This window comes from Burkholderia anthina, assembly GCF_902498995.1.
Taxonomy (GTDB): Bacteria; Pseudomonadota; Gammaproteobacteria; order Burkholderiales; family Burkholderiaceae; genus Burkholderia; species Burkholderia anthina.
Window position 1 is genome coordinate 1 of record NZ_CABVLY010000038.1, and the last position, 56,309, is coordinate 56,309.

49 protein-coding genes are annotated in these 56,309 nt (G+C 69.0%); 21 read left to right on the forward strand and 28 right to left on the reverse strand.

What is annotated here, in order from left to right:
- The 4 genes from efeB to BME24068_RS32135 form a co-directional block, all read left to right on the forward strand.
- On the forward strand, nucleotides 1-1,209 hold a 1,209-nt coding region (efeB, locus tag BME24068_RS32120; protein WP_174928492.1), incomplete at its 5' end, for an iron uptake transporter deferrochelatase/peroxidase subunit.
- Between the two features lie 62 nt (nucleotides 1,210-1,271).
- On the forward strand, nucleotides 1,272-2,306 hold the full coding sequence (locus BME24068_RS32125; protein WP_174928493.1) for an iron ABC transporter substrate-binding protein: 1,035 nt from the start codon (nucleotides 1,272-1,274) through the stop codon (nucleotides 2,304-2,306).
- 2 nt (nucleotides 2,307-2,308) lie between these two features.
- Nucleotides 2,309-3,907 carry an ABC transporter permease gene (locus tag BME24068_RS32130; protein WP_174928494.1) on the forward strand — a complete coding sequence of 533 codons (1,599 nt, stop codon included), beginning with the start codon at nucleotides 2,309-2,311 and terminating at the stop codon, nucleotides 3,905-3,907.
- A 31-nt stretch (nucleotides 3,908-3,938) separates the two neighbouring features.
- Nucleotides 3,939-4,988, forward strand: coding sequence for an ABC transporter ATP-binding protein (locus BME24068_RS32135; RefSeq protein WP_096504855.1), 1,050 nt, complete (start codon nucleotides 3,939-3,941; stop codon nucleotides 4,986-4,988).
- A gap of 13 nt (nucleotides 4,989-5,001) precedes the next feature.
- On the opposite strand, the gene BME24068_RS32140 is transcribed toward BME24068_RS32135, so the two are convergent.
- The 9 genes from BME24068_RS32140 to BME24068_RS32180 form a co-directional block, all read right to left on the reverse strand.
- On the reverse strand, nucleotides 5,002-5,517 hold the full coding sequence (locus tag BME24068_RS32140) for an SRPBCC family protein (RefSeq protein ID WP_174928495.1): 516 nt from the start codon (nucleotides 5,515-5,517) through the stop codon (nucleotides 5,002-5,004).
- Between the two features lie 38 nt (nucleotides 5,518-5,555).
- Nucleotides 5,556-6,188 carry a LolA family protein gene (locus BME24068_RS32145; protein WP_174928496.1) on the reverse strand — a complete coding sequence of 211 codons (633 nt, stop codon included), beginning with the start codon at nucleotides 6,186-6,188 and terminating at the stop codon, nucleotides 5,556-5,558.
- Entirely contained in the window at nucleotides 6,185-6,604 is a 420-nt protein-coding gene (locus BME24068_RS32150) for a cupredoxin domain-containing protein (RefSeq protein ID WP_174928497.1), read from the reverse strand. The genes BME24068_RS32145 and BME24068_RS32150 overlap by 4 nt, the downstream gene beginning before the upstream one ends.
- Nucleotides 6,605-6,632: 28 nt before the next feature.
- Nucleotides 6,633-7,421 (reverse strand): anti-sigma factor family protein, encoded by a 789-nt coding sequence (locus BME24068_RS32155; protein WP_096504863.1) that lies wholly within the window; start codon nucleotides 7,419-7,421, stop codon nucleotides 6,633-6,635.
- Nucleotides 7,421-7,936 carry a sigma-70 family RNA polymerase sigma factor gene (locus tag BME24068_RS32160; protein WP_096504865.1) on the reverse strand — a complete coding sequence of 172 codons (516 nt, stop codon included), beginning with the start codon at nucleotides 7,934-7,936 and terminating at the stop codon, nucleotides 7,421-7,423. Before BME24068_RS32160 ends, BME24068_RS32155 begins: the two co-directional genes overlap by 1 nt.
- A gap of 43 nt (nucleotides 7,937-7,979) precedes the next feature.
- Nucleotides 7,980-8,339, reverse strand: a complete 360-nt coding sequence (locus tag BME24068_RS32165) for a COG4315 family predicted lipoprotein (RefSeq protein WP_096504867.1) — start codon at nucleotides 8,337-8,339, stop codon at nucleotides 7,980-7,982.
- Nucleotides 8,340-8,635: 296 nt separating this feature from the next.
- The gene (locus tag BME24068_RS32170; RefSeq protein ID WP_174928498.1) at nucleotides 8,636-10,234 is read right to left on the reverse strand and encodes a beta strand repeat-containing protein; all 1,599 of its coding nucleotides are present in this window, start codon (nucleotides 10,232-10,234) and stop codon (nucleotides 8,636-8,638) included.
- A gap of 450 nt (nucleotides 10,235-10,684) precedes the next feature.
- Complete coding sequence (locus BME24068_RS32175) at nucleotides 10,685-11,929, reverse strand: NAD(P)/FAD-dependent oxidoreductase (RefSeq protein WP_174928499.1); 1,245 nt, start codon at nucleotides 11,927-11,929, stop codon at nucleotides 10,685-10,687.
- A 67-nt stretch (nucleotides 11,930-11,996) separates the two neighbouring features.
- Nucleotides 11,997-12,776, reverse strand: coding sequence for an ABC transporter substrate-binding protein (locus tag BME24068_RS32180; RefSeq protein ID WP_174928500.1), 780 nt, complete (start codon nucleotides 12,774-12,776; stop codon nucleotides 11,997-11,999).
- A gap of 340 nt (nucleotides 12,777-13,116) precedes the next feature.
- Here BME24068_RS32180 and BME24068_RS32185 point away from each other — a divergent pair, with 340 nt between their 5' ends.
- From BME24068_RS32185 to BME24068_RS32205, 5 genes are all read left to right on the forward strand, one after another.
- Nucleotides 13,117-14,091, forward strand: coding sequence for an ornithine cyclodeaminase family protein (locus BME24068_RS32185; protein WP_174928501.1), 975 nt, complete (start codon nucleotides 13,117-13,119; stop codon nucleotides 14,089-14,091).
- A complete protein-coding gene (locus BME24068_RS32190) occupies nucleotides 14,088-14,882 on the forward strand; it encodes a helix-turn-helix transcriptional regulator (RefSeq protein ID WP_174928502.1) in 795 nt (264 codons plus the stop codon). The genes BME24068_RS32185 and BME24068_RS32190 overlap by 4 nt, the downstream gene beginning before the upstream one ends.
- Before the next feature lie 148 nt (nucleotides 14,883-15,030).
- Nucleotides 15,031-15,762 carry a DsbA family oxidoreductase gene (locus BME24068_RS32195; RefSeq protein WP_174928503.1) on the forward strand — a complete coding sequence of 244 codons (732 nt, stop codon included), beginning with the start codon at nucleotides 15,031-15,033 and terminating at the stop codon, nucleotides 15,760-15,762.
- A 148-nt stretch (nucleotides 15,763-15,910) separates the two neighbouring features.
- Complete coding sequence (locus BME24068_RS32200; RefSeq protein ID WP_174928504.1) at nucleotides 15,911-17,350, forward strand: DHA2 family efflux MFS transporter permease subunit; 1,440 nt, start codon at nucleotides 15,911-15,913, stop codon at nucleotides 17,348-17,350.
- A 273-nt stretch (nucleotides 17,351-17,623) separates the two neighbouring features.
- Complete coding sequence (locus BME24068_RS32205; protein WP_096505111.1) at nucleotides 17,624-18,412, forward strand: sulfite exporter TauE/SafE family protein; 789 nt, start codon at nucleotides 17,624-17,626, stop codon at nucleotides 18,410-18,412.
- Between the two features lie 196 nt (nucleotides 18,413-18,608).
- On the opposite strand, the gene BME24068_RS32210 is transcribed toward BME24068_RS32205, so the two are convergent.
- The 3 genes from BME24068_RS32210 to BME24068_RS32220 all read right to left on the reverse strand — a co-directional run bounded on the left by BME24068_RS32210 (nucleotide 18,609) and on the right by BME24068_RS32220 (nucleotide 23,649).
- Nucleotides 18,609-20,444, reverse strand: a complete 1,836-nt coding sequence (locus BME24068_RS32210) for a S10 family peptidase (RefSeq protein WP_174928505.1) — start codon at nucleotides 20,442-20,444, stop codon at nucleotides 18,609-18,611.
- A gap of 610 nt (nucleotides 20,445-21,054) precedes the next feature.
- Nucleotides 21,055-23,145 (reverse strand): D-(-)-3-hydroxybutyrate oligomer hydrolase, encoded by a 2,091-nt coding sequence (locus BME24068_RS32215; protein WP_174928506.1) that lies wholly within the window; start codon nucleotides 23,143-23,145, stop codon nucleotides 21,055-21,057.
- Between the two features lie 138 nt (nucleotides 23,146-23,283).
- A complete protein-coding gene (locus BME24068_RS32220; protein WP_096504887.1) occupies nucleotides 23,284-23,649 on the reverse strand; it encodes a BON domain-containing protein in 366 nt (121 codons plus the stop codon).
- A gap of 439 nt (nucleotides 23,650-24,088) precedes the next feature.
- Between BME24068_RS32220 and BME24068_RS32225 the strand changes: the two genes are divergently transcribed.
- The 3 genes from BME24068_RS32225 to BME24068_RS32235 all read left to right on the forward strand — a co-directional run bounded on the left by BME24068_RS32225 (nucleotide 24,089) and on the right by BME24068_RS32235 (nucleotide 27,266).
- On the forward strand, nucleotides 24,089-25,516 hold the full coding sequence (locus BME24068_RS32225; protein ID WP_096504889.1) for a TAXI family TRAP transporter solute-binding subunit: 1,428 nt from the start codon (nucleotides 24,089-24,091) through the stop codon (nucleotides 25,514-25,516).
- 95 nt (nucleotides 25,517-25,611) lie between these two features.
- Nucleotides 25,612-26,250: a 2-hydroxychromene-2-carboxylate isomerase gene (locus BME24068_RS32230; protein WP_096504891.1), complete on the forward strand. Its 639-nt coding sequence runs from the start codon at nucleotides 25,612-25,614 to the stop codon at nucleotides 26,248-26,250.
- A 68-nt stretch (nucleotides 26,251-26,318) separates the two neighbouring features.
- The gene (locus BME24068_RS32235; protein WP_096504893.1) at nucleotides 26,319-27,266 is read left to right on the forward strand and encodes a LysR family transcriptional regulator; all 948 of its coding nucleotides are present in this window, start codon (nucleotides 26,319-26,321) and stop codon (nucleotides 27,264-27,266) included.
- A gap of 45 nt (nucleotides 27,267-27,311) precedes the next feature.
- Here BME24068_RS32235 and BME24068_RS32240 read toward each other — a convergent pair whose 3' ends face one another.
- The 4 genes from BME24068_RS32240 to xdhA all read right to left on the reverse strand — a co-directional run bounded on the left by BME24068_RS32240 (nucleotide 27,312) and on the right by xdhA (nucleotide 32,511).
- Complete coding sequence (locus BME24068_RS32240) at nucleotides 27,312-27,713, reverse strand: polyketide cyclase (protein ID WP_174928507.1); 402 nt, start codon at nucleotides 27,711-27,713, stop codon at nucleotides 27,312-27,314.
- Between the two features lie 88 nt (nucleotides 27,714-27,801).
- Nucleotides 27,802-28,464 (reverse strand): xanthine dehydrogenase accessory protein XdhC, encoded by a 663-nt coding sequence (gene xdhC / locus BME24068_RS32245; RefSeq protein ID WP_174928508.1) that lies wholly within the window; start codon nucleotides 28,462-28,464, stop codon nucleotides 27,802-27,804.
- A 105-nt stretch (nucleotides 28,465-28,569) separates the two neighbouring features.
- Nucleotides 28,570-30,933: a xanthine dehydrogenase molybdopterin binding subunit gene (gene xdhB, locus BME24068_RS32250; RefSeq protein ID WP_174928509.1), complete on the reverse strand. Its 2,364-nt coding sequence runs from the start codon at nucleotides 30,931-30,933 to the stop codon at nucleotides 28,570-28,572.
- Nucleotides 30,934-30,951: 18 nt separating this feature from the next.
- On the reverse strand, nucleotides 30,952-32,511 hold the full coding sequence (gene xdhA / locus BME24068_RS32255; protein ID WP_096504901.1) for a xanthine dehydrogenase small subunit: 1,560 nt from the start codon (nucleotides 32,509-32,511) through the stop codon (nucleotides 30,952-30,954).
- A gap of 349 nt (nucleotides 32,512-32,860) precedes the next feature.
- On the opposite strand from xdhA, the gene BME24068_RS32260 reads away from it, so the two are divergent.
- Nucleotides 32,861-34,075: an MFS transporter gene (locus BME24068_RS32260; protein ID WP_096504903.1), complete on the forward strand. Its 1,215-nt coding sequence runs from the start codon at nucleotides 32,861-32,863 to the stop codon at nucleotides 34,073-34,075.
- Nucleotides 34,076-34,102: 27 nt separating this feature from the next.
- Here BME24068_RS32260 and BME24068_RS32265 read toward each other — a convergent pair whose 3' ends face one another.
- The 3 genes from BME24068_RS32265 to BME24068_RS32275 form a co-directional block, all read right to left on the reverse strand.
- A complete protein-coding gene (locus tag BME24068_RS32265) occupies nucleotides 34,103-34,696 on the reverse strand; it encodes an RES family NAD+ phosphorylase (protein WP_096504905.1) in 594 nt (197 codons plus the stop codon).
- A 9-nt stretch (nucleotides 34,697-34,705) separates the two neighbouring features.
- Nucleotides 34,706-35,371, reverse strand: a complete 666-nt coding sequence (locus tag BME24068_RS32270; protein ID WP_174928510.1) for a hypothetical protein — start codon at nucleotides 35,369-35,371, stop codon at nucleotides 34,706-34,708.
- Nucleotides 35,372-35,491: 120 nt separating this feature from the next.
- Nucleotides 35,492-36,382: a DMT family transporter gene (locus BME24068_RS32275; RefSeq protein WP_096504909.1), complete on the reverse strand. Its 891-nt coding sequence runs from the start codon at nucleotides 36,380-36,382 to the stop codon at nucleotides 35,492-35,494.
- Between the two features lie 133 nt (nucleotides 36,383-36,515).
- Between BME24068_RS32275 and BME24068_RS32280 the strand changes: the two genes are divergently transcribed.
- Entirely contained in the window at nucleotides 36,516-37,451 is a 936-nt protein-coding gene (locus BME24068_RS32280) for a helix-turn-helix domain-containing protein (RefSeq protein WP_096504911.1), read from the forward strand.
- A 70-nt stretch (nucleotides 37,452-37,521) separates the two neighbouring features.
- On the opposite strand, the gene BME24068_RS32285 is transcribed toward BME24068_RS32280, so the two are convergent.
- A complete protein-coding gene (locus BME24068_RS32285; protein ID WP_096505113.1) occupies nucleotides 37,522-38,733 on the reverse strand; it encodes a pyridoxal-phosphate-dependent aminotransferase family protein in 1,212 nt (403 codons plus the stop codon).
- Between the two features lie 751 nt (nucleotides 38,734-39,484).
- Between BME24068_RS32285 and BME24068_RS32290 the strand changes: the two genes are divergently transcribed.
- From BME24068_RS32290 to BME24068_RS32310, 5 genes are all read left to right on the forward strand, one after another.
- On the forward strand, nucleotides 39,485-40,468 hold the full coding sequence (locus tag BME24068_RS32290) for a LysR family transcriptional regulator (protein WP_174928511.1): 984 nt from the start codon (nucleotides 39,485-39,487) through the stop codon (nucleotides 40,466-40,468).
- 30 nt (nucleotides 40,469-40,498) lie between these two features.
- Nucleotides 40,499-41,497 (forward strand): 2-hydroxyacid dehydrogenase, encoded by a 999-nt coding sequence (locus BME24068_RS32295; RefSeq protein WP_096504915.1) that lies wholly within the window; start codon nucleotides 40,499-40,501, stop codon nucleotides 41,495-41,497.
- A 118-nt stretch (nucleotides 41,498-41,615) separates the two neighbouring features.
- Nucleotides 41,616-42,401: a 5,6-dimethylbenzimidazole synthase gene (gene bluB, locus BME24068_RS32300; protein ID WP_174928512.1), complete on the forward strand. Its 786-nt coding sequence runs from the start codon at nucleotides 41,616-41,618 to the stop codon at nucleotides 42,399-42,401.
- A 269-nt stretch (nucleotides 42,402-42,670) separates the two neighbouring features.
- Nucleotides 42,671-43,840 carry an MFS transporter gene (locus BME24068_RS32305; RefSeq protein ID WP_096504919.1) on the forward strand — a complete coding sequence of 390 codons (1,170 nt, stop codon included), beginning with the start codon at nucleotides 42,671-42,673 and terminating at the stop codon, nucleotides 43,838-43,840.
- Between the two features lie 108 nt (nucleotides 43,841-43,948).
- Entirely contained in the window at nucleotides 43,949-45,109 is a 1,161-nt protein-coding gene (locus BME24068_RS32310) for an MFS transporter (RefSeq protein ID WP_174928513.1), read from the forward strand.
- A gap of 135 nt (nucleotides 45,110-45,244) precedes the next feature.
- Here BME24068_RS32310 and fahA read toward each other — a convergent pair whose 3' ends face one another.
- Genes fahA through BME24068_RS32335 form a run of 5 tightly spaced genes read right to left on the reverse strand, consistent with a single transcriptional unit; the run spans nucleotide 45,245 to nucleotide 51,202 of the window.
- Nucleotides 45,245-46,549, reverse strand: coding sequence for a fumarylacetoacetase (fahA, locus tag BME24068_RS32315; RefSeq protein WP_174928514.1), 1,305 nt, complete (start codon nucleotides 46,547-46,549; stop codon nucleotides 45,245-45,247).
- Nucleotides 46,546-47,880: a homogentisate 1,2-dioxygenase gene (hmgA, locus tag BME24068_RS32320; protein ID WP_174928515.1), complete on the reverse strand. Its 1,335-nt coding sequence runs from the start codon at nucleotides 47,878-47,880 to the stop codon at nucleotides 46,546-46,548. Before hmgA ends, fahA begins: the two co-directional genes overlap by 4 nt.
- Before the next feature lie 15 nt (nucleotides 47,881-47,895).
- Entirely contained in the window at nucleotides 47,896-49,257 is a 1,362-nt protein-coding gene (locus BME24068_RS32325; protein WP_096504927.1) for an MFS transporter, read from the reverse strand.
- Nucleotides 49,254-49,484 carry a DUF2783 domain-containing protein gene (locus BME24068_RS32330; protein ID WP_096504929.1) on the reverse strand — a complete coding sequence of 77 codons (231 nt, stop codon included), beginning with the start codon at nucleotides 49,482-49,484 and terminating at the stop codon, nucleotides 49,254-49,256. Before BME24068_RS32330 ends, BME24068_RS32325 begins: the two co-directional genes overlap by 4 nt.
- A 41-nt stretch (nucleotides 49,485-49,525) precedes the next feature.
- Entirely contained in the window at nucleotides 49,526-51,202 is a 1,677-nt protein-coding gene (locus BME24068_RS32335) for an FAD-dependent oxidoreductase (RefSeq protein WP_174928516.1), read from the reverse strand.
- 375 nt (nucleotides 51,203-51,577) lie between these two features.
- Here BME24068_RS32335 and BME24068_RS32340 point away from each other — a divergent pair, with 375 nt between their 5' ends.
- On the forward strand, nucleotides 51,578-52,381 hold the full coding sequence (locus BME24068_RS32340) for an EAL domain-containing protein (protein WP_096504933.1): 804 nt from the start codon (nucleotides 51,578-51,580) through the stop codon (nucleotides 52,379-52,381).
- Between the two features lie 204 nt (nucleotides 52,382-52,585).
- On the opposite strand, the gene BME24068_RS32345 is transcribed toward BME24068_RS32340, so the two are convergent.
- Together BME24068_RS32345 and BME24068_RS32350 are read right to left on the reverse strand one after the other, a co-directional pair.
- A complete protein-coding gene (locus tag BME24068_RS32345) occupies nucleotides 52,586-52,996 on the reverse strand; it encodes a GFA family protein (RefSeq protein WP_096504935.1) in 411 nt (136 codons plus the stop codon).
- A gap of 110 nt (nucleotides 52,997-53,106) precedes the next feature.
- On the reverse strand, nucleotides 53,107-53,898 hold the full coding sequence (locus BME24068_RS32350; RefSeq protein ID WP_096504937.1) for an IclR family transcriptional regulator: 792 nt from the start codon (nucleotides 53,896-53,898) through the stop codon (nucleotides 53,107-53,109).
- 270 nt (nucleotides 53,899-54,168) lie between these two features.
- Between BME24068_RS32350 and BME24068_RS32355 the strand changes: the two genes are divergently transcribed.
- Nucleotides 54,169-55,356, forward strand: a complete 1,188-nt coding sequence (locus BME24068_RS32355) for an acyl-CoA dehydrogenase (protein WP_096504939.1) — start codon at nucleotides 54,169-54,171, stop codon at nucleotides 55,354-55,356.
- A gap of 150 nt (nucleotides 55,357-55,506) precedes the next feature.
- Here the strand turns inward: BME24068_RS32355 and BME24068_RS32360 are convergent, their stop codons facing one another.
- On the reverse strand, nucleotides 55,507-56,145 hold the full coding sequence (locus BME24068_RS32360) for a peroxiredoxin (RefSeq protein ID WP_096504941.1): 639 nt from the start codon (nucleotides 56,143-56,145) through the stop codon (nucleotides 55,507-55,509).
- Nucleotides 56,146-56,309: the final 164 nt, after the last annotated feature.

Here is a 56,309-nt window from a genome sequence, read left to right on the forward strand (position 1 = left end):
GGCGCGATGCAGCCCGCGCGCGCGGCCGAGGCGGCCGCGCCGTCCCCGCACGCGCACGACGACGACATCGAACCGTTCTATGGCAAGCACCAGAGCGGCATCGCGACGCCGCAGCAGCGCAATGCGTATTTCGCGGCGCTCGACCTCGCGACGACCCGGCGCGCGGACGTGATCGCGCTGCTGAAGACGTGGACCGACGCGGCCGCGCGCCTCGCGCGTGGCGAAACCGCGCAGCCGCTGCCGGCGAACGGCGCGGACGAGGCGGCGCCGGCCGATTCGGGCGACGCGCTCGGCATCGGCCCGTCGCGGCTGACCATCACGTTCGGCTTCGGGCCCGGCATGTTCACGCTCGCGGGCAAGGACCGCTACGGGCTCGAGAAGCAGCGCCCCGCCGCGCTGGTCGATCTGCCGCGCTTCAACGGCGACCAGCTGATCCCGGAGAAGACCGGCGGCGACCTGTTCATCCAGGCGTGCGCGAACGACGCGCAGGTCGCGTTCCACGCGGTGCGTCAGCTCGTGCGGCTCGGCGGCAAGACCGTGCAGATGCGCTGGGGCCAGGCCGGCTTCACGTCCGGCAAGCCGGGCGAGACGCCGCGCAACCTGATGGGCTTCAAGGACGGCACGATGAATCCGTCGAGCAAGGATCAGGGCTCGATGGACAAATTCGTGTGGGCCGGCGCCGAAGGCCCGGCATGGATGAACGGCGGCACCTACACGGTCGTGCGCCGCATCCGCATCACGCTCGAGCACTGGGACAACACCGAGCTCGGCTTTCAGGAGCAGGTGTTCGGCCGCAAAAAGTACAGCGGCGCGCCGCTCGGCGGCAAGGAAGAGTTCGAAGCGCTCGATCTCGACGCGGTCGACAAGGACGGCAACTCGGTCATCCCGGACAACGCGCACGCGCGTCTCGCATCGCCCCAACTGAACAACGGCGCGCAGATCCTGCGCCGCGCGTATTCGTACAACGACAGCACGAACTTCTACATCGAGCGCTGGCCGCCGTGGCGTCAGCAGACCGAGTACGACGCGGGGCTGATGTTCGTCGCGCACCAGCGCGACCCGCGCCACGGCTTCATTCCGATCAACGAGAAGCTCGCGAAGATGGACATCATGAACCAGTTCACCACGCACGTCGGCAGCGCGATCTTCGCGTGCCCGCCGGGCGCGCAACCGGGTTCCTACATCGGCGCCGCACTGTTCGAAGCCTGACGGCGCGACGACGTACGACGCATTTCCTGCCGGCCCGTCCGGATGCAACCTACGACCACGACATGAATACTTCACCCGTTAACCGCCCGCTGCGGCACCTGATCTCCGCGGCCGCCGCCGCGCTCATGCTGACCGGCGCGCTGCATGCCATGCCCGCGCACGCGGCCACGCTCACGCTGTACAACGCGCAGCACGAGCAGGTCGTCAACCAGCTCGTCAAGGACTTCGAAGCAGAGAGCGGCATCGCCGTGAAGGTGCGCTCGGGCGAAGGCCCGGCGCTCGCCGCGCAACTCGTCGCGGAAGGCGACCGCACGCCGGCCGACGTGTACTTCACCGAGAACTCGCCGGAACTCGTGCTGCTCGATCACAAGGGCCTGCTCGCGAAGACCGACGGCGCCGCGCTGCAGGCGGTGCCCGCGCGCTTCAACCCGGCCGACGGCAACTGGGTCGGCGTGCTCGCGCGCGAGAACGTGCTCGTCTACAACACCGCGAAGATCCAGCCGCAGCAACTGCCCGCATCGCTGCTCGACCTCGCGAAACCCGAATGGAAGGGCAAGGTCGGCATCGCGCCGAGCGACGCCGACTTCCTGCCGGTCGTGAGCGCCGTGCTCGCGCTGCACGGCGAGGCCGCGACGCTGCAATGGCTGAAGGGCCTGAAGACCAACGCGCAGATCTTCGACGACGACGAAGGCGTGACGGCGGCCGTCAACCGCGGCGGCGTCCTGACCGGCGTGATCAACAACTACTACTGGGCACGTCTGCACGCGGAGCTCGGCGACAAATCGACGAAGAGCGCGATCCATCACTTCGCCAACGGCGACGTCGGTGCGGCCGTCAACGTGTCGGGCGCCGCGGTGCTGAAGGCATCGAAGCACCAGGCGGACGCGCAGAAGTTCGTCGCGTATCTGGTGAGCGCGCGCGCACAGAAACTGATGGCCGACGGTCATATCAGCTTCGAGTATCCGCTGCGGCCCGGCGTCGCGCCCGATCCGATCCTGAAGCCGTTCAATGACCTGCACCCGCCGGCGCTGACGTTCGATCAGCTCGGCGACGACAGCCAGGCCGGCAAGCTGCTGCGCCAGGCGGGTCTCCTCTGATCATGAGCGACGCCGTGTCCGGCACGGCCCGCACGACACCCGACGGCGAGCGCAGCGCGACGCGGCGGCGCCCGTCGCGTGCGCTCGTCGCGGCCGCCGCGTGCGGGCCGCTCGCGATCCTGCTGCCGCTCGGCTTCACGCTGTACCGCGCGGCAACCTTCGGCTTCGACGATGCGATCGAGCTGCTGTGGCGGCCGCTCGTCGGCGAACTGCTCGTCAACACGCTGTCGATCACGCTGGCCGCGACGCTCGCGTGCGCGCTGCTCGGCACGGCGCTCGCGTGGTTCATCGAGCGCACCGACCTGCCCGCTCGGCCGCTGTGGGCCGCGCTCGCCGCCGCGCCGCTCGCGGTGCCGCCGTTCATCACCAGCTACGCGTGGGTGTCGCTGAGCCTCGACCTGCAGGATTTCACCGGCGCGCTGCTCGTGCTGACGTCCGCGTACTTTCCGCTCGTCTACCTGCCGGTGGCGGCCGCGTTGCGCGAGCTCGATCCCGCGCTCGAGGAAAGCGCGCGCACGCTCGGCTGCTCGCCGTGGCATACCTTCTTTCGCGTCGTGCTGCCGCAACTGCGCCCCGCGCTGTGCGGCGGCATGCTGCTCGTCGCGCTCGGCGTGCTGTCCGAGTTCGGCGCGTTCCAGCTGCTGCGCTTTCGGACCTTCACGACCGAGATCTACGCGGAATACCGCACCGCGTTCGACGGCGGCGGCGCATCGCTGCTCGGCTGCGTGCTGATCGCGCTGTGCCTGCTGTGCCTGGCCGTCGAGGCGCGCGCGCGCGGCCAGGCACGCTACGGCCATACGCACCGCTCCGCACGCCGCGTCGCGATGCGCTATCCGCTCGGCAGGCTGCGCGGCCCCGTCGCCGCGGTGTTCGCCGCCGTTGCGCTCGCCACGCTCGGCGTGCCGCTCGCGATGATCGGCTACTGGCTCACGCAACAGGGAGCGGCGGCCGTCACGCCGGCCGACGTGTCGCCCGAACTGCTGTGGCAGACCACGCTCGCCTCGGCCGGCTACGGTCTCACGGCCGCGGCCGTGACGACGCTGCTCGCGCTGCCGCTCGCGTTCCTGCTGGTGCGCCACCCGGGCCGCGTCGCGACGCTGCTCGAACGCACGGCGATGACCGTGCAGGGCGTGCCGGGCATCGTCGTCGCGCTCGCGATCGTGTCGATCACCGTGCGGCTGCTGCAACCGCTGTACCAGAGCGTGCCGGCGCTCGTCGCCGCCTACGCGATCCTGTTCCTGCCGCTCGCGATCGTGAGCGTGCGCGCGGCGCTGTCGCACGTACAGGTGCGGCTCGAGGAAACCGCGCGCGCGCTCGGTCTCGGCTGGCGCGCGACGCTCACGCGCGTGGTGTTGCCGCTCGCGGCGCCGGGCCTCGGCGCCGCCGCGACGATGGTATTCATCTCGGTCGTGACGGAGCTGAACGCGACGCTGCTGCTGTCGCCGATCGGCACGCGCACGCTCGCGACGCAGGTGTGGAGCGATACGGCGACCCTCGCGTTCGCGGCCGCGGCGCCGTATGCGGCGCTTCTGGTCGCGCTGTCGCTGGGCGCGTCGGGCCTGCTGTTCCTGCTGCTCGGCCGCGCGTCGGTGCGCCACTGAGCGCACCGCCCTCTTTCCCCCGGAACCGCTCATGAGCGAATTACGCATCCACGGCCTGTCCAAATCGTTCGGATCGCATACCGTCCTGCACGATATCGACCTCACGGTACGGCGCGGCTCGCGGCTCGCGCTGCTCGGCCCGTCCGGCAGCGGCAAGACGACGCTGCTGCGTGTGCTGTGCGGCTTCGAGCACGCCGAGCGCGGCACCGTCGAGATCGACGGCCGGCGCGTGGCCGCGCCCGACCTCCATCTGCCGCCCGAGCAGCGCCGGATCGGCTACGTGCCGCAGGAAGGCGCGCTGTTTCCGCATCTGTCGGTGGCCGACAACATCGCGTTCGGGCTGCCGCGCGCGGCACGCCGACGTCATCATCGCGTCGACGAACTGCTCGAGATGGTCGGGCTGCCCGCATCGTATGCGAGCCGCATGCCGCAACAACTGTCCGGCGGACAGCAGCAGCGCGTCGCGCTGGCGCGCGCACTCGCGCCCGAACCGTCGCTCGTGATCCTCGACGAGCCGTTCTCCGCACTCGATACGTCGCTGCGGCACGAAACGCGCAGCGCGGTCGCCGATGCCCTCGCCGCGGCAGGCGCGACGTCGGTGCTCGTCACGCACGATCAGCCCGAAGCCATGACGCTCGGCGATGAAGTCGCGGTGATGTGGCAGGGCCGGCTCGTGCAGACCGCCGCGCCGCAGACGCTGTACCGGCAGCCCGTCACGCGCGACATCGCGTCGTTCGTCGGGCAGGCCGTGCTGCTCGCGGGCCGCGTGCGCGACGGGCGCATCGTCTGCGTGCTCGGCGAGCTGCCGCTCGTCGCGCCGCTGCCCGACGGGCCGGCCGACGCGATGCTGCGTCCGGAACAGATCGGCATCGTGCCCGCCGCACAGGCCGGCACCGCGGGCAGTCATGCCGCGCGGGTGGAAGCCACGCAGTTCGCCGGGCAGGACGCCGACGTGCTCGTGCGGCTCGATGCCGATGCCGACACGCTTGTACGTGCGCGCGTGCCGGGACATCGGTGTCCGGCCGTCGGCGCGCGCGTCGCGCTCGTCGTCGACGGCGCGGTGATGGCGTACGCGCGCTGACCGGCGCGCCGGCTCACACGTCGGCGCAGTCCGCGCCCGCGGCCGGCCGGAAGGTGCGGCCGGCCGTTTCGACTTCGGCGCCGAGCCGGCGCGCGAGGCCTTTCGCGCCTTCGCGCATCACGACGTCGTGATTCCATCTGAACAGCGGGCGCGCAACCGGCTCCAGCCAGTTCATCCAGCGCTCGCGGGTGCGAATGTGCCAGTCGTAGCGCACGACGGTGCGCGTGCCGTCGGCGACGAACGACCAGCATCCGTCGCCTTCGATCGCGCCGCTCGCGCGGCCTTCGAGCACGTGAGGCGGCTCGATGCGCCGCACGCGCATGTCGAAGGTCAGCCGGTACGGCAGCGCGCCCTTCCACGTATAGCGCTGCAGCGCGCCGACGCCGCGGGCGTCGCCACGCTCGATCTCGACGGTCCGCACGGCGCTCTTCCACCAGTCGGGCCAGCGGTCGACCTGGTAGATCGCCTCCCAGACGACCGCGAGCGGCGCATCCACGCGCCACGTCGTCGAAAACCGGTATTCCGCCATGCCGCCTCCGGCGTGTCGTGCGCGTGCATGAAGCGCGATCAGGGCGCGAAAAAGCGTGCGGGAAACGCGACGTCGATCTCGACGTCGTCGAGCGTCACGGTTTCGAGCGGCTCGCCGTCGCCATCCGCGAAACTGACGACCTTCAACGGGAAGCCGTCCTCGATGTCGAGCCACAGCTCGTAGCGATGCACGCCGTGGATCGCATGCGCGGGCGCGCCCGTCACCGATACGCGCAGCGCGGTGCGGCCGCCGACGGTTTCCTCGCCCGCGGTCACCGTCGCCCCGCCCTGCTGCAGCGCATGGACGTTGCGCAGCAGCGCGCCGACGTCCGAGTGGTCGACACGGTGGCCGCTGCGATCGCGCACGAGCGGATTGGACGGCGACAGCGTCAGCGCAGGCAGTGCGTGTTCGCCGAACGGACGCAGCCGGACCTTGCCTTCGCCGGGATCGTAGGCGAGCACCGCGCCGTGATGCGGCGACACGAAATCCATCCGGACGAAGCCGGGTTTCAGGTAGGCGTAGTGAATCTCGGTGCGCTCGCCGCTTCTCCCCGACGCGCGAATCGTCGCGCGGTACGACTGGACGTGGTCGAAATGCGCCTGCGCGACGGTCACGGGATCGGCTGTCATGCTCGCTCCTATCAGGCTCGCGGCCAGCAATGCGGCGATCATGGCGCCGCCTCGACGTCGAGCACGCCTTCCATCCCGCGCTCGCGATGGCTGCGCAAGAACAGCAGCCGATGCGTGCAATAGTAGGCGAAACGACCGGGCGTCGTCGGCGTGAAGCGGAAGGTGCGCGGCGTCGTGGCCAGTTCGGTGTGCATCGCGATGCCGGCCTGCGGCGCATCGATTTCGAAACTGTGCGGCACGAGACCCGGTTCGGCCGATACGGTCAGTTCGACCGGCACGTGCGCGCGGACGATCACGTGGTTCGGACGAAAGAAATAGCTGCCGCCGACGATGCTCACCCGCTGCACGCCATCGGCGTCGACCGGCACGTGAACCGGAGCATCGCCGTCCGCCCGCGCGAGCCCCACGCCTGCCGCGAGTACCGCCACAGCCAACGTCATCGCCGTCTTCGCGTTCATGCCTTGCTCCCTGCCGGTGCCGCGCGCGTCATCCCTTCCATGCATCCGTCGGCCCGCCGAGCGCGCCGCACGCGTCGATCGCGAGCGCGCGCAGCCGCCGTTCGTCGCCTCGGCCGGACAGCGCATAACCCATGCCGCGATCCGACCAGAAATACGTGTAGCGGCCATCCGCCGACATCGCCTGCGGCGCGAGCCGCCGCGCATCGTAAGCCGTCATGTACAACGTCACGCGCGCGCCGTCCGCACGCTGATACATCAGTTGCGCGGCCGGCCCCGCGTCGCCCGGCAGCAGTCGGCCGCCCAGCAGCGCATAGCCGTATTCGTCAAGCGACGGCGCACGCACGGTCCGGCCGAGACGCGCGGACAGCCATCCGCCCAGACGCGCCGGATCGCGGGCGTCGATTTCGACCGGATGGTCGCGATCGACCGCATATACGGCATAGGCGGCATCCGCGCGCGCGGCAAACGCCGGCTGGACGCCGAACGCCGTCCAGCCCGCATGCAGCGCAATGCCGATCACCAGCCCGGCCGCCAGCCCCGCGAATGCATACGCGACCCCGCGCCGGCGCGACGCGCGCCGCTGCACGAACAGCGCCGGCGCGGCGGCCGGCAACGGAAACAGCGCGTGCAACGCATCGCGCTGCGCGCCGTAATGCGCGAATCGGCCGGCTTCGCGCGGATCGGCCTGCAGCCGCTCGAGCACCTCGCGGCGCGCCGCCCCGGACAGCTCGCCGTCGAGCAGCGCGGACAGCAGCTGGGCCGAGGCATCGGCGCCGTCGTCCCGGTCGTTCGAAGGTCTGCGCGGATCGTCGTCCATCATGTCTTCCCGATCACCCTGAGTGCAGCCGCGCGGTGCGCGGGCTGCTCGCCGGACAGTAGCGCACGCATCTGTTCGCGCGCCCGCGACAGCCGCGACATCACCGTCCCCACCGGCACGCCCAGCACCTGTGCTGCGTCGCGGTAGCTCAATTCCTCGAGCGCGACCAGCAGCAGCACCTCGCGCTGCTCGACCGGCAGCCGGTACAACGCGCGCTGCACGTCGCGCAACATCAGGCCGCCGACCTCGTCATCGGGTGCAGCCATCGTCTGCCAGGGCGCGGTCGCATCGTCGACCGCGAACTCGCGCCGCGCGCGCAACTGGTCGATGAAGCGGTGGCGCAGCAGCGTCAGCAGCCACGCGCGCAGGTTGCCGCCATCGCGCGGCGGCCGGTTCAGCGCGCGCTCGAGCGTGTCCTGCACGAGATCGTCCGCCCAGGCCCGGTCGCCCGTCAACGCGCGCGCATACCGCGTGAGATGCGGCAGCCATACCAGCAGATCCGATTCGTAGCTCATCCGGATGCCTCGCGCGTCGCCGCGCCGTCACTCCGTCGGTCGCTCAGGGACGCGCGACGTGCCACATCCCGCCGACCCCGTCGCCGCCCGCGTCGCCGGCCTTGCGGTCCATCTTCCAGCGATACAGCGGGCGGCCGTGATATGCCCATTGCTTCTTGCCGTCGCCGCGCACCACGAGGCTCAGTGCGCCCGACGCCTTGTCGTAGCCGTCGGCGAGCACCGGCGGCCAGTTGACCGCGCACGCGCCGGTGCACGTGCTCTTGCCCGGCGCGTCGTGATCGAACACGTACAGCGTCATGTGATCTTCGTCGATCAGTTTCCCGTCGACGGTCTGCGGCGGCTCCGCGGCGGCGGGCCGCGCGATCGCGGCAGTCAGCGCGACGGCGAACAGCATCGTCTTCATTCCCGTTCTCCCTGGCATGGCATGACGGCACGGCGCCGACGCACGGGACGGTCGACTTCGTCATGACCATTATCCCGCCGCTCGATCGCGCCGCGACTCGGTATGTAAACGGACGGGCCCGGCCGGTTATTCCATACCGCCCCGCAATGTGGCTGGCGGCAAGCACGCACCGGCCATTCATCCGACGAACGCATTCGGGGATCCAACGAAAACGCGGCATGACATTGCTGTCATGCCGCGTTGCGCGACCCGGTTCGCGCGGCTGACGATGCGTCGCCGCCGCGCGTTCGCGCCGGTTACTTCGGCAGTGCGCCTGTCACCGACTGAAGCAGCGTCGACACCGGTGCGAGCGGGTTGTTCGCCGAACCGCCGCCCGGGTGCGACGCGCCCGACAGGCCCGGCACGGAACCGAGCGCCGTGCCCAGCGTGGTGCCGACCGCGTTGACGACCGCCGTCGTCGCATTGGTGCCCGTCGACAGCAGCGAGCCGGCCGCCTGCCCGAGCGCCGCCGGGCCGTTCGCGAGCGCCCCCGTCACCGAGCCGAGCGCACCGGTCAGCGCGCCTGCCGCGTTGCCGCCGCCGGCGCCCGACAGCGTACCGACGACCTGGTTCACGACGCCTTGCACCGGCGCGAGCGCGTTCGAGCCGCCGAGATTGCCAAGATTGCCGAGCGCGCCCGTCACCGAGTTGACCGCGTTGCTCAGCGCGCCCGCGGGGTTGCTGCCGCCGAGCGTGCCGACGACCTGGTTCACGACGCCCTGCACCGGCGCGAGCGGATTCGAGCCGCCGAGGTTGCCGAGCGCGCCCCGCACCGAGCCGAGCGCACCGGTGAGCGCGCCTGCCGCGTTGCCGCTCGTCGGCAGCGCGTTCTGCAGGCCGCCGACGAGGTTCGTGATCGGCGTGATCGGGCTGCCGCTGCCGGCGCCGGCACCGGACAGCGTGCCGACGACCTGATTCACGACACCCTGTACCGGCGCGAGCGGGTCCGACCCGCCGAGGTTGCCGAGCGTGCCGGTCAGCGAGTTCACCGCGCCCGTTATCGCGCCTGCCGGGTTATCGCTGCCCAGCGTGCCGGCGAGTTGCGTGACGGCGCCTTGCACCGGCGCGAGCGGATTCGATGTGCCGCCGGCGTTGCCGGGCGTCCCCGCGATCGTATTGACCGCGTTGCCCAGCGTGCCGGCCGGGTTGCCGCTGCCCGGCGTGCCCGTGACCTGGTCGACGACGCTCTGGAGCGGCGCGATCGGGGTCGCGCTGCCGGCGGCGCCCAACGCGCCGGTGACGGTGCCCAGGACACCGGTCAGTGCATTTGCCGGATTGCTGCCGACGAGGTTGCCCAATGCGCCGGTCAGCGCGCGTGCCGGGTTGCCGCCGCCGAGCGGGCCCGTTACCTGATTCACCGCACCGTGAAGCGGCGCCAGCGGGTTCGTCGCGCCGCCGGCGTTACCCAGCGCGCCCGTTGCCGTGCCGAGTGCGTTGCTCAACGCGCCCGCCCCCGTATTCAGCGCGCCGCCCAACGCACCAGCCGGGTTGTTGCCGCCGAGCGCACCGGTCACCTGACTCGCAACGCCCTGCACCGGCGCGAGCGGCGTCGCCGTGCCGCCACTGCCGCCAAGCGCGCCCGTCAGCCCGCTCACCGCACCCGACAGCGCCTGGCCGGGATTGCCGAGCGATGTCTGAACCGAACCCGATGCGCCCGTCACCACGGCAACCGAACCGAGCGGCGACGTGGCCGTCGCGACCAGCCCGACGGATACGTTGTTGGCCGGCGGATTGACGATCGCTTGCGGAATCGGCAGCGCACCGAGCGACTCGGCCATGGCCGCCCCCGAAGCGAGCCCGCCGAACGCCGTCGCGACCGACAACGCCATCCCCGTCAATTTGAGTTTTTGCCGCATCGCTACCCCGTCTCGGTTGGCACTCCGTTAATCCAGCATGGGGACCGATTGCACGAAGCGTGCCACCGCGACGAAGCGGATTCATTCGTTGGCTCATTGCAAGCCAATGACGGGTTTTTCAGGAATTTCCGGGCAAACGGGCGCGCCGGATCGCCTTGACCGTCCGACGAAGAAGGCGTGCGGAACGCCGATGTAACGTAACGCTTGCGAGGCTGCGGTAACGTGTTCCGGTACATGCCGGATTGCCCGGGCGGACTTCCCGCTCTGCTTTTCGTCGCAATGGTGACTACATTGACGAATCGCGATTTCTGGATTTTTCTATTTCGCGATTTCTTTCCGCCCGATTACGCGGATCGTTTGCACTCGCGCGTCAATCCAGTCGACCATCGCTCCGGCCGGCTCGACGAACAACCGTGGAGCCGCACGCGCGGCCGCCACGGTCTGGCGCGCTCAGCCGAAGCGCGCGGGGCGATACGGATGCGGATCGATGTAGGTCGGCGCGCCCGTCATCATTTCCGCGAGGAGCCGCCCGGTCGCGGGGCCGAGCGTGAGCCCGTGGTGGCAATGGCCGAACGCGAACCACAGATGACGATGGCGCGGCGCAGGCCCGATCACCGGCCGCATGTCGGGTGTACACGGCCGCATCCCGAGCCACGGCGCCGGGTCGAGACGCTCGCCGATGCCGAACGCGTCGCGCGCGAGCGGCTCCGCGCGCGCAAGCTGCACGCCGGTCGGCGGCGCGCCGCGCAGCGCGATCTCGACGCCGGTCGTGAGCCGCAGGCGGCCGCCTTCCATCGGCGCGACGACGAAACCTTCCTCGGTATCGCACACCGGCACGTTCAGCGGCGTGCGCGTCGGCCGGTAGTGCATGTGATAGCCGCGCTTCGCGCGCAGCGGAATCCGGTAGCCGAGCGGCGCGAACACGTGATCGGACCACGGCCCGAGCGCCACCACGACCGACTTCGCCGACACCGGACCGTGCCCGGTATCGACCTGCCAGCCGTCGCGCACCTGCGCCAGCGTCGTCGCGTCGCCGGACACGAACGTGCCGCCGTCGCGCTCGAACAGCCGCGCGTAGGCCTTCGTCAGCCCGCCCGGGCTCGACACGGTCTTCGGATCCTGCCAGTGGAAGGCGCCGCAGAAGGCATCGCCGATGCCGGGTTCGCGATCGTGCAGCGCACGCGCATCGAGCACACTCATGCGCAACCCGTGCGCGTCGGCCACGCGCTGCTGCGCGCGCGTTTCCGCGTCGAACAGCGCGGGCGAACGGAATGCCTCGATCCACCCGCCGTCGTGCACGAGCGGCTGCGCGTCGGTGCGCGCGAGCAACGCGTCGTGCTCGACGACGCTCGCCGCCACCAGCGGCAGCATGTCGCGCGCGGCGGCCGCGAGCCGTTGCGGCGACGATTCGCGCCAGAAGCGCGCGAGCCAGCCCGCATACGCGGGCAATGCTTTGTAGTCCCAATAGAGATCGACCGAGCGGTTGCGCGCGTAGCGCAGCAGCGTGCCGAGCCGGCGCGGGAACGCGTACGGCACGACCGACGAGCGCTCGATCAGCCCGGCATTGCCGTGGCTCGTTTCCTCGCCGGGCGCGCGCCGGTCGACGAGCGCGACGCGCAGCCCGCGATCCTGCAGATGCAGCGCCGACGACACGCCGACGATGCCGGCCCCCAGAACGATGACGTCGAAATCCATGCTTTTCCGTACTGCGTCGAGATTCGGTGCGACGCGCACCGGCCCCGCGGCCGGCGCGCGGGGAAGCTTACTTCGCGATGATGTCGCGCTTGAAGTACTTCTGCGACAGCGCGCCGAGCGTGCCGTCCTGCTTCAGCGCATCGAGCGCGCCGACGATCTTCGCCTGCAGCGCCTTGTCGCCCTTGCGCATCCCGAAGCCGGTGCCTTCGCCGAGCGTCGCGGGATCCTTCAGCGGATCGCCGACGATCTGGTAATCGCGCCCGGCCGGCTTGTCGAGGAAACCGTCCTGCGCGGTCTGCGCTTCCTGCACGGCCGCGTCGAGACGGCCGGCTGCGAGATCCGCGTAGATCTGGTCCTGATCCTGATACGACACGACGGCGACGCCCGCGTTGGCCCAGTGCGCCTTCAGGAAATCCTCCTGCGACGACCCCTGCAGCACGCCGACGTGCTTGCCGCGCAGGCTCGCCGCATCCGGCCGCAGCGGCGAGCCGCGCCGCGCGACCATCACGATCGGCACCACGTAGATCGCCGGCGTGAAGTCGATGCTCTGCTTGCGCTTCGCGGTGATGTTCATCGCCGAATTGATCGCGTCGAACTTGCGCGCCTGCAACGCCGGAATCAGCCCGTCGAACGCGTTCTCGACCCACACGCACTTCATGTTCAGCTTCGCGCACACCGCGTTGCCGATGTCGACGTCGAAACCCTGCAACTGGCCGGCCGGCGTCTTGCTCTCGAACGGCGGGTAGGCGGCTTCGATCCCGAAGCGCAGCGTGGTCTGTTCCGCGTGGGCCGTGACGGCCGCGCACGCAAGCGCCGCGACGGCGCAAAGGGAAAGCTTCCAGTTCATGACGGAGATCCTTCGGTTCTGGATTGAGGCGATGAAGACCGGTCGCATGGCGCCGTGCGGCGGCACGCTGGTCTGCACGTCAAATATAGACTCTTAGTCTACTATAGACTATAGGGGATACGATAATCCGGACCGGGGTGCTGCCTGTCGAAATGCTGCAGGGTGCAAAGAATGCCGTTGATTTGTCGATGTTTTTCCAAAAACTGCCGGAACCCTCCCGTCCCGAAAAGAAAAACTCACCCGACTTTCTTTGTCTATATTAGACTTTTAATCCATCACGAACATCGCCGGACGCCGTCTTTCGAGACTGCGTTGTCCGGCTCCCGACCGGAGAAGTGCCATGACGCAACCCGCCCCGACCCTGCCGCTGACCGTCGACGAAGCCGCGGTGCGCGCTGCGCTGCCGTCGCTCGACGTGCTCGGCACGCTGCGCCGCATGTTCGCGTCGCTCGCGTCGGCCCGCGCGGTGCAGCCGCCGCAAACCCTCACGCTGTTCCCGGAACAGGCCGGCGACTTCATCACGTACCTCGGCGCGCTCGCCGACGAACAGGTGTTCGGCGCGAAGCTGTCGCCGTACATCGTGACCGGCGGCAAACCCGACGGGAGACCGATCGTCACGGCATGGACCGCGCTGATGTCGATGCGCACCGGCCAGCCGCTGATGTGGTGCGACGCCGGGCTGCTGACGGTCGAGCGCACGGCCGGCACGACCGCGCTCGCGGTCGACTGCCTCGCGCCGCGCGATGCGCGCCGGCTCGCCGTGATCGGCACGGGCGCGGTCGGCCTCGCGCATCTGCGCCACACCGCGGGATTGCGCGACTGGGCATCGATCAGCGTCCATTCGCCGGCGCTCGCCGGCGACGCCGCGCTGCAGGCGGCGCTCGCGCGGATCGATCCGCGCGCGCGGCCGGCCGCGAGCGTCGAGGCGTGCGTGCGCGACGCGGACGTCGTCATGCTCTGCACGTCGTCGGGCACGCCGGTGCTCGCCGACGGCATGCTCACCCGCCCCGCGCTCGTCACGTCGATCAGCACCAACGTCGCGCGCGCACACGAAATCCCGCCCGCCTGGCTGCCCGGCATGGACGTGTACTGCGACGACCGGCACACGACGCCCGCGAGCGCGGGCGAGATGCAGCTCGCGGCGGCCGAACACGGCTGGTCGCCCGAGCGAATCGTCGGCGACCTGCCCGCGCTCGTCGCCGGCAGTTGCGCGGCGCCGTCGCGCACGCGTCACGCGTTCTTCCGCTCGATCGGCCTCGGACTCGAGGACATCGCGATCGCGCACGCGCTGTACACGCAGCTGACGCGCGCATGAGCGTCACGCGCACGCGGGGCCGATACAATGGCGCAACCGCCGCGGCGGCGGCGCGTGCGCGCACGGACATGCCGGCCAACGGCACGCCGGCGCGGCGCGCCGACGCACCGCCCGGCCCCCGCTCACCCGAGATGGCGATTCCGATGCGCAAGAAGCAATCCCCCGTCAAAGACCTGCTGCTCACCCGCTACGCACCGATCGCCGACGGCATCGCGGCGCTGTTCTTCCCGTACGCGGAAGTCGTGATCCACGACCTGCACGACCAGACCGTGCTGTATCTCGCGAACAACCTGTCGAAACGCGAGGTCGGCGACGACTCGGCGCTCGAGGAAATCGATCATTCGGCGCGCGAGCGCGTGATCGGCCCGTACGAGAAGCTGAACTGGGACGGACGGCGCATGCGCTGCGTGAGCAACGTGTTGTTCGACGACGAAGGCCACCCGGCCGGGATGATGTGCATCAACTTCAACATCGCGGTGTTCGACGACGTCCGCACGACGCTCGACGTGTTCATCAAGGGCGCGGGCGTCGTCGCGCAGCCCGACGAGCTGTTCCGCGACGACTGGCAGGAGCGCATCAACACGTTCCTGCACGGCTGGCTGCGCGAGCGTCAGGTCGGCCTGAACGGGCTCACGCGCGAGCATCGGCGCGAGCTCGTCGAGGCGCTGCATGCGGAAGGCGCGTTCCGCGGCAAGAGCGCCGCGAACTATGTCGCGAACGTGCTCGGGATGGGCCGCGCGACCGTCTACAAGCACCTGAAGCATCTGAAGGAAACGCAGGACGACGCGTAAGCCGGCAAGCCGCGTGCCGCACCGGCGCGCGCCGGATACCGCCTGCCCGCGCGGGCAGTGCCGGGCAACGCGGCCGCGCCGCGCCCCAGCCTCGAAGCCGGAAAGTGATATAGTCTCAGTTACACTTTTTCTGCTGCCCGGAGTCCCGATGCCGACCACCGCTGCCCCGACTGCCCGCCTGCCCCTGACCGTCGAAATCTGGTCCGACCTGATCTGCCCGTGGTGCTGGATCGGCAAGCGCCGCTTCGACGAGGCGCTCGCCGCGTTCGCGCACGCCGAGCACGTCGAGGTCGTGCTGCGCGCGTACCGGCTGATGCCGGGCCATCCGGTCGAACCGGTCGAGGCGATGCTCGCGGGCAAGTACCGGATGTCGTCCGCGCAGGTCGACCAGATGCTGCGCCAGGTAACCGACGCGGCCGCGAGCGTCGGGCTCGACTACGACCTGCCCGGCACGCTCGCCGGCGACACGCTCGACGCTCACCGGCTCGTGAAGCTCGCGCAAGCGACGGGGCGCGCGCATGCGCTGACCGAGCGGCTGTACCGCGCGTATTTCTGCGAACACGGCTCGCTGTTCGACCACGCGGCACTGCTCGATTTCGCGGTCGAAGCCGGGCTGGAGCGCGCGGCTGCCGAAGCGGTGCTGCGCAGCGACGCCTACCGCGACGAAGTCGAGGCCGACATCGCGCTCGCCGAGCAGATCGGCGGACGCGGCGTGCCGCTGTTCGTGTTCGACGGCCGCTACGCGGTGTCGGGCGCGCAACCGGCGGACGTGTTCGCGCAGGCGCTCGACCAGGCATGGCGCGACGGCGGCATCGTCGAGCTGACCGGCGACGCCGCCGCCTGCGGCCCGGACGGCTGCGAACTGCCGCCGCGCGGATAACAACCCGGCGCCCGGCGCGCGCCACACCGTCGTGCGAAGCGCGCCCGTCACTACGCGTCGCTGCTGCCACAAACCGGCAGGAAGCGCGCGCGAATGACGTCTACAATGCAGCCTTTCAAATACCTATCACAAAGAAGGCTGCAAGCCCATGACCCACGGGATTCACGGCGAGAAGCGCTGGTACGCGCTGATCGTCCTCTGCCTCGGCGTGCTGATGATCGTGCTCGACAGCACGATCGTCAACGTTGCGCTGCCGTCGATCAGCACCGATCTCCATTTCACCGAGACGGCCCTCGTGTGGGTCGTCAACGCGTACCTGCTGACGTTCGGCGGCTGCCTGCTGCTCGGCGGCCGGCTCGGCGACCTGTACGGCCAGCGGCGCATGTTCCTCGCGGGCCTGGTCGTGTTCACGCTTGCATCGCTCGCCTGCGGCCTCGCGCAATCGCAGACGATGCTGATCGCCGCGCGCGCGGTGCAGGGCTTCGGCGGCGCGATCGTGTCGGCCGTGTCGCTGTCGCTGATCATGAACCTGTTCACCGAGCCCGGCGAACGGGCGCGCGCGATGGGCGTCTACGGCTTCGTGTGCGCGGGCGGCGGCAGCATCGGCGTGCTGCTCGGCGGGCTGCTGACGAGCACGCTGTCGTGGCACTGGATCTTCCTCGTCAACCTGCCGATCGGCATCGCGGTCTATGCGATGTGCGTCGCGCTGCTGCCGCGCATGCGCCCGCCCGCCGACGCCGCGCGGCTCGACGTCGCGGGCGCGATCACCGTCACCGCGTCGCTGATGCTCGCGGTCTACGGGATCGTCGGCGGCAACGAGGCCGGCTGGCTGTCGACGCAGACCGTCGTGCTGATCGGCGCGGCCGTCGCGCTGCTCGCGCTGTTCATCGCGATCGAGGCGCGCGTCGCGCATCCGCTGATGCCGCTCACGCTGTTCGCCGCGCGCAATGTCGCGCTCGCGAACGTGATCGGCGTGCTGTGGGCGGCCGCGCTGTTCGCGTGGTTCTTCCTGTCCGCGCTCTACATGCAGCGCGTGCTCGGCTACGGGCCGCTGCAGGTCGGCCTCGCGTTCCTGCCCGCGAACCTGATCATGGCGGCGTTCTCGCTCGGGCTGTCCGCGCGGATCGTGATGCGCTTCGGCATCCGCGGCCCGATCGCGGCCGGCCTGCTGATCGCGGCGTGCGGCCTCGCGCTGTTCGCGCGCGCGCCGGCGGACGGCGGCTTCGTCTGGCACGTGCTGCCCGGCATGACGCTGCTCGGCATCGGTGCGGGCGTCGCGTTCAATCCGGTGCTGCTGGCCGCGATGAACGACGTCGATCCGGCCGATTCCGGGCTCGCGTCCGGCATCGTCAACACCGCGTTCATGATGGGCGGCGCGCTCGGCCTGGCCGTGCTGGCGAGCCTCGCGGCCGCGCGCAGCGACGCGCTGGCCGCCGCCCATGCCGCGCCGCTCGAGGCGCTGAACGGCGGCTACCACGCCGCGTTCGCGGTGGGCGCGGCGTTCGCCGCTGCCGCCGGGCTGCTCGGCCTCGCGCTGCGCATCCGTCGCCAGGATGCGGTCGCCGGCGTCGGCCCCGCGATGCACTGACGGCCGGCCGGGGCACGCGCCGCCGCGCCCCCGGCCTCGCCCGCTGTTCCGTACGGCCCTGCCCCGCCGCCCGATAGCCGGCCAGCGGCACGTGCGTCGCCCTTCGGGCCCGACACACGTTCAAACGACCGTTTCACGCACGACGAACCGTCCGCCCGGCGGGCTGCTCCGGCCGATTTTTAACGTAGTCGTACACCGAAGCGCCACTTTTGCGACAATGGCAGACTTTGACGCGCGCGCCGCCGCCGAACGCCGCATAACCGCCTGCTTCCGATGTCGCTTCCCCATATCGATCTGCTGTACTCCCTGTCCGGCCTGTTCGTCGGCATTCTCGTCGGCCTGACCGGCGTCGGCGGCGGTTCGCTGATGACGCCGATCCTCGTGCTGCTGTTCGGCGTCCATCCCGCGACGGCAGTCGGCACCGACCTGCTGTACGCGGCCGCGACCAAGGGCACCGGCACGCTCGTCCACGGGCTGAAGGGGTCGATCGACTGGCGCATCACCGGCCGGCTCGCGGCAGGCAGCGTCCCGGCCGCGGCCATCACGCTGTGGGCGATGCATACGCACGGGATGAATGCGCCGGGCACCGCGCGGGTGATCCAGCTGGTGCTCGGCGTCGCGCTGCTGCTCACGTCGCTCGCGTTGATCTTCCGGCCGCAGCTCACCGCGCTCGCCGCACGCAATCCGCTCGCACCCAGCCCCGCGCGCACGCTGTGGTCGACCGTGCTGACCGGCGTCGTGCTCGGCGTGCTCGTGTCGATGACCTCGGTCGGCGCCGGCGCGATCGGCGTCACCGTGCTGCTGCTGCTGTACCCGACGCTCGCGACCACCCGCATCGTCGGGTCCGACATCGCGCACGCGGTGCCGCTCACGCTCGTCGCGGGCATGGGCCACTGGCTGCTCGGTTCGGTCGACTGGTCGATGCTGCTGTCGCTGCTGCTCGGTTCGCTGCCCGGCATCGTGCTCGGCAGCCTGTTGTCGGCGCGCGCGCCCGAGCGCCTGCTGCGCAACCTGCTCGCCGCGACGCTCGTCGCGGTCGGCGTGCGGCTCGTGCTCGCCTGAACGCCCGAACGCAACCGCCCGTTTCTCCGCCGCCAGCGTTTCGTCATCAACGGCCCGTGCATCGTCTGCCGGGCATTCGTCCGATCAAATAAAACAGCCCGACCGGCCTGCGCCGATCGGGCTGTCGTCCATCCGGGGCATCGCACACCCGCGCCGCCCGGCACGAGGCCGGGCCGCACGGATCGCTGCGCGACGCTTACCGCCCCTGCTGCTGCAGTTGCTGCTGCTTGAGCTGCTGCGTGCGCGCCTGCAGCTTCAGCACGCGTTGCAGCGCGGTCCGGTTCGCGAGGATGCCGTCGTAGAAGCTGCCGAGATCGCCCTTCAGCGCGGTGCGCGACGCGTCGTTCAGATAGATCATGTGGCCCGACGGGTAGTTCTTGATCGTCAGGTTCTGCGCCTTGAGCGTCGGATCGAGCGGCATCTGCGCGAGCGTCAGCTCGGTCTGGTGGAACGGCGTGACCGCATCGAAGTAGCCGTTCGCCGACAACACCTTCAGATCCGGGTTCACGCTCATCGTCGCCGCCAGGTCGCCGGCCGTGTACAGCGTATTGCCGCCGCCCTTGTTCGCGCCGGTCGGGTCGGTGTGGCTGAAGTCCCAGTTGTTGAAGACCTGGTCGTTCAGGTCCACGAACGACGACGTCGACGTGTACTTGAGGTCGGTGTTGATGTAGCTGTTCCACAGCACCGTGTACGCGCCGCCGACGTTCGTGATCGACGGATCGTTGCTGCCCGAGTTCGGCAGGATGTACGGCGCGATGCCCTTGCCCGTGTAGTTCGCGCGACCGTCGTACTGGCCGATCTGCGTGCCCGGCACGAGCGTCAGGAAGAACGTGTACGGCGGGTTGTCGTCCGACGACGGCACGTTGCCGAGCGCGGCCGGGTTGCCGAAGGTCTGGATCAGCGACGTCGGATCGGTGCCGATGTACGAGCCCATCTGCTGCGCGGTCTGCAGGTTCAGGTTCAGCCGCACGTTCAGGAAGCCGCCGTCCTGCGGGTTCGGCTTCTGCGCGAGCGGCGCGAGCGTGTTGTCCGCGTAGTTGCGAGCCTGGATCATGTACGCGTCGAGATCGGTCGGCGTCGGGTTGAGCGTCGTCTTCTTCCAGTAGAACGCATCGGCCGCGAGCGTCGGGAACGTGCCCGGCGCGGACAGCGCATTCGCATAGTCGAGGATCGACGACTGCAGCGTGATCCCGTTCAGGTCGATGCCGTCCTCGTGCAGCACCCACGACACGACCGCGCTGCGCGCCGTGCCGTACGACTCGCCGTACAGGAACTTCGGCGAATTCCAGCGCGAGTACTTGGTCAGGTAGCGCTGGATGAAGCGGTCGATCGAGCGCGCGTCCTGGTCGGTGCCCCAGAAATCCTTGTTCTTCGCCGGGGCGATCGCCGCCGAGTAGCCGGTACCGACCGGGTTGATGAACACGAGGTCGGTGCGGTCGAGCAGGCTGTCCGGGTTGTCGAGCAGCTTGTACGGGGCCGGCGGCGTGAAATTCGGGAACGACGACTGCAGGCGCTTCGGCCCGAACGAGCCGAGCAGCAGGTAGACCGACGACGAACCGGGGCCGCCGTTGTAGAAGAACGTGACCGGGCGCGGCTTCGACGGATCCGGGTTGTCCTGCGTGTACGCGACGTAGAACATCTTCGCGTTCGGCGCCGACGTGGTCGGGTCGATGGTGGTCAGGTGGCCGGTGGTGGCCGTGTACTTGATGGTCTTGCCGCCGATCGCGACCTGGCGGTGCACGACCGCCGCGCCTTCGGTCGAGTCCGTGACCGCATCGTCGGGCCCGGTGCCGTACACGTCGTTGTCGACGTACGGCTGGTCGGCCGCGGCCGCCGTTGCGTCGGCGCTGGCCGACGTGCTGCCGTTCGACGTCGTCGCGGCCGCCGCGGAGGTCGCGGCGGACGGCCCTGATCCGTCGTCGCCGCCGCACCCCGTGACGAGCAGCGCCGCCGCCGCGGCTGCGGCGAGCGGCACGCCCAGTGTCGTTCCAAATAGCGCGAAACCGTCTTTCAAGGACTTCAGTGTCGTCATTATTGCCTCTCGAACAGAACGATAAATACCGCCGACCGCAAAGGATCATTTGCGCCGGCGCTCCGCACCGGAATGCATTCGTTATGCGACGCACCCCGAGTTTTTTACCGGATCAGCGAGTACCGTCCGGCATGATTTACCCCACCCATATTTCGCGACTGCGCAATGGAATCCATTCCATTGCGAACGACAATTCAATAATCCGCAGCAATACGGATTCAGGCGGCAATCCGTACGCGCCATAAAGCAAACGGCAAAAACCTCCCCCGCAAAGCCCGCCAGACAAGGCGGCCTCGCTTCGAACAGACGAACGATCCCCGTCGACGAGCGGCCGGCCAATCGCAAAACAACGGCCAGTCGCTGCTCGAATCGACTTAATAAAATCGAAAGGATCGGTTAATTATGCGGAAAGGATTATTGTCTCTCGGTAATTTATTAAATTAAGTGAAAATATCGGCGCATATTAGATTCCGGGTTTTCCGCCGTAAAGTAATAATTTGTTACAGGGCAAGCCATTCGGATAAAAAATCGAGCGGAACCGATTCCGGACGCTGAAAAGAAAAAAGCCGGACGACTGTCCGGCTTCGGGCGTGCGGCGCGCCGGGCGCCGTCAGAGCGGCACGTCGATCGTGCCGGCGCCGGCGGTGATCGCGTTCGCGCCGGGCGACGACGAGATCGGCGGCAGGTTCGCGCTCGTCAGCGCGGGCGCGGCGCCCGGCGTGCCGCCGCGCGGCACCGTGCGGATCACCTGCGACGGCGGCAGCGGCGCGCCGTTCTTCAAGTGCCGCCACATCAGGTTCAGCGCCTGCAGGTTGTAGTAGTGAACCGGCACGAAGCGCGTGTCGAAGCCCGCCACCGGCAGGAACGCGTCGAAGTGCTGGCCGTTCGTCACCTCGTAGAACACGAGCTGGCTGCGGCCGCCTTCGCTGATGCCGTTTTGCGCGACGTACGCGCGCGACGCATGGTTCACCGGCACGAGCGCGTCGCTGCGGCCCTGCACGATGATCGCCGGCTTGCCCTGCAGGTTCGCGTTCACGCGCACCGCGTCGACGTTCGCGGGCATGTCGAGCATCCCGTTGGTCCACAGCTGGCGCAGGCACAGCGCGCCCGCGAAGCTCGCGTCGGGCGTCGCGAGCCGGTGATCGATGCCCGCGCCGGTGTTGAACACGAGATCGATGCCGGCCGTCGGCGGCACGCCGTTGCCGAGGCCGAACACGGCCGGCATCGGCGACGCCGCGGGCGGCGCGACCGTGCCCGTCGCCGCGCTGGTGGTCGCGAAGCTGAAATTGCACAGGTTGTCGGTCGCGCGCGAGCGCGTGTACGCATTCGCATAGGTGACCGCGATCGCCGGAATCGCCTGCGAATCCCACATCGGCGCGTGCAGCAGGTCGGAATCGGCGAGATAGCCGGCCGCGTGCAGTTGCGCGAGCGCGTCGGCGGCCTGGCTCGGCGTATCGGCGCCCGACACGAGCCCCGCCGCCGCGAGCGTCGCGCAGCGCTGCGTGCGGATCGACTGCGTGGTGGCGAGCGGCAGCGCGCTCAGGTACGGCTCGCCGGCGAGCGACGCCGATGCGGCCGCGCACGGCTGCAGCAGGTTCGCGAGCGTCGCGTAATCGGCCAGCGGCCGGCCGAACGACGGCACCGGCTGGCCGCCTTCGCGCACGAGCGCGTTCGCCGCCATCCGCACGTTGATCTGCGGCTCGCCGACCACGACCGCCGTGATCCAGCGGCGCGTGTCCTGCTCGGCCGCCGCGAGCGCGGCGCCACCGCCGTTGCTGACGGATGCGGCGATCGTCGTGATGTCGCCCGGATGGTAGCGCACGCCGCGATGCGAGCTGTCGAGCAGCGGCCCGAACCGTTCGTTGAGCGCCCAGTAAGCGAATTCGACCGACTGCAGCGTCGCACGGCCCCAGTCCTGCTCGGGATTTTGCTGCGAATGCGCGTGCTTGAACGCGTAGCGGTTCGGAAAGCGGCTGTTGTACGTGGCGAGATCGCCGCTCGTCACGTTGGCGGTGAAGAGGCTGGCGTTGCCGGCCAGCACCGCGTTGGCGAGCGTGCCGTCGATCAGCGTGATCGTGTCGGTGCCGAGCTCGTGCGCGCCGTTGCCGCCGCCCTTGTCGTTGTACGCCACGGCGCAGCCGCGCTTGAGCCCCCATTCGCCGGCCGCCGAAATCGCGCCGTACACGCCGCGCGAGCCCGACGACGTCGCCGTGACGATGCACGGCTGCGCGGGATCGAAGCTCGCGGGCACCTGCACGAGCAGCGTCACGTTCTTGCGGCCGCTGCCGTCGTCGGCATACGCGAGATATTCGGTGCCGGGGATCCTGCCTTCGCCGAGCGTGTCGTTGCCGTCGAGGTCGACGTTCGGCCCCCAGAAGCGGCCGTAGCCGCCGTTGGCGCTCATGTCGACGAGCGCGCGGTAGTTCGACCAGATCGCGACCCGGCGCAGTTCGGCACCCGTCGGCCGCGACGGATTCGCGAATGCCGGTGCGGCGGCGGCGGCGAGGCCCGTCTTGCCGAGGCCGGCCGTCAGCAGGTCGTCGCTCGCGCCGTCATAGGCGGTCGTGCGCACGCTGCCGGACACGAAGCCGGGCAGCCGGTTGCGTTCGCCCGAATCGTCGCCGTTGCAGGCGCCGAGCATCGTCGCCGCGGCCAGCGCCGCGCCGAGAAGAATCCGACTGCCCCACCCGTGCGTCGTCATTGCCGCCCTCTCGATCTCGTCATGGGTCCGCCGCCGCGTCGTGCGCGGCTCGCGGCCGTTGAAGCGCAAACGGGCCCCGGCATGCCGGGGCCCGCCTGCAAGCGGGCGCGGACGGCGCTGGCGCGCCGCCGCCCGGCGTCATTGCTGCTGGACCGTCAGCTTGTTCGTGACCGACGTCACGCCCTTCACGCCCTTGGCCGCGGCTTCCGCCTTGTCGATCTGTGCCTGATCGGGCACCGTGCCCTCCAGCGTGATCGCCCCGCCCTTCGAGCGGACGACGAGGTTCGCCACGTTCACGCCGCCATCCTTCGTAATCGCCTTGCGCACCGCGTAACCCAGCTTGCGGTTCGCCTTCTTCGCGGTCTTGGCTGCCGCCTTCGGCGAGCTCGTCGCCGCGGCCGGCGCTTCGGTGGCCGCCGCATCGCTCGACTGCGCGTAGACGCTGCCCGTCAAACAGGCCGCCACGGCCGCAACACCCAACGCTCTCAACACGATCGACTTCATGCTATCTCCTTGTGACTCCGGAACGGCCGTGCACAGTACGGCCGGAAACCCCCAAAGGCAGCCGGCCCGCGCGCAAACGGGCGGGACGGCCGATGATTTCCACGGCGATGCGAGAGAGGCGACACGGGCCGGCGACCGGCGCGCGCGAATGCGGGCCGGCCGGGCCGGACAGCCGCCGGCCGGACGCGCCCGGTCTCATTGCGTGCCGGGTCGCGCGCGAATCGGGCGCGGCTGCGTCGCACAATGTAATCCAGCGCCCGCCGAAGCGCAAAGCTTTTGACGCGCGAGCGCCCGCCGACGTGGGCGCACAGCCGCGCCGCGGCGCCCGGCTCGCGCACGCGCGGCGAAACCGGGTACCATCGCCGCCAGAACGTGCACCGCGTGCATCGTCGGTCACGGTCGCCATCGATGCGTCACACCCGTGTCATCCGCCGATTCCATGAAGCCTGCCCGCCCTCGCCCGCCACGCCGCATCCTCGCCCGCTTCGTCGCGGTGTCGTGGCGCGATCTCGCCCTGTCGATCGGCCCTACCGTGCTGCTCGCCGCGGCGGCCGTCTGGCTCGCGGTCAAGCTGATCCAGCCCGCGCCGCCGTCCACCCTCGTGATTTCGTCCGGGCCGCCCGGCAGCACGTACTGGAACGCCGCGCAGAAATACAAGACGATCCTCGCGAAAAACGGCATCACGCTCGACGTCGAGTCGTCCGAAGGATCCGCGCAGAACCTCGCGCGGCTGTCGAACCCGAACGCGCCGGTCGACGTGGGCTTCGTGCAGAGCGGCATCGGCCCGAAGGAGCGCGACGAACAGCTGGTGTCGCTCGGCAGCATCGGCTACGTGCCGCTCGCGATCATGTACCGCGGCCCGATCGTCGCGCGCCTGTCCGATTTCAAGGGCAAGCGGCTCGCGCTCGGCTCGGAAGGCAGCGGCGCGCGCGAGCTGAGCCTCGCGCTGCTGAAGATGAACGGCATCGTGCCGGGCGGTTCGACCGAACTGCTGCCGACCGCCGGCGAAGACGCCGCGACCGAACTGCTCGACGGCAAGATCGACGCCGCGTTCCTGTCCGGCGACTCGACGCAGATCCCGGTGATGGCGAAGCTGTTCCGCGCGCCCGGCGTGCACGTGTACTCGTTCACGCAGGCCGAAGCGTACGCGCGGCGTTTCCCGTACCTGACCGCGATCACGCTGCCGATGGGCGTCTACGATCTCGGCCGCAACCTGCCGCCCGCCGACATCCATACGGTCGCACCGACGATCGAGCTGGTCGCGCGCGACACGCTGCATCCGGCGCTGTCCGACCTGCTGATCGAGGCCGCGCGCGAAGTGCACGGCCACGCGACGATCCTCCAGCACGCGGGCGAATTCCCGTCGCCGATCACGCGCGGCTTCCCGCTGTCGGACGATGCGGCGCGCTACTACAAGTCGGGCAAGACCTTCCTGTACCGGCGCCTGCCGTTCTGGGTCGCGAGTCTCGTCGACCGGCTGCTCGTCGTGGTGGTGCCGCTGATCGTCGTGCTGATTCCGGGGCTGCGGCTCGTGCCGTCGCTGTACGGCTGGCGCGTGCGCTCGCGCATCTACCGCTGGTACGGCGCGCTGATCGCGCTCGAGCGCAGCGCGCTCGGCGAGCATACGGCCGAGGAACGCGTCGCGCTGCTCGACGAGCTCGACGATATCGAGGAAGCCGTGAACCGGATGAAGATGCCGCTCGCGTATGCGGGACAGTTCTATGTGCTGCGCGAGCACATCGGCTTCGTGCGCGAGCGGCTCACCGCGCAAGATCGCGACACGACGGCAGACACGCCCGGCGCCGACACCGGCGACACGTCGCCGCCGGCCGGCGCGCCCCCTCGGGCGACTCCCGGTTCCGCATGAGCGGACGATCCGCGATCATTGCTGCATCCGCGCGCCACCGCGTAACATGAAGGCCGCCGCCAGGCGCGCACGCCCCACCCTCTGGAGATCCGCCCATGACAACCGGCCTCGACACTGCCCAGCCTGCCTGGTTCTTCGACTTCGTGTCGCCGTTCTCCTACCTGCTGCTCGAACAACACGACAAGTGGCCGGACGTGCCGTTCGAACCCGTCGCCGTGTCGCTGCCCGACCTGCAACGTCACTGGGGGCAGCGCTCGAGCGCGGACGTCCCGGCCAAGCGCGTGTTCACGTACCGTCACGCGCTGTTTCGCGCCGAACAGCTCGGCATCCGCTTCAAGATGCCGCCCGCGCATCCGTTCGATTCCGACAAGGTGCTGCGCCTCGCGATCGCGCTGCGTGCCGACATCGCGACCGTGCGCGAAATGTTCCGCTTCATCTGGCGCGACGGCAACGATCCGTCGACGCCGGACGGGTTCGCCGCGCTGTGCGAGCGCGTCGGCGTCGGGCACGGCGACGAACTGATCGAATTCGAGGAAACGAGTGCGCAACTGCGCCGCAACACCGACGACGCGATCGCGCTCGGCGTGTTCGGCGTGCCGACTTTCTGGATGAACAAGCAGCTGTTCTGGGGCGAGGACGCGCTGCCGATGGTGCTGTACTGCGCGCGCACGCCGAACTGGCTCGAGTCGCGCGAGGTCAAGCGGATCAGCACGCTGCCGAAGGGCCGCGCGTGATGGCCGGTATCACGCACGGCAACGCGCGGCTGCGGTAAGGTTACGCATCCCCGAATCGACCCGTACCGATGGAAGACGACGACCGTACCGCCTCGCTCGATATCTGGCTCGTGCGCGTATTGCGCACGCTGCTGCTCGAGCGCAGCGTCACGCAAGCCGCGCTGCGGCTGAACCAGACCCAGCCCGCGATCAGCACCGCGCTGCGCAAGCTGCGCGAAACGCTGAACGACCCGATTCTCGTGCGCGGCAAATCCGGGATGGTGCCGACCGAATACGGCGCATCGCTGCTCGGCGCGGCGTCGCGCGCGCTGCGCGAAGTCGACTTCATCGCGACGCCGCACGGCGACTTCGATCCGTCGTCCGCGCGGCGCACGTTCCGCGTCGCCGCGCCCGACTACCTGAACGACTTCTTCATGCCGACGCTGATCGAGCGCTTTCGCGACGCGGCGCCGCATGCGCATCTGGAAATCGATTCGCTGAATCCCGCGCTCGATCACGCGGGCGCGCTCGAATCGGGCGCGCTCGATCTCGTGATCGGCAACTGGCCGAAACCCGACCCGCACTTCGCGCGCCAGGACCTGTTCTCCGACACGATCGTGTGCCTGATGCGCGACGCGCATCCGCTCGCGCGCGCGCCGCTCACACGCGAAGCGTACGCATCGGCCGCGCACGTGGCGCCGACGCCGTACACCGGCGACAAGCGCAACGCGATCGAAATCGGCCTCGCGCGCGCCCGTCTCACGCGGCGAATCGTGACGACGCTGCCGTACTTCGGGATCGTGCCGCAGGTGCTGCTGCAATCGGACCTGATCTTCACGACGACGCGCCGCTTCGCGACGCACTATGCGCAACTGCTGCCGCTCGTCGTCGTCACGCCGCCGGTGCCGTTTCCGCGCATCAAGAGCTACCTGCTCACGCATCCGCAACCGGATCGCCCGACCGATATCGCGTGGCTGTGCGCGCTGATGCAGAGCGTGTCCGACGAACTGACGGCGCAGCGCGGCCGCAAGCGCTGACACACACGGCCGCACGGGCCTTCGCCTTCAGCCCGCGCGGCTCGCTCACGCCGCGCAGGTCGTTTCCTGCAGATGGGTCCAGCGCACGACGCCTGCCGCGTCGCGCTCGAACACGGCCGTCGCGCGACGCGCGGGCAGCTCGCCCGACGCCGCATGCTGCGCCTCGAAATAGGTGAGCACCGCATGCGACGCATCGGCCGCGAGCACGCGGATTTCCGACAACGTGATGCGCAGCCCGGGCTTCACGCCGCCGAGCGTCGCGAACAGCGCACGCGTGCCGTCGCGATCGAGCGCGCGACCGTCGGTCATGATCATCGTGAAATCGTCGGAGAACGGCGCGATCAGCACGTCGAGCGCCGCGGATGACGTGTCGACGCCGGCTAGCCAGCGTTCGATGACGACGAGGCTCGTATCGAGCGCGTCGAGATAGACCTGATGATCGGACATGGTGCCTGCACGAAAAAAATGCGCGGCCCCATGCCGCGCATTCCGTGCAGTGTATGCAAAAACGCGCGCGGGCGCGTCGCGCACGCGCTTATCGCGCGCAGCTCACGTCGTCGCGCAGGCGGCCCGCCGCGGCCGCCTTCGCATCGGCGACCGGCGTGCCCGAGCGCGCCTGCAGCAGTTCCGCGCAGACGGCCACCGCGATCGCGCCCGGTGCCTTGTCGACGATGCCCGCGACCCCGATCGGGCACACCATCTCCGTGAGCCTGACCGGATCGACGCCGCGCGCCGCGAGCCGGCGTTCGAACTTCACGCGCTTGGTGCGCGAGCCGATCATCCCGAAGTACGCGAAGTCGCGCCGCCGCATGATCTGCGCGGCGAGCGAGAAGTCGAGCGCGTGGTTGTGCGTCATCACGAGGAAGTACGTGCCGGGTGGCGCCGCGTCGACGACGGCCTCCGGCGTGTCGGTCGGCTCCGGCTGCACGTTCGGCGGACATTCGTCCGGGAACAGTTCGTCGCGCGTGTCGACCCACTGCACGACGCACGGCAATGCGCCGAGCAGCGTGACGAGCGCGTGACCGACGTGCCCCGCGCCGAACAGCACGATGTGCATCGGCGGCGGCGCGGCGCTCGCGCGGTTGCGCCGGCCGGTGCCTTGCGCGAACGCGTAGTCCGATGCGCTTGCGCACGCGCCGTCGCACCCGGCGACGGGCGCATGCGACGCGGCACGCAGCGAGCGGGCGGGCCCGTTCATGTCGGACTCCGCCGGGCCGCCCCGCAAGCATGCCAATCGGCGTTCGAGAGACGGGGGGACTGCGCCCCCCCGGGCGAACACAGTGAGCGTGGGGGTCGTTTCATCTCAGCCTGCCCGCGCGGCGCTCGCCGCACGCACCGCACACACCGCGCGCAGGATCGACTCGCCGGTGGCCGGCGCGTCGAGCGGCGGATTCACCCGGTAGTCGCCGACCGCGGCCACGGCATCGCGCACCGCGAAGAACACCGAGAACGGCAGCAGCAGCGGCGGCTCGCCGACGGCCTTCGAACGGTGGATGCTGTCCTCGACGTTGCGGTTCTGGAACAGCCGCACGTTGAACTCGGGCGGCGTGTCGTTGACGGTCGGGATCTTGTAGGTGGACGGCGCATGCGTCATCAGCTTGCCGCCCGCGTTCCACCACAGCTCCTCGGTCGTGAGCCAGCCCATCCCCTGGATGAACGCGCCTTCGACCTGGCCGATGTCGAGCGCCGGGTTCAGCGACGCGCCGACGTCGTGCAGCGCATCGACGCGCAGCGTGCGCATTTCGCCGGTCAGCGTGTCGATCACGACTTCCGACACGGCCGCGCCGTACGAGTAGTAGTAGAACGGCCGGCCCTGCAGCTTCGACTGATCCCAGTACAGCTTCGGCGTCGCGTAGAAACCGTCCGACCACAGCTGCACGCGCGCGAGATATGCCTTCGCGATCACCTCGCCGAACGGCACGCTCGTGCCGCCGACCCACACGAAATCGTTGCCGAACTTCACGTCGGCCGCATCGACCTTGCCGTCGCCGAACTGCTTCGCGGCGAACACCGCGAGGCGCTCGCGCAGCTGGCGCGCCGCATCCTGCGCGGCCTTGCCGTTCAGGTCCGAACCCGTCGACGCCGCGGTGGCGGACGTGTTCGCGACCTTGCTCGTGTCGGTCGCCGTCACGCGAATCCGGCCGAAGCGGATGCCGAGCTCGTGCGCGACGACCTGCGCGACCTTGGTGTTGAGCCCCTGCCCCATCTCCGTGCCGCCGTGGTTCACGAGCACCGAGCCGTCGGTATAGATGTGCACCAGCGCGCCGGCCTGGTTGAAGTGCGTGACGTTGAACGCGATGCCGAACTTCACCGGCGTGAGCGCGATGCCCTTCTTCAGCACCGTGTTGCGCGCGTTGAATTCGCGCACGCCCGCGCGCCGCGCGCGGTAGCCGCTCGTCGCTTCGAGCTCGCCGAGCAGCTCCTGCAGCACGTTGTCCTCGACCGTCTGGCCGTAAGGCGTCACGTTGCGTTCCGTCTTGCCGTACAGGTTCGCGTAGCGCACGTCGAGCGGATCGCGGTCGAGCGAACGCGCGACGTCGTCGAGGATGTACTCGATCGCGAACGCGCCCTGCGGGCCGCCGAAGCCGCGGAACGCGGTGTTCGACTGCGTGTTGGTCTTGCCGCAATAGCCGGCGATGTCGACGTCGCCGAGCCAGTACGCGTTGTCGAAGTGGCACACCGCGCGCGTCATCACCGGGCCCGATAGGTCGGCCGAGAAGCCGCAGCGCGACGTCATGTCGAGCGCGACGCCGTCGAGGCGGCCGTCGTCGTCGTAGCCGACGTCGAAGCGGTAATGGAAGTCGTGCCGCTTGCCGGTGATCATCATGTCGTCGTCGCGGTCCGGGCGCAGCTTCACGGGGCACAGCAGCTTCCACGCGGCGAGCGCCGCGCAGCAGGCGAACAGGCCCGACTGCGATTCCTTGCCGCCGAACCCGCCGCCCATCCGGCGGCATTCGACCAGCACGTTGTGCGACGCGACGCCGAGCACGTGCGCGACGAGGTGCTGCATTTCGCTCGGGTGCTGCGTCGAGCAGTACACGTGCATCCCGTCGTCGTCCTTCGGCACCGCGTACGCGATCTGCCCTTCCAGGTAGAACTGCTCCTGGCCGCCGAGCAGCATCTCGCCCGACTCGCGATGCGGCGCGGCGGCAAGCCGCGCGGCCGCGTCGCCGCGCGCGAGCTTCAGCGGCGGGATCACGTAGGTTTCGGCCTTGCGCGCCTCTTGCGCGGTCAGGATCGCGGGCAGCTCTTCGTAGTCGACCTGCGCGCGGCGCGCGGCAAGCCGCGCGGTTTCATGCGACGTCGCGACGACGATGAACATCGGCTGGCCGACGAACTGCACGATGCCTTTGGCGAGCACCGGGTCGTCGTGGATGATCGGGCCGCAGTCGTTGACGCCGGGAATGTCGTCGGCCGTGAACACGGCGACCACGCCGGGCGTCGCGCGCACCGCGTCGAAGTTCATCGACACGATCCGCGCGTGCGGCTTCGCCGACAATCCGAGCGCCGCGTGCAGCGTGCCGGCGACGATCGGAATGTCGTCGGTGTAGGTCGCGCGTCCGCTCACGTGCAGGTGGGCGGATTCGTGTGCGCGTGACACGTGCACCTGCGCGGCGTCTGCCTGCGGATCGAGGGTGCTCAGGAACGGTTCTGCTTGCTGGTTCATGTTCGGTGTTCTCCCTCGTCAGACGCGCGCCGCGTCGCTGGCAACTTCGGCGGCCACTTCACGCACGCTCAGCGCCTGCGGCGGCAGCGGATCGTGCGGGCGCGTCTCCAGCCAGAACCGGATCATCAGGTTCTTCGCGGTATCGAGGCGATACGCGCTCGTCGCACGCATGTCGGACAGCGGCTGGTAGTCGCGCTCGAGCGCCTGCATCGCGGCCTGCGCGGTGGCTTCGTGCCACTGCGCGCCGTCGAGCACGGCTTCCGTGTGGGTCGCGCGCTTCGGCGTCGCGGCCATCCCGCCGAACGCGATGCGCGGCTCGCGCACCAGGTCGCCGTCCGCGATGAACGCGAACGCCGCGCACACGGCCGAGATGTCGGAGTCGAACCGCTTCGACAGCTTGTAGGTGCGGAACTGCAGCTTCGCGCGCGCGCCGGTGCGGGTCGGCACCTTCACGCCGATGACGAATTCGTGCGGCGCCATGTCCTTTTGCTGATAGCCCGTGTAGAGCGCTTCGAGCGGCAGCTCGCGCACCGTGTCGCCGCCGCGCAGCACGACCCGCGCGCCGAGCGCGATCAGGCCGGGCATCGAGTCGCCGATCGGCGAACCGTTCGCGACGTTGCCGCCGATCGTCCCCGCGTTGCGGATCGGCAGCGATGCGAAGCGCTTCCACATCTCGGTCAGCTCCGGATACGTGCCGGCAAGTGCCGCGTACGCCTTTTCGACCGTCACGCCCGCGCCGATCTCGATCCAGTCGTCGCCGTGCACGACCTGCTGCAACTCGGCGATCTGGCCGACGTAGATCAGGTCGTCGAGCCGGCGCATCTGCTTGGTGACCCACAGGCCGATGTCGGTGCTGCCGGCGAGGATCCGCGCGGCGGGACGCTCGACCTTCAGCGCGGCCAGCGCGTCGAGCGTGCGCGGCGCCGCGAATTGCGCGCCGTCGGCCGTCGTGTAGGCGAACGTGTCGTCGCGCTTGAGCGACGCGAGCGTGCGGGCGAGCACGGCCGTGTCGACCGTCGCCGACGGCTGCGGCGCACCTTCGCCGGTCGCGTCGAACATGCGCACCGCCGCGTCGACGATCGGCCGGTAGCCGGTGCAGCGGCACAGGTTGCCGGTCAGCGCATCGGCGATCTCGGTGCGCGTCGGCACGTCCTTCGCCTTCGCGCACGCGCTGCCGCAGCCTTCGTGGCCATGCTTCTCGTACAGCGCCCACATCGACATCACGAAGCCGGGCGTGCAGAACCCGCATTGCGAGCCATGGCAATCGACCATCGCCTGCTGCACCGGATGCAGCGAACCGTCCGGCTGGCGCAGGTCTTCCACCGTCAGCAACGCACGGCCGTCGAGCGTCGGCAGGAACTGGATGCACGCGTTGACGGCCTTGAACGCGACCGTGCCCGCGTCGGTCAGCTCGCCGACGACGACCGTGCACGCGCCGCAGTCGCCTTCCGCGCAGCCTTCCTTGGTGCCGGTGCAGTGCGCGTCCTCGCGCAGATACTGCAGCACGGTGCGGGTGACGTCCGCGCCGCTGACTTCGCGGACTGCGTGACGATGGTAGAAGCGGATCGGCTCACTCATGTCTCTATCATTCTTCAAGTGGGGGCAAGGCGGCCTGCGCTCAGCGCTCGACCGACGTCTTTCTGACAGTTTGCACGCTATCACCATCAAATTCCGCAACCCATAGCCCATCACGCATGAGGCCCATATAACTGCCGCGATATGCGCGCCGGGGCCGCCGGGCGCGCCCGCCGCGCGTTGCCCCGCCTGGTTTTCCCGCTGGCCCGCTCCGGTCAGCCACCGATCTGTCGCCGATTAAAACGGGCCTTCATTAACTAAACGGTACATGCAGCAAAACCGGTTCCATGGGAAAATCCCGATTCCGTTTTTCGCCGCCTTCCGTTTCGTTTCGCTCATTCGTTCAGACCCCATGTCCACCGATTCCGCCACACCGCCGCGCAGCGGGTTCGCCGTCACGCTGCAAATCGTGTCCGTCGTCTGCTTCACGTTCATCTGCTACCTGACCATCGGCCTGCCGCTCGCGGTGCTGCCGGGCTTCGTCCATGACGACCTCGGTTTTTCCGCGATCGTCGCGGGCGGCGCGATCAGCGTCCAGTATTTCGCGACGCTCGCGTCCCGGCCGCTCGCCGGGCGCTTCGCCGATACGCTCGGCCCGAAGCAGACGGTGCTGCGCGGGCTGATCGGCTGCGGCATCTCGGGCGTGCTGCTGCTCGTCGCGCTGCTGCTGGCGCACTGGCCGGTCGGGAGTCTCGTGCTGCTGGTCGCGAGCCGGCTCGTGCTCGGCGTCGGCGAGAGCCTGTGCGGCACGGGTGCGATCCTGTGGGGCATCGGCCGGGTCGGTGTCACGCACAACGCGAAGGTGATCTCGTGGAACGGCATCGCCACCTATGGCGCGCTCGCACTCGGCGCGCCGGTCGGCGTCGCGATCGCGCATACGCTGAATCCGGCGCTGATCGGCGTGATCGTGATCGCGCTCGCCGCGATCGGCTTCTATCTCGCGCGCATGATCGATTCCGTGCCGCTCGTGCACGGCGAACGGATGTCGTATGCGAGCGTGTTCACCCGCGTGCTGCCGCACGGCCTCGGCCTCGCGCTCGGCTCGGCCGGCTTCGGCTCGATCGCGACCTTCGTCACGCTGTACTACGCGGCGCGCCACTGGCCGAACGCCGCGCTGTCGCTGACCGTGTTCGGCACGCTGTTCATCGGCGCGCGCCTGCTGTTCGCGAACACGATCAAGACTTACGGCGGCTTCCGCGTCGCGATCGTGTCGTTCGCATTCGAATGCTCGGGCCTCGTGCTGCTGTGGCTCGCGCCCGTGCCGCACGTCGCGCTCATCGGCGCCGCGCTGACCGGTTTCGGCTTCGCGCTGATCTTCCCGGCGCTCGGCGTCGAGGCCGTTGCGCTGGTGCCGCCGGCGAGCCGCGGCGCGGCGCTGTCCGCGTATTCGGTGTTCCTCGACCTGTCGCTCGGCATCACGGGCCCGCTCGCCGGCTATGTCGCCGGCGCGTTCGGCTATCCGCAGGTGTTCCTGTTCGCGGCCGTGGCCGCGGCGGCCGGCGTGGCGCTGTCGATGGTGCTGTACCAGCGGCAGGCGCGGGTCGAGGGGAGCGGCGCGGCGGCTTGAGCCGCGTCGCCACGGAAGCAACGCCGTTCAGCGCAGCAACACGTTGAAGTCCTGCAACACGCGGACGGCTTGAGGATGACGCCGGAACGGAACGGCGTCCTTGAGCGAGAGCTTGGGGGCGGCACGATCGAAGAGCACGAGTGCCTCCGACGTATTGAGATGGCGTGACATGTATAGAAAGCCGTCGACCCGCCGGTGATGCCGATATACGGCAAGCGACCACTGCTGCGGAACGCCATACGGCACGATGGTCGACAACGCGCCGTCGCCACCCAGGTTTTTCAGCGACAAGCCGTGCAGGACGGCCACGGTCAACGGCGCGCCGTCAAATGACAGCACGTAGCGGTCGAGTTCGGTCGTCACGAGCGGAAAGCCGCCCTTCACCAGATCCGCAACTTCGTCGTGCAGCACCGTCTCGGCGAAAGCGCAATGCAGATCGAAACCGAAATAGCTGGTGCCGTACCGCCGCCGCTTGCGCGGATCGTCGAAGCGGTTGCCGCCCGACTTGCCGAAGTACGGCTCGCCGGTCGCGTATCGCGAAATGCGAACCAGCGCCGTCGGCTCCACCTCGCGGGTTGCCAGCGTCGCACTCGCGAAATGTTCCCCCGGCGCCGTCAGCAAATACGCCTCCTAGCGTTCCGAGAACGCCGTGGCGGCACGCTCGACCTCGTCCACCTTCCCGCGGGACAGCGCCGCCAGCGGCGTGACATTGCCGAGGGACGCCTTGGGCGTCGTGAAGAACTGCCATTTGCTCCATCCGGGCAAGCCGCCGAGACGCTGGGTCACCCTCCCCAGCACCTTGCGGTCGATATTGCCCGCCAGATAGAACGCCGGGTAGTACTGCGCGGTTCCGACATCGACCGTGAAAATGCGCCCCGATGCCACCGCCTTGCTGAGCGCCTGCCGCGTCATGCCGAGCCCGGTCCAGGTTTGCGCGGCCGGCAATAGCTTGCCGTCCGCAACCAGCACGTGGCGTTCGGCCTGTGCGCGCCGCTCCAGATCGGCGACGGCGACACCGGTGCGCGTATCCGTCGCGCCCTTCTTCCGGCCGGACGGCTTCCTGTCGCGCGTCGCGGCCGCCGCGATGCCGAACGTGATCGTACCGGCCAGATCGATGACCTGTGCAATGCCCACCTTGAACAGGTGCCCCAGTTGCTCGTCCGACAGCCTGAGCAGCGCACGGGCGCGATCCGGGCCGAGCATGGTTGCCGCGCCCACGGCACTGCGCAGTGCCTCCTCGGTCTCGACATCGAGAATCGCATCCGCGCCTTCAAGCGCATGAGCGTGCGTGGCCATCTTCACCTCCTGACACAGCCGGAGGATCCAGCCTAGCCTCGAATCTAAACCAAGTCAACCGAGTCAACCATTTCGGATGACCCCGGGGCCATGCCGTGCGGCGGCCCGCGTCATGCCAGCTCAGGCCGCCCGCAAAAACAGCCGCCGCGTCAGATCGAACGCAACGAGATTGCCGGCCAGCACGAGCAGCAGCCCGACCACCGCGAGCGGCGACCACTGGTAGCCCTCGAACACCGTCGACACCGCCAGCGCGACGATCGGGAACAACACCGTGCAGTACGCGGCGCGCTCCGGCCCGATCCGGCCGACGAGCGTCAGGTACGCGGTGAAGCCGATCACCGAACCGGGCACCGCGAGATACACGAGCGCGCCGAGATAGCGCGGGCTCGGATCGATCATGAACGGCATCCCGGCCACCGCGCTGCCGACCGTCAGGATCGCCGCGCCGATCAGCATCGCCCAGCCGTTGGTCGCGAGCGGGTGCAGCCCCATCGACTGCATCCGGCTCGACAGCAGGTTGCCGGCGGAGAAGCACATCGTGCCCGCGAACGCGATCGCGAGGCCCGTCCAGGTCGCGTGATCGTTCAGATGGCCGGCCATCTGCTGCCAGAACAGGCACGCGATGCCGGTCAGCCCGAGCAATGCGCCGGCGATCGCGGACGGCCGCAGCGGTCGGCCCATGAACAGCCGGCCGTTGATCGAATTGAGCAGCGGCGCGGTCGAGAAGATCACCGCGACGAGCCCGCTCGGCACGACCTGCTCCGCGTAATAGAAGCACAGGAAGTTCAGGCAGAACAGCGCGAAGCCCTGCGCGACGAGGTAGCGCCACGCTTCGCGCGGCGGGCGGACCGGCCGGCGCATCACGCGCAGCAGCGCGAACAGCACGGCGGCCGCAAGCCAGAAGCGCCACGCGATCGACACGGGCGGCGGCACGGCGCCCAGTTGCCACTTGATCGCGATCCAGGTGGTGCCCCAGATCAGCACGGTGACGAAATAAAGCGACAGGTTCATGGCGGCGATGCAGCGAAACGAGTGAAACGGACGCCGACTATGCGGCCGCCCCGCCCGCGCGGATTGTCCGGAATTGCGGTCTTTTTCGGCCCGCCGCACGGCGCGTCGCGCACGCGCTTATACTCGGCGCATCATGAGTTCGCCCCTGCACGCCCCGCCCGTCGATCCCGCCGCCGCCCTGGCCGGCGGCGCCATGCCGTTCGGCCTGCAGTCGGTCTGCCGTACGCTCGCCGAGGCGAACGCGACGCTTGAGCGCTTCGCGTGGCTCGGCGACCATCTCGCGATCGCCGAATGGACGCGCATCACCGACGAAAGCGAAACGATCTACGAGCAGCCCGGCCACCACACGCTGTCGTGCTATCTCGACGGCGGCTACCGGACGGAGCGCGAGCGCGTGCAGCGCTACGGCGCGCCGAGCCTGCTGTGCGCGCTGCCGGGCGACCATGAATCGCGCTGGTGGGTGCGCGGCGAGATGCACTTCATCCACCTGTACTTCCTGCCCGAGCACTTTACGCAGCGCGCGATCCGCGAGCTCGATCGCGAACCGCGCGAGCTGAAGCTCGCCGATCGCACCTATTTCGAGGATGCGCGCGTCGCGGCGCAGTTCCGGTCGCTCGCGCTGGAGCGCTGGGACGATGCCGACGGGCGGCTACGCGTCAACGAAGCCGCCCACGACGTGCTGAGCCAGTTGCTGCGCGGCCAGAGCACGACGCGCACCGACGTGCCGTTCCGCGGCGGGCTCGCGCCGGCCGTGCGCCGCCGCGTGCGCGACTATATCGACAGCTACCTGTCGCAGCCGCTGACGCTCGGCGAACTGGCGAACGTCGCCGCGCTGTCCGAATACCACTTCTCGCGGATGTTCCGGCTGTCGTTCGGCCGCGCGCCGCATGCGTGGGTCGCCGAGCAGCGGCTTGCACGGGCGCGCCTGCTGCTGCGCACGACGTCGCTGCCGCTCGCACAGGTCTCGGCCGAATGCGGCTACGCGAATGCCGGCCACTTCAGCCATCGCTTTCGCGACGCGCACGGCACGACGCCGAACGCGTACCGGCGCGCGATGCAGGGCGGCTGAGCGCCGCACGCCGGTTGCCGCGGCTGGCTGCGCGAAGCGCACCCGGCACGCCCTTCTTCCCGTTTACGCGCTACGCGCCGCGCCGCGACAGTTCCTGCTCCAGCGCCGCCACGCCGGCCGGCAGGTCGACCGGCACCTTCAGGTCGACCATCGTGCGGCCGAACGCATGCAGCGTCCGGAACAGGTTGTGTTCGCGACACTGCTCGCCCATCTGGCCGATCCGCACGATCGGCAGACCGAACGAGCCCGAGATCTCGACCTGGTACTGCTTCGAGATATGGCCGCAAACCATCCCCGGCGTCAGCCCTTCCGGCGTCTCGATCCCGACCACCGAATTGAGCCGGCAGTCTTTCGGCGCATAGAGCGTGAGCCCCATCGCCTCGACGCCCGACTGCAGCGCGAGCGAGCAGCGCAGATGGCGCGCGAAGCGGCTTTCGAGCGTCTCCGCGCAGACGAGCCGCAGCGCCTCGTGCAGCGCGAGCACGCCCGACACCGGCGCCGTGTAGTGATAGCCCGCGTTGTGCCAGAAGTTCTCCGCGAGCGCCATGTCGAGGCACCAGTGCGCGTTCGGCTCCGGACGATGCTTCATCCGCTCCCATGCGGCATCCGAGAACGCGATCAGCGACACACCCGGGATCGACGACAGCCCTTTCTGGCCGCCCGTGATCACCGCGTCGATGCCCCACGCGTCCATCTCGAGCGGCATCGTCGACAGCGTGCACACCGCATCGACGACGACCAGCGCGCCGGCCGCCTTCGCGAGCGCCGCGATGTCGCGCAGGTCGCGGTTCCACACCGTGTTCGACGTCTCGCCCTGCACGATCGTGACGATCTCGGGCCGCTCGCGCGCGATCGCGTCGGCGATCTCGTCGAGGCTCGCGACCGAGCGGTCGGCCACTTCGAGCATCGCGACGTCGGCGCCGACGCGCGTGGCCATTTCGGCCATCCGCGCGCTGAAGAAGCCGTTGCGGATCGACAGCACGCGCGTGCCGCGCCATGCGAGGTTCGAAATCGCCATTTCCATCGCGGCGGAACCGGGGCCGGCGACGCCGAGCACCCACTTCGTGCGGGTCTGGAATACGTAGCGCGCCATCTCCTTCACCTGCTCGATGATCTTCGCCATCGTCGCGCCGAGGTGGTTGATCACGATCGTGTTCGCCTTCGCGACGGCGGCCGGGATCGGAACCGGGCCGGCGCCCATCATCAGCAGCGGTTCTTCGGGCAGGATCGCGTCGAGCGGCACGACGACGGGACAGGGAATCGGCGAGTAATCGATGGACATGGCTGGCAAAAATGGAAGGAAGAAAACGCCGGGACGTCGCCCGCCGCACGGCACGGCGAACTGATCGATCATTCCGCGTTCCGCGGCTGCGCGCAAGAGGCACGCACGGCCGGACAGCGTGACGCTGGCCCGGTCGGCGGACCGGGCCAGCAGCCGCGCACGCGCCGCGCGATTGCATTTCGCATTGACCGGGAATCGCGGTCCGCATGCGAATCGGTTCCATTTGCGGTTCGATCCGCGCGATTTACTCCGGCAATATCGCGACGATTCCCCGATGCCGGTCGTTGAGCGCCACACATCTACCGACCGCAATATCCGGCATCACGATAAAAATCGCGCAGCGACAATCGGCCCGCGAAAACCGGGACGCCAAAAAACATCCATTATCACGGCATCTATTGGTGACCGATTTCACCCATTACCGCACACGGCTGCACGCAATTACATCCAACATACTGTTTTTAATGAGAAATCTTCATCCAACCCGTGCGCCCCCCAATACGTCCTCCGCTATCGTCATTGAGCCCGCGCGGCCTGGTGCCGTTTAACCGCTACCTGCGATTTCGATTTTCCGCAACCCGCCCCTTTTCTCAGGTTGACGGATATCGCTTCCGTCATGAACAATCGTCTGCGGAATCAAAAATCGATTTTTCGATACGAACGAGAACCGGGGTCGCGCGACGGTTTTCCAGGGCGGGCGACGAAAAATCACAACCATAAATCAATCAACCGGGCCAGAAATACGCGAGCCATGAACCAGATTCAGACCATGCGTGTGTTCGTCTGCGTCGCCGAGCAGCAGAGCTTCCGGCGCGCGGCGCACCATCTAGGCGTGTCCAATGCGCTCGTCACGCGTTCGATCGCGATGCTCGAGTCGCACCTGAATACGCGGTTGATCCACCGCACCACGCGCAACCTGTCGCTGACCGAGGCGGGGCTGCGCTACCTCGACGGCTGCCGTGCGCTGCTCGAGGAATTCGACCACCTCGAGGCGTCGGTCGCGCATGCGGTGCGCGAGCCGGCCGGCACGCTGCGCGTCGTCGCGTCGGGCCTGCTGTCGCCGCCGGCGCTCACGCCGCTCGTCAGCAGCTTCCGCCACCGCTACCCCGAACTGCGCGTGCAGCTCACCGTCGCCGAAGGGCCGCTCGACGTGCTCGATTCGGGCTACGACGTCGGCATCGTCACCGGCAACCGGCTCGACGGCAACCCGACGCTGATCGGTCATGCGCTCACGCCGAACCCGTTCGTCGCATGCGCGGCGCCCGCCTATCTCGAACGCCGCGGCGAGCCGCGCAGCCCCGACGACCTGCCCGGCCACGACTGGGTCGCGCTCGCCCCGCATCAGCATGCGCCCGCGTGGCGGCTCGTCGGCCATGACGGCGTCACGCATTCGGTCACGCTGCGCCCGACCTGCACGGTCAATCAGCTCGCGCTCGTGCAGGCCGCCGCCGCGGCCGGCTCGGGCATCGCGATGCTGCCCGAATCGTGCGTCGCCGACGCACTGGCGAGCGGCGCCCTCGTGCGGCTGCTGCCCGGCTACCGGATCGACGACCCGGACGCGCAACTGTCGCTCGTGTATCCCAATCGCCAATATGTGCCGGCTCGCACGCGCAGCTTCGTCGAGCACGCGCTCGAGCACTTCGGCGTGCAGGCGGCGCACGAGCGGACGAGCTACGATTTCCTGCGCCCGCCGCGCGGCCCCGATCGCGCCGATATCGTCACGGGCCTGCAGTAAACTGCCCCCGACAGCCATCGGAGGTGCAGCATGCGCGTGATCCTGTTCAGCAGCCGGCAGTACGACGACGACTCGTTTACCGCCGCCAACCGGCAGTTCGGCTATCGGCTGCACTTCCAGCCCTCGCACCTCGACGCGGAAACCGCGATCCTCGCGCACGGCTATGACGTCGTCTGCCCGTTCGTCAACGACACCGTCGACGCGGCCGTGCTCGAACGGCTCGCCGACGGCGGCACGCGCCTGATCGCGCTGCGCTCGGCCGGCTTCAACCACGTCGACCTGGCGGCCGCCGAACGGCTCGGCATCGCGGTCGTGCGCGTGCCCGCATATTCGCCGCATGCGGTCGCCGAACACGCGGTCGCGCTGATCCTCGCGCTCAATCGCCGGCTGCCGCGCGCGGTGGCGCGCACCCGCGAAGGCGACTTCTCGCTGAACGGCCTGCTCGGCTTCGACCTGCACGGCAAGACCGTCGGCGTGATCGGCACCGGCCTGATCGGCCGCGTGTTCGCGAAGATCATGATGGGCTTCGGGATGCACGTGCTCGCGCACTCGATGCCGCCGCACGACGAAGAACTGATCGCGTTCGGCGCGCGCTATGTCGAGCTCGACGAACTGCTGCGCCATGCCGATATCGTCAGCCTGCACTGCCCGCTGCTGCCGTCGACGCACCATCTGATCAACGCGCAGACGCTCGCGCGGATGAAGCACGGCGCGATGCTGATCAATACGGGGCGCGGCGGCCTCGTCGACGCGCAGGCGCTGATCGATGCGCTCAAGAGCGGCCAGCTCGGCCATCTCGGGCTCGACGTGTACGAGGAGGAAAGCGGCCTGTTCTTCGAGGATCACTCCGACCTGCCGCTGCAGGACGACGTGCTCGCGCGCCTGCTGACGTTCCCAAACGTGATCGTCACGTCGCACCAGGCGTTCTTCACGCGCGAGGCGCTCGCCGAAATCGCGCACACGACGCTGCTGAACATCGAGGCGTGGCACGCGGGCGCGCCGACCAACGTCGTCACGCCGGGCCGCTGACTCACCCCGTTCGGCATACGCGATCCGTCAACGATCCGTCATTTTGTTTCGCCTGAAGTAACGCCGCGCGCGCGGCGTCTGCTATCGTTGCGCGGATTTCTCCCTGCTTGCGCCGCCCATGCGTTTCGACGACTCCGCCATCGCCGCGGTCTACCGTGCCATCTTCGAACGGCGTGACATGCGCCACTTCACGCCGGCACCGGTCGATCCGGCCACGCTTGCGCGGCTGCTGCGCGCCGCGCACCACGCGCCGAGCGTCGGCTTCATGCAGCCGTGGCGCTTCATCCGCATCACCGATCCCGCATTGCGCACCGCGATCCACGCACTGGTCGAGGCCGAGCGCTGCGCGACCGCCGACGCGCTCGGCGAACGGCAGGACGCATTCATGCGGCTGAAGGTCGAAGGCGTGCGCGAATGCGGCGAACTGCTGGTCGTCGCGCTGACCGACGACCGCGAGCGCCATGTGTTCGGCCGCCGCACGCTGCCGGAGATGGATCTCGCGTCCGCCGCGTGCGCGATCCAGAACATGTGGCTCGCCGCGCGCGCCGAAGGGCTCGGGATGGGCTGGGTGTCGCTGTTCGACGTCGATGCGCTGCGCACGCTGCTCGGCATGCCGGCCGGCGCGAAGCCGATCGCCGTGCTGTGCGTCGGCCACGTCGACGCGTTCTACGCGAAGCCGATGCTCGAGGAGGAACGCTGGGCCGCGCGGATGCCGATCGAAGCGTGCCTGTTCGAAAACGGCTGGGACGCGCCGGCCACCTCCACCGCCTCCGATTGCGCGGCAGCCGCGGCCACCGCGGCCACCGTGTCCACGGTCATAACCGGATCGTCGCCGTCGCCCAAGATCGCCGCAGCCGACGAAGCCCCCGTCGCCGTACCGAACGCGGCCCTACCCGGCCGCTAGCCGGACGAACCGCCTGCGATATGCGCCGAGGCCGGCTCGCCGGCTTCGTTCCGACCCGACATACCCGACCGATACCCGCCTGAACCCGGCGAAATCCCACACTGTGGCGCACCGCAGCCGCGTTTTCGTCGCACGCCGACAACATCCGTTTTGGCCCCAAGCATAGGGGTTTTCACTGAAGTAGAATCGCGGCTGATGTCCTCCGCCCGCCCGTCCCGCGCATCCTGCGCCGGTCCCGGCAGCGGCTCTTTCCGTAGCCCGCCACCGCGATGCCTTTACCTCTTTTCGCCCTTGCCGTCGCCGCCTTTGGAATCGGTACCACCGAGTTCGTGATCATGGGGCTGCTGCCCAACGTCGCCCGCGACCTCGGCGTGTCGATTCCGGCCGCCGGGATGCTCGTGTCGGGCTACGCGCTCGGCGTGACGATCGGCGCGCCGATCCTCGCGATCGTCACCGCGAAGATGCCGCGCAAGCGCGCGCTGATGGGACTGATCGGCCTGTTCATCGCGGGCAACCTGTTCTGCGCGATCGCGCCCGGCTATACGGTGCTGATGGCCGCGCGCGTCGTCACCGCGTTCTGCCACGGCGCGTTCTTCGGGATCGGCTCGGTGGTCGCCAGCAACCTCGTCGCGCCGAACCGCCGCGCGCAGGCGATCGCGCTGATGTTCACCGGCCTCACGCTCGCGAACGTGCTCGGCGTGCCGCTCGGCACCGCACTCGGCCAGGCGTACGGCTGGCGCGCAACGTTCTGGGCCGTCACCGGCATCGGCATCGCCGCGGCCGCCGCGCTCGCGGTCTGCCTGCCGAAGCACCTCGCGATGCCCGACACCAGCATCACGCGCGAATTCAGCGTGCTCAAGCATCCGCAGGTGCTGATGGTGCTCGGCATCAGCGTGCTCGCGTCCGCGAGCCTGTTCAGCGTGTTCACCTACATCACGCCGATCCTCGAGGACGTGACCGGCTTCTCGCCGCACCAGGTCACCTACGTGCTGCTGCTGTTCGGCCTCGGCCTGACCGTCGGCGGCACGCTCGGCGGCAAGCTCGCCGACTGGCGCCGGATGCCGTCGCTGATCGCGACGCTCGCGCTGATCGGCATCGTCCTCGCGCTGTTCGCCGGCACGATGCACATGCCGTTCGCGACGCTCGCGACGATCTTCGTGTGGGGCATCCTCGCGTTCGCGATCGTGCCGCCGCTGCAGATCATGATCGTCGATCGCGCGAGCGACGCGCCGAACCTCGCGTCGACGCTGAACCAGGGCGCGTTCAACCTCGGCAACGCGACGGGCGCGTGGCTCGGCGGGGTGGCGATCGGCTCCGGCGTGTCGCTCGTGAACCTGCCGTGGGTCGGCACCGCGATGGCCGTCGCCGCGCTCGCGCTCACGCTGTGGTCGGCCTCGCTCGAACGCCGCCCGGTGGCCGCGCCGACCGAATACATTTGATGCGCGGCGCCCCGCTCGCGCGCCGCGGCGTTCGTTGCGCGCACAACGCCATTCGATGCTGATGGCCTTCATGGACCTTTCAGGGCCCGCGGTGTAGCATCGCGGCCGATGAAAGCCATTCTCAATCGTGATTTCCTCGCGCTGATCCTGAGCGTCGCGGTAGTCGGTCTCGGGACCGGCGCCACGCTGCCGCTCACCGCGCTCGCGCTGACCGAGGCCGGCCACGGCACCAACGTCGTCGGCATGCTGACCGCCGCGCAGGCGCTCGGCGGCCTCGCGATCGTCCCGTTCGTCACCGCGCTCGCGCGGCGCATCGGCGCGCGCCGCGCGATCGTCGTGTCCGTCGTGCTGCTCGCCGCCGCCACCGCGCTGATGCAGTTCACGTCGAACCTGATCGTGTGGGGCGTGCTGCGCGTGCTGTGCGGCGCCGCGCTGATGCTGCTGTTTACGATCGGCGAGGCGTGGGTCAACCAGCTCGCCGACGATTCGACGCGCGGCCGCGTGGTCGCGATCTACGCGACCAATTTCACGCTGTTCCAGATGGCGGGCCCCGTGCTCGTCAGCCAGATCGCCGGCGCGACCAGTATCCGCTTTGCGCTCTGCGGCGCGCTGTTCCTGCTCGCGCTGCCGACGCTCGCGACGATCCGGCGCGCGCCGCTCGCCGGCGACGATGCGCATCACGAAGCGCACGACAGCTGGCTCGCCGTGCTGCCGCGCATGCCCGCGCTGATCATCGGCACCGGCTTCTTCGCGCTGTTCGATACGCTCGCGCTGTCGCTGCTGCCGCTCTACGCGATGGATCACGGCGTCGCGAGCGCGACCGCCGTGCTGCTCGCATCGATCATGCTGTTCGGCGATACCGCGATGCAATTCCCGATCGGCTGGCTCGCCGACAAGCTCGGGCGCGAACGCGTGCATCTCGGCGCCGGCTGGATCGTGCTCGCGGGCCTGCCGCTGCTGCCGTTGGTGATCGCGAATCCGTGGCTGTGCTGGCCGCTGCTGTTCATGCTCGGCGCGGCCGCCGGCAGCATCTACACGCTGTCGCTCGTCGCGTGCGGCGAACGCTTCCGCGGCTCGGCGCTCGTCACCGCGAGCTCGCTCGTGTCGGCGTCGTGGAGCGCCGCGAGCTTCGGCGGCCCGCTGGTGGCGGGCGCGTTGATGGAGCAACTGGGCAGCAACGCGCTGGTCGGCGTGCTGGTCGTGTGCGTCGCCGCGTTCGTCGCGGCCGCGCTGTGGGAACGACGCACCGCGCTGCGGCGCGCGGTCTGATGCCGGCGCAGGTCGGCGCGCGACAGTCGGCGTATCGGCATATCGACGCCGCCCACCGGTCGAACAAAAACGGCCCGCGCAATGCGGGCCGCCCTGCTCCGGCGAATCGCGCGCGACGTATCGCGCCGCGGCCGGTTACGCGCTGCGTGCCGGCAGGATCTTGCCGGCACACGCGCCGAAGCCGACGCGATAGCCGTCGCCCTGGCACCAGCCCGCGAGCGTGAGCTCGTCGCCGTCCTCGATGAACGCGCGATTGCCGCCGCCGTTCAGCGCGAGCGGCTCCTTGCCGTTCCACGTCAGTTCGAGCAGGCTGCCGAACGAATCCCTGGTCGGCCCGCTGATCGTGCCCGAACCCATCAGGTCGCCCACGCGCGTGTTGCAGCCGGCAACCGTGTGATGCGCGAGCTGCTGCGCCATCGTCCAGTACATGTGCTTGAAGTTGGTGCGGCAGATCGACGTCGCGTCGGCGGCCCCTTCCGCGCGCAGCGTCACTTCGAGCGCGATGTCGAACGCGTGCTTGCCCGCGTGCCGCAGATACGCGAGCGGCTGCGGCGACTGTTCGGGCTGCGCGACGCGGAACGGTTCGAGCGCGTCGAGCGTGACGATCCACGGCGAGATCGTCGTCGCGAAAGTCTTTGCATTGAACGGGCCGAGCGGCACGTATTCCCACTGCTGGATGTCGCGCGCGCTCCAGTCGTTCAGCAGCACCATCCCGAAGATGTGCGCTTCCGCATCCTCGCATGCGATCGGCTCGCCGAGCGCGTTGCCCTGGCCGACGATGAAGCCCGTTTCCAGTTCGATGTCGAGCTTGCGGCACGCGCCGAACACCGGACGCTCCTGGTCGGGCAGCTTCAGTTGCCCGTTCGGACGCCGCACCGGCGTGCCGCTCACGACCACCGACGACGCACGGCCGTTGTAGCCGATCGGCATTTCCGACCAGTTCGGCAGCAGCGCATTCTTCGGATCGCGGAACATCGAACCGACGTTGGTCGCATGCTCCTTCGACGAATAGAAATCGGTATAGCCGGGAATGTCGACCGGCAGATGCAGCGTCGCGTCACGCTGCGCGACGAGCACTTGCGCGCGCAACGCGGCGTCGTCGCGCAGCCGAGCGTTGTCGCGCGAGAACAGCGCCGACAGCTGCACGCGCACGCCGCGCCACGCATCGCGGCCGAGCGCGATGAACGCGTTGAGCGTCGGCGCGGCAAACGCATCGGCGCCGGCCGGCACCGTCACGAGGCCCGCATGCGCGAGCGCGGCGAGATCGACGATCTGGTCGCCGAGCGCGACGCCCGCGCGGCGTGCCGCCTGTTTCGCATCGCTGAAGATCCCGAACGGCAGGTTCTGGATCGGGAAATCGCAGGCGGGATCGTTCGCCGTGTCGAGCCAGCTCTTGCGGGCGGGGTCCAGCGTCGCGCGCCAGTCTTGGGTATCGCTCATCTCTGCTCCGGATTGAAGTGTTTCTTGATGCCTTGCCAGCATTCGAAGTAGTCGGCCTGCAGCTGCGCGGTGTCGAGCGCGTAGCGCGTCGGCCGGATCAGCGTGCGGGTCTCGAACATGAACGCCATCGTCGCATCGACCTTGTGCGGCTTCGTCGTGTCGCCCGCGGACGCCTTCTCGAACGTGTCCGCGTCCGGCCCGTGGCCCGACATGCAGTTGTGCAGGCTCGCGCCGCCCGGCACGAAACCTTCGGCCTTCGCGTCGTACGCGCCGTGCACGAGCCCCATGAACTCGCTCGCGACGTTGCGGTGGAACCAGGGCGGGCGGAACGTATCCTCGGCCGCGAGCCAGCGCGGCGGGAAGATCACGAAGTCGATCGTGTCGACGCCCGGCGTGTCGCTTTGCGACTGCAGCACGAGGAAGATCGACGGATCCGGGTGATCGAAGCTGATCGAACCGATCGTGTTGAACAGGCGCAGGTCGTATTTGACCGGCGCGTAGTTGCCGTGCCACGCGACGACATCGAACGGCGAATGGCCGATGTCCGCGCGCCACAGGCGCCCGTTCAGCTTCGCGACGAGCTCGAACGCGCCTTCGCGATCCTCGTAAGCCGCCTGCGGCGTCAGGAAGTCGCGCGGGTTCGCGAGCCCGTTCGAGCCGATCGGGCCGAGGTCGGGCAGACGCAGCAGCGCACCGAAGTTCTCGCAGATATAGCCGCGTGCCTCGCCGTCCGGCAGCGCGACGGAAAAACGCACGCCGCGCGGGATCACCGCGATCTCGAACGGTTCGACGTCGAGCCGGCCGAATTCCGTCGCGATGAACAGCCGCCCCTGCTGCGGCACGATCAGCAGTTCGCCGTCGGCGCTATAGAAGAAACGGTCCTGCATCGAGCGATTCGCCGCGTACAGATGAATCGCGCAGCCGTTCATCGCGGCCGCCGAGCCGTTGCCGGCCATCGTCACGAGCCCTTCGACGAAATCGGTCGGCTCGACCGGCATCGGCAGCGGATCCCAGCGCAGCTGGTTCGGCGGCGTCGGCGGCACGTCGGCCGAATCGCCGAATTCCGACACGAGCCGCTGCACGCCCGTGAACGACTCGAACGGCCGGTGCACGGCCGCCGGCCGGATCCGGTACAGCCACGAGCGACGGTTGTGCCCGCGCGGCGCGGTAAACGCGGTGCCCGACAGTTGCTCCGCATACAGGCCGTACGGCGCACGCTGCGGCGAATTGCGGCCGTGCGGCAGCGCGCCGGGCAGCGCCTCGGTCGCGAATTCGTTCGCGAAACCGCTCAGGTAGCCGGCTCTCGCCGGTTTCGACAGGTCAAGCGTCATCGTTTCGTTTCTCCATCAATTCATGGCGGCGTTCGGCGCCTGCGCGCCGCTTCGCCGCGTTACGCCGGCCAGGCCGAGGACGAACAGCGCCGAGCACAGCACGGGCACCGCGGCCGCATGGAACAGCGCGCCGTTGGTCCAGTTCAGCGCAATCAGCTGTCCGCCGACGAGCGGCCCGAGCACCGAGCCGATCCGGCCGATGCCGAGGCTCCAGCCGATGCCGGTCGAGCGCAGCGACGTCGGGTAATACTGGCCCGCGAGCGCGTTCACGGCCGGCTGGCCGCCGACCACGCAGAACCCGCCCGCGAACACGACCAGCAGCAGCCACGGCAGCGCATGCGCGACCGAGCCGATCAGCCCCACCGAGACGGCCGCGCACGCGAAGCAGGCGAACAGCACGCGCACGAAGCCGTAGCGCTCGATGAACCAGCCGAGCGACAGCGTGCCGAGCACGCCGCCCGTCTGCAGCACCGTGCCGACGATCACGGCGGTGCCGGGCGAATAGCCCGCGTCGCGCATCACGGTCGGCAGCCAGTTCGACAGGAAGTACAGATCGATCAGGTTCATGAAGCTGATCGCCCACAGCAGCAGCGTGACCGGCAGCCGGCCGTGGCGGAACAGCTCGGCGACCGGGGCGCCGCTCGCGGCGCGCTCGCGCACGACGAGCCGCGTGTTCGCATCGATGCCGGCCTGCGGCGCGAAGCGCGCGAGCCAGTCGCGTGCCTGCGCGTCGCGCCCTTTCAGCACCATGAACTGCAGCGACTCGGGCAGCCGCGCGAGCATCGCGATCGTCAGCACGAACGGCACCGCGCCGCCGATGAAGAACACCGAGCGCCAGCCGAATGCCGGAATCAGCGCGGCACTGATGAAGCCGCCGAGCGCGGCGCCGAGCGTGAAGCCGCACGACACGATCATCATCCGCTTCACGCGATGCGCGGCCGGGCTGAACTCGCCGACCAGCGCCATCGCGTTCGGCATGATGCAGCCGAGGCCGAGGCCGGTGACGAAGCGCAGCGCCATCAGCACCGGGATCGAACCGGCGAACGGGGTCGCGAGCATCGTCACCGCGAAGAACAGCGTCGAGCCGATCAGCACCGGGCGCCGCCCGATCCGGTCGGCCAGCACCGACAGCCCGAGCGCGCCGAGCAGCATCCCGAACAGGCTCGCGCTGAACACGGGCCCGAGCGCCTGCTTCGGCACGCCCCATTCGGCGATCACGCTCGGCGCGACGTAACCCATCGCCTGCGCGTCGAAGCCGTCGATGACGAGACACAGCCCGCACAGCACGAGCAGCATCCAGTGAAAGCCCGGGCGATGGGTCTCGTCGATCACGTGCTCGACTTCGAGCACGCGCGTGTCGGCCGGCGCCGCGCTCATTGCACGACCTCGGCGGCCGGATGCGCGGGCGGCGTCACGCCCTGCCGTGCGAGCGCCATCGCCTCGCGCAGCACGTCGGCATCGCCGATCTGGTTCGCGAGCAACAGGATCAGCTTCGCGTTGACGAGCTGGCTGTCCGCGTCGGACAGGTCGCGATGCATGTCGATCAGCGCTTCGTAGAACGCGTCCGGATCGGCCAGGCGCGGGCGGGTATCGAGTCGGGGCATGACGGGTGTCTCCGGTGTCGTTGTCGTGTTCGATGCCGTGCTCAGCATGCGCAGGTCGCGCGCGCCAGGGCGTCGGCAATTGCCTGGCGTTCGAGCGTGCGCGTCCGCGCGCACACGTGCTGATCGGGGCGCAGCAGATAGAACGTGCCGGGCTGTGCGTCGTAGCGTTGCGCGGCGAAACCGTCGACGTCCTCCACCACGTCGACGCCGGGCACCGGTTGCGCGTGGCCGGCCGGCACCACCAGCACGGGCCGCACCGGCAGCGCGAGGCCGTCGAGCGCCTGCGCGAGCGCGGCGGCATCGCCCGGCAGCCCGAACAGCACACCCGCGAAACCGTCGCCCAGATGCTGCAGCAGCCAGCCGGACGCGCCCTGCGCGCGCACCGGCGCATCGGCCGCCGCCGCGCCCGGGCGCATCGCGCACGCGAATGCGTCGCCGTTGCGATCCGGCGTGTTCAGCGGCGAATCGGCGAGCACGGCCGGCACCGACAGGCGGCCGCTGTTCACGAGCTTGCGTGCGAACTCGCAGTCGCGCGCGAGCTTCAGCGTCGCGTCGCGGAACACGCGCGACACCGCGCTCTTCGGCGTGATGAAATCGGTCGAGCGCGTCGAGTTGCGGATGTTCTCGTCGGCCGCGAATTCGCGTTCGCTGGCATAAGTGTCGAGCAGGCGGTCGTCCGAGCGGCCGTCGAGCACGAGCTTCAGCTTCCAGGCGAGGTTGTCCGCGTCCTGCACGCCGCTGTTCGCGCCGCGCGCGCCGAACGGCGACACGCCGTGCGCGGAATCGCCCGCGAACAGCACGCGGCCGTGACGGAACGTATCCATCCGCTGGCAGCGGAACGTGTACACGCTCACCCATTCGAGCTCGAACTCGACCTCCGGCCCGAGCAGCGCGCGCACGCGCGGGATCACCCGCTCCGGCTGCTTCTCGGCGACCGGATCGGCGTCCCAGCCGAGCTGGAAGTCGATGCGCCACACGTTGTCGGGCTGGCGATGCAGCAGCACCGACTGGTTGCGGTGGAACGGCGGATCGAACCAGAACCAGCGTTCGGTCGGAAATTCCGCCTTCATCTTCACGTCGGCGATCAGGAAGCGGTCCTTGAACGTGCGGCCGCGGCTCTCCAGCCCCATCGCCGCGCGCATCGGGCTGCGCGACCCGTCGGCCGCGATCACGTACCGCGCGCGCAGCGTCTCGATGCCTTCCGGCGTCTCGACGGTCAGCGCCGCGTGCTCCGCCGACTGCGCGACGTCCGTCACCTTGTGCTTCCAGCGGATGTCGATGTTCGGCAGCGCGAACGCGCGCTCGGCCAGATAGCCTTCGACGTAGTACTGCTGCAGGTTGATGAACGCGGGGCGCGCATGCCCTTCCTCGGGCAGCAGGTCGAACGCGTACAGCTGCTCGTCCTGCAGGAACACCTTGCCGACGTGCCAGCTCACGCCCTTGTCGACGAAGCGCTCGCCGCAGCCGAGCCGGTCGAAGATCTCGAGCGTGCGCTTCGCGAAGCAGATCGCGCGCGAGCCCGTCGACAGCGTGTCGTCGTCGTCGAGCAGCACGACCGGCACGCCCTGCTGCGCCAGATCGATCGCGGCCGACAGGCCCACCGGGCCCGCGCCGACGACGATCACCGGGTGCACGGCCGCGTCCTCGCCGCCGGCTCGCGCCGCGCGCGCCCGGTATTCGAACTTCAGCGTCTGGTAATCGATGCTCATGGTCGCCATCCGCTGCTCAACCCTGCCGCGCGCGCGCCGGCGCACGCTGCTTCACCGTCGCGCCCGGGTTCGTCCCGCGCCCCTGCCCGCCCTTCTGCGTCCACTTCCAGTCAACCGCCACGTCTCGCTCCTTGCTTCCTGTTGATTCGAATCGGAACGGCGCCATTCCGGGGCGCCCGAACGCCGCGTTTCCTGATCGGCGTCAAATCTTGGATTTACGAATAGTAAAACCAATTACGAATAGTGAAATAAACGTAAACCCTAGCCATCGGTCCAGGGACGGGATAACGTTATGAGTGAAACGCCAAGCCGAGCGCGGCGCGCGCTGCTAATATCAAGATATGAGGCGGCCCCTTTCGGCCGCCATTTTTCCTTTTCACGCCGATGATTCCGCCCACCATCCCCGAGCTGGTCGCCCGTGCCGGGCAACTGCCTTACCTGCGGGAACACCTCGCGCTTGCCGACGGCGGCACCGCGTGCGCGAATCTGCCCGAGCGCATGCTCGCGAGCGCCTACGAACCGATCTACGACGTGACGATGCCCGGCGTGCCGCAGTCGACGTCGTTCGCCGACGCGATCGAGCGCTACGGCGACGAACTCGGTTTCCAGGCCGTCACGCTGGTCACGGGCGCCCCGCACGACCCGGTCGACTCGGCCATCGACGACCAGACGCTGGTCGCGATCGACCGGCTGTCGCGCGCGCTGCACGCCATCAACTTCTTCGGCGCGCAGCGCCACGGGCTGTTGTTCCTGCGCGTGCACGAGCGGCTGCTCAAGAGCGTGAAGTACGACCACGGCAAGCATTTCTCGTCGGTGCTGCAGCGCTTCGGGCTGCCGACCGAGCGGATCGTGATCGAGCTGCCGGCGGTCGCGGTCGCGCACAAGACCTTCCTCGGGTATCTCACGCGCAGCTACCAGCATCACGGCTTCAAGGTCGCGGACAAGCTGCCCGACCCGGGCCGGATCCTCGCGGTCGAATCGGAGATGGCGCGGCCCGACTACATCAAGATGGATGCAGGCATCGCGTTGCGCGACGGGATGGTCAAGGCGCTCGTCGCCTATGCGCAGCGCGTGCGGATTCCGCTGATTTTCGACGGCGTCGTCGACGAGACGCAGTGCGAACTGCTGCGCCAGCACGACGTGCGGTTCATGCAGGGGCCGGTGTTCGCGAAGGTCGTCACGGCCTGATTGCGGGGAGTGGCAAACGCGTGCGTGGGGCCGCAGGCCCGATGGTGGATTCGGCGGCCGGGGCGCCGGTGCGCTTCGTCGCTCTCGGCTCGATGCCGGCCGGTTCGTCGGCTGTCAAGCGCTGGCTATTAAGCGGAAACGTCGAATGCGCATTGAGCGCGCGTACGCTCCGATACCTGCTCGCGGCCACCGGACGACCGCGCGCTAGTCGCGTCCGCCATCGTCGTATTTCGGCAGATCGTCGTCGATCTCGATGCCCGGGAAACGATCCCCGTACCAGACATGCCACGCCGGACGCAGCCGCGACGGCTCGTCGAGCGTCGCGTAATTGATTTCGACGGTTTTCGGCGCATCGGCCAGCCGGTATTCGAGCTGCGCGCCGCAGCGCCCGCAGAAGCGCCGCTCGCCCCACGCGCTCGACGCATAGACCGTCGGCTCGCCCTGCAGGTAAGCGAATGCATCGATCGGCACCGACGCCGACGCAACGACCGCCGCGCCGGTGGTGCGCTGGCAAAGCCGGCAATGGCAGAAGCCGGCGTCGGCCGGAATGCACGCGATCCGGTAGCGGATCGCACCGCATGCGCAACCGCCTTCCATCGTCTCGGGGTGGGACATTGCGAACCTCGTCGTCGGGATGCGAACGAACGATGATGAGCGCGGTTCGCGCGCGATTCAACCTTCAACCCGTGCCGGCACCCTCTGCCGTTGTCGCGGCTCGCCGCGGTTCAGGCCGTCGGACCGAGCCGCTGCGCGAGCGCCTTCAGCTTCGGTCCCACCTGCGTGCGGAACACGTCCTCGTCCATCGACGACGCGGGCCCGCTGCAACTGAGGATCAGCCAGCGCCCTTCGCGCGGCTCGCGAAACGGCACGGCCGCCGCATTCACGTCCATGTGCCACGCCCGGAACGAATAGCAGCACCCGCCTTCGGAGAACTCCGCCACCGCTTGCTGCGCGGCCGCGACGAGCGCATCCGCGTCGGCCGCGCCGCCGGCCGCCCGGTGCAGATCCGCATAGAGCGCGCGACGCACGTCCTCCGGCTGCACGGCCAAGTACGCGCGGCCCATCGAGCTCGTCAGCATCGACAGCCGCGAACCGGGCGCGAGCCCGAGCGTAAGCGCCGTTTCGCTGCGGATCGTCTCCAGGTAGATCATGTCGAGCCCGTCGCGGCAGCCCAGCGACACGGCCGCGCCGATCTCGCGCGCGAGCGCCTGCATGTGCGGCCGCGCGAGATCGATCGTCCCCGAGCCGGACAGCAGCGCGTAGCCGAGCGACAGCACGCCGGCGTCGAGCGCATACTTTCCGAGCGTCTCGTCGTAGCGCAGGTAGCCGAGCACGGTCAGCGTATAGGCGAGCCGGTTCACGGTCGCCTTCGGCAGCCCCGTGCGCTCCGCGAAGTCGCGATTGCCGAGCATCGTCTCGCCGGGCCGGAATGCGCGCAGCAGGTCGAGCCCGCGCGCGAGTGCCACGACGAACTTGCGTTCGTCGATCATGGTTTCGTCGATGGTTGAAAACGTCATCTGATGCTACACTGGGTTCGATTTGCAAAACATTGTTCCGCACAGCGGAACTTCAGTCAAGCAAACTTTAGAGATGGGGCCAGGCGGCGAAGCGCCACCCCGGGACCGACCGCAAAGCACGGGATCGGAGTAAGCGCTGAAGCGCCGATTCTGGCCGACTGCGAAGCATGGGGCCAGAGTAAGCGCTGAAGTGCCGACTCTGGCCGACCGCGAAGCATGGGGCCAGAGTAAGCGCTAAAGCGCCAACTCTGGCCGACAGGAGATGACACGATGAGTGCTGCAACTTTTCATTGGGACGATCCGCTGCTGCTCGACCAGCAACTGACCGAAGAAGAGCGGATGGTGCGCGATGCCGCGCACGCATACGCGCAGGACAAGCTCGCGCCGCGCGTCACCGAGGCGTTCCGCCATGAACGCACCGACGCCGCAATCTTCCGCGAGATGGGCGAAGTCGGCCTGCTCGGCCCGACGATTCCCGAGGAATACGGCGGCCCCGGCCTCAATTACGTGAGCTATGGACTGATCGCGCGCGAAGTCGAGCGCGTCGACTCCGGCTACCGCTCGATGATGTCCGTGCAGTCGTCGCTCGTGATGGTGCCGATCTTCGAATTCGGCTCGGACGCGCAGAAGCAGAAATACCTGCCGAAGCTCGTGACCGGCGAATGGATCGGCTGCTTCGGGCTGACCGAGCCGAACCACGGCTCCGATCCGGGCAGCATGGTCACGCGTGCGAAGAAGGTGCCCGGCGGCTACTCGTTGTCCGGTGCGAAGATGTGGATCACGAACTCGCCGATCGCGGACGTGTTCGTCGTGTGGGCCAAACTCGAAGAAAACGGCAAGGACGCGATCCGCGGCTTCATCCTCGAGAAAGGCTGGAAGGGCCTGTCGGCGCCCGCGATCCACGGCAAGGTCGGGCTGCGTGCGTCGATCACCGGCGAAATCGTCCTCGACGAAGTGTTCGTGCCCGAAGAGAACCTGATGCCGAACGTGAGCGGCCTGCGCGGCCCGTTCACGTGCCTGAACTCGGCGCGCTACGGGATCGCGTGGGGCGCGCTCGGCGCGGCCGAGTCGTGCTGGCACACCGCGCGCCAGTACGTGCTCGATCGCAAGCAGTTCGGCCGGCCGCTCGCCGCGAACCAGCTGATCCAGAAAAAGCTCGCCGACATGCAGACCGAAATCACGCTCGGCCTGCAAGGCGTGCTGCGTCTCGGCCGGATGAAGGACGAAGGCACCGCGGCCGTCGAGATCACGTCGATCATGAAGCGCAACTCGTGCGGCAAGGCGCTCGACATCGCGCGGCTCGCACGCGACATGCTCGGCGGCAACGGCATCTCGGACGAGTTCGGCGTCGCCCGTCACCTCGTGAACCTCGAAGTGGTCAACACGTACGAAGGCACGCACGACATCCACGCGCTGATTCTCGGCCGCGCGCAGACGGGCATCCAGGCATTCTTCTGATCGATCGCGCGCGACACGCCGGCACGCCACCCCGCCGGCGGCGCATACGCTGAAAAGACACGGCCCGCCCGGCATCGCTGCCGGGCGGGCCGTTTTCGTCGGCGCTCGCGCGTGTCGCGTGTCACGCGCCGCCGATGCGGCGGCGCATGCTTACTTGTTCGGCTGCGGCGTGAGGCGCAGATACGGACGCACTGCGTTGAAGCCCTTCGGGAAACGCTTCTTCAGCTCTTCCGGATCCTGCAGCGACGGCACGATCACGACGTCGTCGCCGTCTTTCCAGTTGCCGGGCGTCGCGACCTTGTAATTGTCGGTCAGTTGCAGCGAGTCGATCACGCGCAGCACTTCGTCGAAGTTGCGACCGGTGCTGGCCGGATACGTGATGATGAGCCGCACCTTCTTGTTCGGATCGATCACGAACAGCGAGCGCACCGTCAGCGTTTCGTTCGCATTCGGGTGGATCATGTCGTACAGCTGCGAAACCTTGCGGTCCGCATCGGCGATGATCGGGAAGCCGACGACCGTCGATTGCGTCTCGTTGATGTCGTTGATCCAGCCCTTGTGCGACTCGACGCCGTCCACCGACAGCGCGATCACCTTCACGTTGCGTTTCTCGAATTCGCCCTTCAGCTTCGCGGTCAGCCCGAGCTCGGTCGTGCACACCGGCGTGTAGTCGGCCGGGTGGGAGAACAGGACGCCCCAGCCGTCGCCCAGCCACTCGTGAAACTTGATCGGGCCCAGGCTCGATTCCTGCTCGAAATCCGGTGCGATGTCGCCAAGACGCAGACTCATGATGTTCCCTCCTCGAACGATGCTGGTTGAAACCGCGCGCTGTCGGCGCGGGACAGTCCATCAGCTTACGGGAAGCAATGGGACATGCGAACGATTATTCCGTTTGATATTCATACTTTTTTGTCATTTTTGCCTGGTCGGGAGCGAGACGGGCGGCGGCACGG

What these genes read in the sequence shown, in the direction of transcription:
- BME24068_RS32340 (WP_096504933.1), top strand. Translation starts at nt 51,578, where the DNA reads ATGATTCCGCCCACCATCCCCGAGCTGGTCGCCCGTGCCGGGCAACTG.
- BME24068_RS32345 (WP_096504935.1), bottom strand. Translation starts at nt 52,996, where the DNA reads ATGTCCCACCCCGAGACGATGGAAGGCGGTTGCGCATGCGGTGCGATC.
- BME24068_RS32280 (WP_096504911.1), top strand. Translation starts at nt 36,516, where the DNA reads ATGAGTTCGCCCCTGCACGCCCCGCCCGTCGATCCCGCCGCCGCCCTG.
- BME24068_RS32185 (WP_174928501.1), top strand. Translation starts at nt 13,117, where the DNA reads ATGACGCAACCCGCCCCGACCCTGCCGCTGACCGTCGACGAAGCCGCG.
- BME24068_RS32125 (WP_174928493.1), top strand. Translation starts at nt 1,272, where the DNA reads ATGAATACTTCACCCGTTAACCGCCCGCTGCGGCACCTGATCTCCGCG.
- BME24068_RS32130 (WP_174928494.1), top strand. Translation starts at nt 2,309, where the DNA reads ATGAGCGACGCCGTGTCCGGCACGGCCCGCACGACACCCGACGGCGAG.
- BME24068_RS32225 (WP_096504889.1), top strand. Translation starts at nt 24,089, where the DNA reads ATGAAGCCTGCCCGCCCTCGCCCGCCACGCCGCATCCTCGCCCGCTTC.
- BME24068_RS32195 (WP_174928503.1), top strand. Translation starts at nt 15,031, where the DNA reads ATGCCGACCACCGCTGCCCCGACTGCCCGCCTGCCCCTGACCGTCGAA.
- BME24068_RS32360 (WP_096504941.1), bottom strand. Translation starts at nt 56,145, where the DNA reads ATGAGTCTGCGTCTTGGCGACATCGCACCGGATTTCGAGCAGGAATCG.
- BME24068_RS32170 (WP_174928498.1), bottom strand. Translation starts at nt 10,234, where the DNA reads ATGCGGCAAAAACTCAAATTGACGGGGATGGCGTTGTCGGTCGCGACG.
- bluB (WP_174928512.1), top strand. Translation starts at nt 41,616, where the DNA reads ATGCGTTTCGACGACTCCGCCATCGCCGCGGTCTACCGTGCCATCTTC.
- BME24068_RS32230 (WP_096504891.1), top strand. Translation starts at nt 25,612, where the DNA reads ATGACAACCGGCCTCGACACTGCCCAGCCTGCCTGGTTCTTCGACTTC.
- BME24068_RS32135 (WP_096504855.1), top strand. Translation starts at nt 3,939, where the DNA reads ATGAGCGAATTACGCATCCACGGCCTGTCCAAATCGTTCGGATCGCAT.
- BME24068_RS32335 (WP_174928516.1), bottom strand. Translation starts at nt 51,202, where the DNA reads ATGGCGACCATGAGCATCGATTACCAGACGCTGAAGTTCGAATACCGG.
- BME24068_RS32350 (WP_096504937.1), bottom strand. Translation starts at nt 53,898, where the DNA reads ATGACGTTTTCAACCATCGACGAAACCATGATCGACGAACGCAAGTTC.
- BME24068_RS32290 (WP_174928511.1), top strand. Translation starts at nt 39,485, where the DNA reads ATGAACCAGATTCAGACCATGCGTGTGTTCGTCTGCGTCGCCGAGCAG.
- xdhB (WP_174928509.1), bottom strand. Translation starts at nt 30,933, where the DNA reads ATGAACCAGCAAGCAGAACCGTTCCTGAGCACCCTCGATCCGCAGGCA.
- BME24068_RS32355 (WP_096504939.1), top strand. Translation starts at nt 54,169, where the DNA reads ATGAGTGCTGCAACTTTTCATTGGGACGATCCGCTGCTGCTCGACCAG.
- BME24068_RS32235 (WP_096504893.1), top strand. Translation starts at nt 26,319, where the DNA reads ATGGAAGACGACGACCGTACCGCCTCGCTCGATATCTGGCTCGTGCGC.
- BME24068_RS32180 (WP_174928500.1), bottom strand. Translation starts at nt 12,776, where the DNA reads ATGAACTGGAAGCTTTCCCTTTGCGCCGTCGCGGCGCTTGCGTGCGCG.
- hmgA (WP_174928515.1), bottom strand. Translation starts at nt 47,880, where the DNA reads ATGACGCTTGACCTGTCGAAACCGGCGAGAGCCGGCTACCTGAGCGGT.
- BME24068_RS32190 (WP_174928502.1), top strand. Translation starts at nt 14,088, where the DNA reads ATGAGCGTCACGCGCACGCGGGGCCGATACAATGGCGCAACCGCCGCG.
- BME24068_RS32260 (WP_096504903.1), top strand. Translation starts at nt 32,861, where the DNA reads ATGTCCACCGATTCCGCCACACCGCCGCGCAGCGGGTTCGCCGTCACG.
- BME24068_RS32205 (WP_096505111.1), top strand. Translation starts at nt 17,624, where the DNA reads ATGTCGCTTCCCCATATCGATCTGCTGTACTCCCTGTCCGGCCTGTTC.
- BME24068_RS32295 (WP_096504915.1), top strand. Translation starts at nt 40,499, where the DNA reads ATGCGCGTGATCCTGTTCAGCAGCCGGCAGTACGACGACGACTCGTTT.
- BME24068_RS32140 (WP_174928495.1), bottom strand. Translation starts at nt 5,517, where the DNA reads ATGGCGGAATACCGGTTTTCGACGACGTGGCGCGTGGATGCGCCGCTC.
- BME24068_RS32145 (WP_174928496.1), bottom strand. Translation starts at nt 6,188, where the DNA reads ATGATCGCCGCATTGCTGGCCGCGAGCCTGATAGGAGCGAGCATGACA.
- BME24068_RS32240 (WP_174928507.1), bottom strand. Translation starts at nt 27,713, where the DNA reads ATGTCCGATCATCAGGTCTATCTCGACGCGCTCGATACGAGCCTCGTC.
- BME24068_RS32330 (WP_096504929.1), bottom strand. Translation starts at nt 49,484, where the DNA reads ATGCCCCGACTCGATACCCGCCCGCGCCTGGCCGATCCGGACGCGTTC.
- fahA (WP_174928514.1), bottom strand. Translation starts at nt 46,549, where the DNA reads ATGAGCGATACCCAAGACTGGCGCGCGACGCTGGACCCCGCCCGCAAG.
- xdhA (WP_096504901.1), bottom strand. Translation starts at nt 32,511, where the DNA reads ATGAGTGAGCCGATCCGCTTCTACCATCGTCACGCAGTCCGCGAAGTC.
- BME24068_RS32215 (WP_174928506.1), bottom strand. Translation starts at nt 23,145, where the DNA reads ATGACGACGCACGGGTGGGGCAGTCGGATTCTTCTCGGCGCGGCGCTG.
- BME24068_RS32200 (WP_174928504.1), top strand. Translation starts at nt 15,911, where the DNA reads ATGACCCACGGGATTCACGGCGAGAAGCGCTGGTACGCGCTGATCGTC.
- BME24068_RS32275 (WP_096504909.1), bottom strand. Translation starts at nt 36,382, where the DNA reads ATGAACCTGTCGCTTTATTTCGTCACCGTGCTGATCTGGGGCACCACC.
- BME24068_RS32305 (WP_096504919.1), top strand. Translation starts at nt 42,671, where the DNA reads ATGCCTTTACCTCTTTTCGCCCTTGCCGTCGCCGCCTTTGGAATCGGT.
- BME24068_RS32310 (WP_174928513.1), top strand. Translation starts at nt 43,949, where the DNA reads ATGAAAGCCATTCTCAATCGTGATTTCCTCGCGCTGATCCTGAGCGTC.
- BME24068_RS32150 (WP_174928497.1), bottom strand. Translation starts at nt 6,604, where the DNA reads ATGAACGCGAAGACGGCGATGACGTTGGCTGTGGCGGTACTCGCGGCA.
- BME24068_RS32175 (WP_174928499.1), bottom strand. Translation starts at nt 11,929, where the DNA reads ATGGATTTCGACGTCATCGTTCTGGGGGCCGGCATCGTCGGCGTGTCG.
- BME24068_RS32285 (WP_096505113.1), bottom strand. Translation starts at nt 38,733, where the DNA reads ATGTCCATCGATTACTCGCCGATTCCCTGTCCCGTCGTCGTGCCGCTC.
- BME24068_RS32210 (WP_174928505.1), bottom strand. Translation starts at nt 20,444, where the DNA reads ATGACGACACTGAAGTCCTTGAAAGACGGTTTCGCGCTATTTGGAACG.
- BME24068_RS32155 (WP_096504863.1), bottom strand. Translation starts at nt 7,421, where the DNA reads ATGGACGACGATCCGCGCAGACCTTCGAACGACCGGGACGACGGCGCC.
- BME24068_RS32270 (WP_174928510.1), bottom strand. Translation starts at nt 35,371, where the DNA reads ATGGCCACGCACGCTCATGCGCTTGAAGGCGCGGATGCGATTCTCGAT.
- xdhC (WP_174928508.1), bottom strand. Translation starts at nt 28,464, where the DNA reads ATGAACGGGCCCGCCCGCTCGCTGCGTGCCGCGTCGCATGCGCCCGTC.
- BME24068_RS32220 (WP_096504887.1), bottom strand. Translation starts at nt 23,649, where the DNA reads ATGAAGTCGATCGTGTTGAGAGCGTTGGGTGTTGCGGCCGTGGCGGCC.
- BME24068_RS32325 (WP_096504927.1), bottom strand. Translation starts at nt 49,257, where the DNA reads ATGAGCGCGGCGCCGGCCGACACGCGCGTGCTCGAAGTCGAGCACGTG.
- BME24068_RS32165 (WP_096504867.1), bottom strand. Translation starts at nt 8,339, where the DNA reads ATGAAGACGATGCTGTTCGCCGTCGCGCTGACTGCCGCGATCGCGCGG.
- BME24068_RS32160 (WP_096504865.1), bottom strand. Translation starts at nt 7,936, where the DNA reads ATGAGCTACGAATCGGATCTGCTGGTATGGCTGCCGCATCTCACGCGG.